The 57,671-nt window shown below is 71.5% G+C and carries 50 protein-coding genes and 1 riboswitch (1 of these 51 cut by a window edge); of the genes, 30 read left to right on the top strand and 20 right to left on the bottom strand.

Going from position 1 to position 57,671, the window contains the following annotated elements:
* Positions 1–136 precede the first annotated feature (136 nt).
* From ACH4MY_RS17330 to ACH4MY_RS17315, 4 genes are all read right to left on the bottom strand, one after another.
* A complete protein-coding gene (locus tag ACH4MY_RS17330; protein ID WP_398003742.1) occupies positions 137–760 on the bottom strand; it encodes a GntR family transcriptional regulator in 624 nt (207 codons plus the stop codon).
* A gap of 119 nt (positions 761–879) precedes the next feature.
* Entirely contained in the window at positions 880–2,640 is a 1,761-nt protein-coding gene (gene sucB / locus ACH4MY_RS17325) for a 2-oxoglutarate dehydrogenase, E2 component, dihydrolipoamide succinyltransferase (protein WP_398003739.1), read from the bottom strand.
* A 62-nt stretch (positions 2,641–2,702) separates the two neighbouring features.
* Positions 2,703–4,091, bottom strand: coding sequence for a dihydrolipoyl dehydrogenase (gene lpdA, locus ACH4MY_RS17320; RefSeq protein ID WP_329278001.1), 1,389 nt, complete (start codon positions 4,089–4,091; stop codon positions 2,703–2,705).
* 292 nt (positions 4,092–4,383) lie between these two features.
* Entirely contained in the window at positions 4,384–5,892 is a 1,509-nt protein-coding gene (locus ACH4MY_RS17315) for a leucyl aminopeptidase (protein WP_398003736.1), read from the bottom strand.
* A 315-nt stretch (positions 5,893–6,207) separates the two neighbouring features.
* Here ACH4MY_RS17315 and ACH4MY_RS17310 point away from each other — a divergent pair, with 315 nt between their 5' ends.
* The 5 genes from ACH4MY_RS17310 to ACH4MY_RS17290 are packed head-to-tail and all read left to right on the top strand — an operon-like array spanning position 6,208 to position 12,864.
* Positions 6,208–8,304, top strand: coding sequence for a hypothetical protein (locus ACH4MY_RS17310; RefSeq protein WP_398003733.1), 2,097 nt, complete (start codon positions 6,208–6,210; stop codon positions 8,302–8,304).
* 26 nt (positions 8,305–8,330) lie between these two features.
* The gene (gene pelF / locus ACH4MY_RS17305; protein WP_398003731.1) at positions 8,331–9,878 is read left to right on the top strand and encodes a GT4 family glycosyltransferase PelF; all 1,548 of its coding nucleotides are present in this window, start codon (positions 8,331–8,333) and stop codon (positions 9,876–9,878) included.
* Positions 9,875–11,443: a hypothetical protein gene (locus tag ACH4MY_RS17300; RefSeq protein WP_398003728.1), complete on the top strand. Its 1,569-nt coding sequence runs from the start codon at positions 9,875–9,877 to the stop codon at positions 11,441–11,443. Before pelF ends, ACH4MY_RS17300 begins: the two co-directional genes overlap by 4 nt.
* A 12-nt stretch (positions 11,444–11,455) precedes the next feature.
* Positions 11,456–12,073, top strand: a complete 618-nt coding sequence (locus tag ACH4MY_RS17295) for a spherulation-specific family 4 protein (protein WP_398003725.1) — start codon at positions 11,456–11,458, stop codon at positions 12,071–12,073.
* The gene (locus ACH4MY_RS17290; RefSeq protein ID WP_398003723.1) at positions 12,070–12,864 is read left to right on the top strand and encodes an endo alpha-1,4 polygalactosaminidase; all 795 of its coding nucleotides are present in this window, start codon (positions 12,070–12,072) and stop codon (positions 12,862–12,864) included. The genes ACH4MY_RS17295 and ACH4MY_RS17290 overlap by 4 nt, the downstream gene beginning before the upstream one ends.
* Positions 12,865–12,940: 76 nt before the next feature.
* On the opposite strand, the gene cobS is transcribed toward ACH4MY_RS17290, so the two are convergent.
* Complete coding sequence (gene cobS / locus ACH4MY_RS17285) at positions 12,941–13,705, bottom strand: adenosylcobinamide-GDP ribazoletransferase (RefSeq protein WP_398003720.1); 765 nt, start codon at positions 13,703–13,705, stop codon at positions 12,941–12,943.
* Between the two features lie 67 nt (positions 13,706–13,772).
* Between cobS and ACH4MY_RS17280 the strand changes: the two genes are divergently transcribed.
* Positions 13,773–14,537 carry a hypothetical protein gene (locus tag ACH4MY_RS17280; RefSeq protein ID WP_398003718.1) on the top strand — a complete coding sequence of 255 codons (765 nt, stop codon included), beginning with the start codon at positions 13,773–13,775 and terminating at the stop codon, positions 14,535–14,537.
* Here ACH4MY_RS17280 and ACH4MY_RS17275 read toward each other — a convergent pair.
* The 4 genes from ACH4MY_RS17275 to ACH4MY_RS17260 form a co-directional block, all read right to left on the bottom strand.
* The gene (locus tag ACH4MY_RS17275) at positions 14,477–15,202 is read right to left on the bottom strand and encodes a hypothetical protein (RefSeq protein ID WP_398003715.1); all 726 of its coding nucleotides are present in this window, start codon (positions 15,200–15,202) and stop codon (positions 14,477–14,479) included. The genes ACH4MY_RS17280 and ACH4MY_RS17275 overlap by 61 nt on opposite strands.
* Positions 15,199–16,962 carry a phosphatidylglycerol lysyltransferase domain-containing protein gene (locus ACH4MY_RS17270; protein WP_398003712.1) on the bottom strand — a complete coding sequence of 588 codons (1,764 nt, stop codon included), beginning with the start codon at positions 16,960–16,962 and terminating at the stop codon, positions 15,199–15,201. Before ACH4MY_RS17270 ends, ACH4MY_RS17275 begins: the two co-directional genes overlap by 4 nt.
* Positions 16,963–17,101: 139 nt before the next feature.
* Positions 17,102–18,181 (bottom strand): nicotinate-nucleotide--dimethylbenzimidazole phosphoribosyltransferase, encoded by a 1,080-nt coding sequence (cobT, locus tag ACH4MY_RS17265; RefSeq protein WP_398003709.1) that lies wholly within the window; start codon positions 18,179–18,181, stop codon positions 17,102–17,104.
* 46 nt (positions 18,182–18,227) lie between these two features.
* On the bottom strand, positions 18,228–19,430 hold the full coding sequence (locus ACH4MY_RS17260; protein WP_398003706.1) for a bifunctional adenosylcobinamide kinase/adenosylcobinamide-phosphate guanylyltransferase: 1,203 nt from the start codon (positions 19,428–19,430) through the stop codon (positions 18,228–18,230).
* A 91-nt stretch (positions 19,431–19,521) separates the two neighbouring features.
* Here ACH4MY_RS17260 and ACH4MY_RS17255 point away from each other — a divergent pair, with 91 nt between their 5' ends.
* Positions 19,522–19,728 (top strand): hypothetical protein, encoded by a 207-nt coding sequence (locus ACH4MY_RS17255; RefSeq protein ID WP_056560402.1) that lies wholly within the window; start codon positions 19,522–19,524, stop codon positions 19,726–19,728.
* A gap of 231 nt (positions 19,729–19,959) precedes the next feature.
* On the opposite strand, the gene ACH4MY_RS17250 is transcribed toward ACH4MY_RS17255, so the two are convergent.
* The 3 genes from ACH4MY_RS17250 to ACH4MY_RS17240 all read right to left on the bottom strand — a co-directional run bounded on the left by ACH4MY_RS17250 (position 19,960) and on the right by ACH4MY_RS17240 (position 22,585).
* Entirely contained in the window at positions 19,960–21,054 is a 1,095-nt protein-coding gene (locus ACH4MY_RS17250; RefSeq protein WP_398003703.1) for a S1C family serine protease, read from the bottom strand.
* An 83-nt stretch (positions 21,055–21,137) separates the two neighbouring features.
* Complete coding sequence (locus ACH4MY_RS17245; protein WP_398003700.1) at positions 21,138–21,914, bottom strand: class I SAM-dependent methyltransferase; 777 nt, start codon at positions 21,912–21,914, stop codon at positions 21,138–21,140.
* A gap of 65 nt (positions 21,915–21,979) precedes the next feature.
* On the bottom strand, positions 21,980–22,585 hold the full coding sequence (locus ACH4MY_RS17240; protein WP_398003698.1) for a DUF3043 domain-containing protein: 606 nt from the start codon (positions 22,583–22,585) through the stop codon (positions 21,980–21,982).
* Positions 22,586–22,857: 272 nt separating this feature from the next.
* On the opposite strand from ACH4MY_RS17240, the gene ACH4MY_RS17235 reads away from it, so the two are divergent.
* From ACH4MY_RS17235 to ACH4MY_RS17215, 5 genes are all read left to right on the top strand, one after another.
* On the top strand, positions 22,858–23,655 hold the full coding sequence (locus ACH4MY_RS17235) for a PspA/IM30 family protein (protein ID WP_398003695.1): 798 nt from the start codon (positions 22,858–22,860) through the stop codon (positions 23,653–23,655).
* Between the two features lie 39 nt (positions 23,656–23,694).
* Positions 23,695–23,973: a hypothetical protein gene (locus ACH4MY_RS17230; RefSeq protein ID WP_398003692.1), complete on the top strand. Its 279-nt coding sequence runs from the start codon at positions 23,695–23,697 to the stop codon at positions 23,971–23,973.
* A 151-nt stretch (positions 23,974–24,124) separates the two neighbouring features.
* Complete coding sequence (locus tag ACH4MY_RS17225) at positions 24,125–25,366, top strand: sensor histidine kinase (protein WP_398003689.1); 1,242 nt, start codon at positions 24,125–24,127, stop codon at positions 25,364–25,366.
* Positions 25,363–26,052, top strand: coding sequence for a response regulator (locus ACH4MY_RS17220; protein WP_398003686.1), 690 nt, complete (start codon positions 25,363–25,365; stop codon positions 26,050–26,052). The genes ACH4MY_RS17225 and ACH4MY_RS17220 overlap by 4 nt, the downstream gene beginning before the upstream one ends.
* A 189-nt stretch (positions 26,053–26,241) precedes the next feature.
* Positions 26,242–29,370 carry an efflux RND transporter permease subunit gene (locus tag ACH4MY_RS17215; protein ID WP_398003684.1) on the top strand — a complete coding sequence of 1,043 codons (3,129 nt, stop codon included), beginning with the start codon at positions 26,242–26,244 and terminating at the stop codon, positions 29,368–29,370.
* A 75-nt stretch (positions 29,371–29,445) separates the two neighbouring features.
* Here ACH4MY_RS17215 and nadA read toward each other — a convergent pair whose 3' ends face one another.
* Entirely contained in the window at positions 29,446–30,633 is a 1,188-nt protein-coding gene (gene nadA / locus ACH4MY_RS17210) for a quinolinate synthase NadA (protein WP_398003681.1), read from the bottom strand.
* A 256-nt stretch (positions 30,634–30,889) separates the two neighbouring features.
* On the opposite strand from nadA, the gene ACH4MY_RS17205 reads away from it, so the two are divergent.
* A complete protein-coding gene (locus ACH4MY_RS17205; RefSeq protein ID WP_365777088.1) occupies positions 30,890–31,246 on the top strand; it encodes an iron-sulfur cluster assembly accessory protein in 357 nt (118 codons plus the stop codon).
* 130 nt (positions 31,247–31,376) lie between these two features.
* Here ACH4MY_RS17205 and ACH4MY_RS17200 read toward each other — a convergent pair whose 3' ends face one another.
* Together ACH4MY_RS17200 and ACH4MY_RS17195 are read right to left on the bottom strand one after the other, a co-directional pair.
* Positions 31,377–32,888, bottom strand: a complete 1,512-nt coding sequence (locus ACH4MY_RS17200) for a hypothetical protein (protein WP_398003678.1) — start codon at positions 32,886–32,888, stop codon at positions 31,377–31,379.
* Between the two features lie 66 nt (positions 32,889–32,954).
* Complete coding sequence (locus ACH4MY_RS17195; protein ID WP_398003676.1) at positions 32,955–33,161, bottom strand: hypothetical protein; 207 nt, start codon at positions 33,159–33,161, stop codon at positions 32,955–32,957.
* Positions 33,162–33,290: 129 nt separating this feature from the next.
* On the opposite strand from ACH4MY_RS17195, the gene ACH4MY_RS17190 reads away from it, so the two are divergent.
* Entirely contained in the window at positions 33,291–34,265 is a 975-nt protein-coding gene (locus tag ACH4MY_RS17190; protein ID WP_398003674.1) for a carbohydrate kinase family protein, read from the top strand.
* A gap of 801 nt (positions 34,266–35,066) precedes the next feature.
* On the opposite strand, the gene ACH4MY_RS17185 is transcribed toward ACH4MY_RS17190, so the two are convergent.
* Positions 35,067–36,455: a cysteine desulfurase/sulfurtransferase TusA family protein gene (locus ACH4MY_RS17185; RefSeq protein ID WP_398003672.1), complete on the bottom strand. Its 1,389-nt coding sequence runs from the start codon at positions 36,453–36,455 to the stop codon at positions 35,067–35,069.
* Positions 36,456–36,855: 400 nt separating this feature from the next.
* Between ACH4MY_RS17185 and coxB the strand changes: the two genes are divergently transcribed.
* The 4 genes from coxB to ACH4MY_RS17165 all read left to right on the top strand — a co-directional run bounded on the left by coxB (position 36,856) and on the right by ACH4MY_RS17165 (position 41,329).
* Positions 36,856–37,821 carry a cytochrome c oxidase subunit II gene (gene coxB, locus ACH4MY_RS17180; protein WP_398003669.1) on the top strand — a complete coding sequence of 322 codons (966 nt, stop codon included), beginning with the start codon at positions 36,856–36,858 and terminating at the stop codon, positions 37,819–37,821.
* Positions 37,818–39,554: a cytochrome c oxidase subunit I gene (ctaD, locus tag ACH4MY_RS17175; protein WP_351898566.1), complete on the top strand. Its 1,737-nt coding sequence runs from the start codon at positions 37,818–37,820 to the stop codon at positions 39,552–39,554. The genes coxB and ctaD overlap by 4 nt, the downstream gene beginning before the upstream one ends.
* Positions 39,551–39,949, top strand: a complete 399-nt coding sequence (locus ACH4MY_RS17170; protein ID WP_398003666.1) for a cytochrome c oxidase subunit 4 — start codon at positions 39,551–39,553, stop codon at positions 39,947–39,949. The genes ctaD and ACH4MY_RS17170 overlap by 4 nt, the downstream gene beginning before the upstream one ends.
* Before the next feature lie 123 nt (positions 39,950–40,072).
* A complete protein-coding gene (locus ACH4MY_RS17165; RefSeq protein WP_398003663.1) occupies positions 40,073–41,329 on the top strand; it encodes an Ig-like domain-containing protein in 1,257 nt (418 codons plus the stop codon).
* Positions 41,330–41,383: 54 nt separating this feature from the next.
* Here ACH4MY_RS17165 and ACH4MY_RS17160 read toward each other — a convergent pair whose 3' ends face one another.
* A complete protein-coding gene (locus ACH4MY_RS17160; protein WP_030314377.1) occupies positions 41,384–41,785 on the bottom strand; it encodes a hypothetical protein in 402 nt (133 codons plus the stop codon).
* Positions 41,786–41,987: 202 nt separating this feature from the next.
* On the opposite strand from ACH4MY_RS17160, the gene ACH4MY_RS17155 reads away from it, so the two are divergent.
* The 6 genes from ACH4MY_RS17155 to ACH4MY_RS17130 all read left to right on the top strand — a co-directional run bounded on the left by ACH4MY_RS17155 (position 41,988) and on the right by ACH4MY_RS17130 (position 49,209).
* Entirely contained in the window at positions 41,988–42,608 is a 621-nt protein-coding gene (locus ACH4MY_RS17155) for a heme-copper oxidase subunit III (protein ID WP_398003660.1), read from the top strand.
* Between the two features lie 74 nt (positions 42,609–42,682).
* On the top strand, positions 42,683–43,492 hold the full coding sequence (locus ACH4MY_RS17150; protein ID WP_398003658.1) for a c-type cytochrome: 810 nt from the start codon (positions 42,683–42,685) through the stop codon (positions 43,490–43,492).
* Positions 43,489–44,541 (top strand): Rieske 2Fe-2S domain-containing protein, encoded by a 1,053-nt coding sequence (locus ACH4MY_RS17145; RefSeq protein WP_398003656.1) that lies wholly within the window; start codon positions 43,489–43,491, stop codon positions 44,539–44,541. Before ACH4MY_RS17150 ends, ACH4MY_RS17145 begins: the two co-directional genes overlap by 4 nt.
* Positions 44,538–46,160 (top strand): cytochrome bc complex cytochrome b subunit, encoded by a 1,623-nt coding sequence (locus ACH4MY_RS17140; RefSeq protein ID WP_398003654.1) that lies wholly within the window; start codon positions 44,538–44,540, stop codon positions 46,158–46,160. The genes ACH4MY_RS17145 and ACH4MY_RS17140 overlap by 4 nt, the downstream gene beginning before the upstream one ends.
* 134 nt (positions 46,161–46,294) lie before the next feature.
* Entirely contained in the window at positions 46,295–47,359 is a 1,065-nt protein-coding gene (gene trpD / locus ACH4MY_RS17135) for an anthranilate phosphoribosyltransferase (protein ID WP_398003651.1), read from the top strand.
* Between the two features lie 88 nt (positions 47,360–47,447).
* A riboswitch (SAM riboswitch) is annotated at positions 47,448–47,564 on the top strand.
* A 208-nt stretch (positions 47,565–47,772) separates the two neighbouring features.
* Positions 47,773–49,209, top strand: coding sequence for an aminotransferase class V-fold PLP-dependent enzyme (locus tag ACH4MY_RS17130; RefSeq protein ID WP_398003648.1), 1,437 nt, complete (start codon positions 47,773–47,775; stop codon positions 49,207–49,209).
* A 70-nt stretch (positions 49,210–49,279) separates the two neighbouring features.
* On the opposite strand, the gene ACH4MY_RS17125 is transcribed toward ACH4MY_RS17130, so the two are convergent.
* Positions 49,280–49,561: an Lrp/AsnC family transcriptional regulator gene (locus tag ACH4MY_RS17125; protein WP_189830680.1), complete on the bottom strand. Its 282-nt coding sequence runs from the start codon at positions 49,559–49,561 to the stop codon at positions 49,280–49,282.
* A complete protein-coding gene (locus ACH4MY_RS17120; RefSeq protein WP_398003644.1) occupies positions 49,558–50,292 on the bottom strand; it encodes a rhomboid family intramembrane serine protease in 735 nt (244 codons plus the stop codon). Before ACH4MY_RS17120 ends, ACH4MY_RS17125 begins: the two co-directional genes overlap by 4 nt.
* A 158-nt stretch (positions 50,293–50,450) precedes the next feature.
* On the opposite strand from ACH4MY_RS17120, the gene ACH4MY_RS17115 reads away from it, so the two are divergent.
* From ACH4MY_RS17115 to ACH4MY_RS17095, 5 genes are all read left to right on the top strand, one after another.
* Positions 50,451–50,693, top strand: a complete 243-nt coding sequence (locus ACH4MY_RS17115) for a hypothetical protein (protein ID WP_017238847.1) — start codon at positions 50,451–50,453, stop codon at positions 50,691–50,693.
* 33 nt (positions 50,694–50,726) lie between these two features.
* Positions 50,727–52,091: an NYN domain-containing protein gene (locus ACH4MY_RS17110; RefSeq protein ID WP_398003641.1), complete on the top strand. Its 1,365-nt coding sequence runs from the start codon at positions 50,727–50,729 to the stop codon at positions 52,089–52,091.
* A 257-nt stretch (positions 52,092–52,348) separates the two neighbouring features.
* A complete protein-coding gene (locus ACH4MY_RS17105) occupies positions 52,349–53,398 on the top strand; it encodes an NlpC/P60 family protein (protein ID WP_398003638.1) in 1,050 nt (349 codons plus the stop codon).
* A 200-nt stretch (positions 53,399–53,598) separates the two neighbouring features.
* The gene (locus tag ACH4MY_RS17100) at positions 53,599–54,612 is read left to right on the top strand and encodes an NlpC/P60 family protein (RefSeq protein WP_398003635.1); all 1,014 of its coding nucleotides are present in this window, start codon (positions 53,599–53,601) and stop codon (positions 54,610–54,612) included.
* 48 nt (positions 54,613–54,660) lie between these two features.
* The gene (locus ACH4MY_RS17095) at positions 54,661–55,887 is read left to right on the top strand and encodes a hypothetical protein (protein WP_398003633.1); all 1,227 of its coding nucleotides are present in this window, start codon (positions 54,661–54,663) and stop codon (positions 55,885–55,887) included.
* A 52-nt stretch (positions 55,888–55,939) separates the two neighbouring features.
* On the opposite strand, the gene ACH4MY_RS17090 is transcribed toward ACH4MY_RS17095, so the two are convergent.
* On the bottom strand, positions 55,940–56,464 hold the full coding sequence (locus tag ACH4MY_RS17090) for a PadR family transcriptional regulator (protein ID WP_398003630.1): 525 nt from the start codon (positions 56,462–56,464) through the stop codon (positions 55,940–55,942).
* Between the two features lie 100 nt (positions 56,465–56,564).
* On the opposite strand from ACH4MY_RS17090, the gene ACH4MY_RS17085 reads away from it, so the two are divergent.
* A protein-coding gene (locus ACH4MY_RS17085; RefSeq protein WP_398003627.1) for an MATE family efflux transporter crosses the window boundary here: on the top strand, positions 56,565–57,671 show its 5' portion. Its footprint extends 222 nt past the window's final position; only the first 1,107 of its 1,329 coding nucleotides appear in the window; its start codon is at positions 56,565–56,567; its stop codon lies off the right edge, out of view.

Genomic DNA, 57,671 nt, shown 5'->3' with positions numbered 1-57,671 from the left:
TTTCTGAGGGAGTGCGCGCACGAATGAGCGGGCCCACCCAGAGGGGTGGACCCGCTACGTTCCGCGACCGTCGAGTGAGGCGCGGGTGAGGGCCGGGGAAGGAGGAGTGAGGCCGGGGAGCGCGGAGCGAGGCCACTCAGGCGCGCGGCGCGCAGCCCAGCACGTGCGCCTTCACCAGCGCGCCGATGTTCGGGTCGCCCCGGCGGAAGGCCTCCACCAGCTCCTGGTGCTCCTCCGCGTACGACTTCTGGACCGTGCCGAGCCAGCGGATCGACAGGGCCGTGAAGACCTCGATGCCGAGCGTCTCCCAGGTGTGCAGCAGCACGGCGTTCCCCGCGGCCTTCACCAGCTCCCGGTGGAAGGCCACCGTGTGCCGCACCTGCGCCGTCCCGTCGGCGGCCGCGTCCGCCTCGTACAGCGCCGCCACGTGCGGCTCCAGGGCCGAGCAGTCCGTCGCCAGCCGCCCGGCCGCCAGCTCGGCCGCGATCTGCTCCAGACCGGCGCGTACGGGGTAGCTCTCCTCCAGGTCGGCGGCGGTCAGATTGCGGACCCGGACGCCCTTGTTCGGCGCCGACTCGATCAGCCGCAGCGACTCCAGCTCGCGCAGCGCCTCGCGCACGGGCGTCTGGCTGACCTCCAGCTCGGTCGCGATCCGGCGCTCCACGATCCGCTCGCCCGGCTTCCAGCGGCCGCTGACGATCCCCTCCACGATGTGCTCGCGGATCTGCTCGCGCAGCGAGTGGACGACGGGGACGGTCATGAAGCGGCTCCTCGGGGAGTGTTGACTCTGAAGACAATACGGCGGCGCCCCCGTCCGGAAACACTTCCGGACGGGGGCGCCGCAGGTGAGGCTCGTTACGTTGCCTTTCGGCGTGAGCCCTACAGACCGAGGTCGTTCTCGAACTCGCCGGCCTCGAGGATCGCCTTGACCGAGGTCAGGTAGCGGGCGGCGTCGGCGCCGTCCACCAGACGGTGGTCGTAGGACAGCGCGACGTACGTCATGTCGCGGATCGCGATCGTCTCACCCAGGTCCGGGTGGTTGATGACGACCGGACGGCGCACGGTGGCGCCGATGCCCAGGATGGCGACCTGGTTCGGGGGCACGATGATCGTGTCGAAGAGCGCGCCGCGCGAACCGGTGTTGGAGATGGTGAAGGTCGCACCGGCCAGGTCGTCCGGGGTGATCTTGCTGGCGCGCACGGCGCCGGCCAGCTCCGCGGTCTTCTTCGAGATGCCGGCGATGTTGAGGTCGCCCGCACCCTTGATGACCGGGGTCATCAGACCCTTCTCGGAGTCCACCGCGATACCGATGTTCTCGGTGTCGAAGTAGGTGATCGTGCCCTCGTCCTCGTTGATCCGGGCGTTGATGACCGGGTGGGCCTTCAGCGCCTGGGCCGCCGCCTTCACGAAGAACGGCATCGGGGAGAGCTTGACGCCCTCACGGGCGGCGAAGGCGTCCTTCGCGCGGCCGCGCAGCTTCATCAGCTTGGTGATGTCGACCTCGACGACCGAGGTCAGCTGGGCCTGGCCGTGCAGCGCCTTCATCATGTTGTCGCCGATGACCTTGCGCATGCGGGTCATCTTGACGGTCTGACCGCGCAGCGGGGAGACCTCGAGGGCCGGGGCCTTCGCGGCGGCCGCGGGAGCGGCGGCGACGGGAGCCTGGGCGGCCTTCTTGGCCTCGGCGGCCGCGAGGACGTCCTGCTTGCGGATACGGCCGCCGACGCCCGAACCCTTGACGGCCGCCAGGTCGACACCGTTCTCGGTGGCGAGCTTGCGGACGAGCGGGGTCACGTACGCGCCGTCCTCGGCCGCGGGGGTCGCCGGAACCGGGGTGACGACGGCCGGAGCGATCGACGGGGCCGGGGCGGCCGGGGCCGGAGCGGCCGGGGCCACCGGCGCGGGGGCCGGAGCCGGAGCGGCCGGAGCGGGGGCGGCCGGAGCCGGAGCGGCGACCGGGGCCGGAGCCGCGGCGGGGGCGGCCGGAGCCGGAGCCGGAGCGGCGGCCGGAGCGGCACCCGCGGCACCGATGACGGCGAGCTTGGCGCCGACCTCGGCGGTCTCGTCCTCGGCGACGACGATCTCCAGGAGGACACCCGAGGCCGGGGCCGGGATCTCGGTGTCGACCTTGTCCGTGGACACCTCGAGCAGCGGCTCGTCGGCCTCGACGGTCTCGCCGACCGACTTCAGCCAGCGGGTGACGGTGCCCTCGGTGACGGACTCGCCCAGCGCGGGCAGCACGACGTCGGTGCCGGTGGCACCGCCCGCCGGAGCGGCGGCGGGAGCCTCGGCCGCGGGGGCCGGAGCGGCCGGGGCCTCGGCGGCCGGGGCCTCGTCGGCGGGGGCCTCGGCGGCCGGGGCCGCGGCGGGCTCGGCGGCCGGAGCGGCGGCCGGGGCGCCGGTGCCGTCGTCGATGATGGCCAGCTCGGCGCCGACCTCGACCGTCTCGTCCTCGGCGACCTTGATGGAGGCCAGGATGCCCGAGGCGGGGGCGGGGATCTCGGTGTCGACCTTGTCGGTCGAGACCTCGAGCAGCGGCTCGTCGGCCTCGACACGCTCACCCTCGGCCTTGAGCCAGCGGGTGACGGTGCCCTCGGTGACGCTCTCGCCGAGCGCCGGCAGGGTTACGGAAACCGACATGGTTTCAGTTGCTCCTAACGAATTGCGGGAAGTGGTCGTCGCGCCCTGTGATGACGTGAGCGTCAGTCGTGGGAGTGCAGAGGCTTGCCGGCCAGGGCCAGGTGGGCCTCGCCGAGCGCCTCGTTCTGCGTCGGGTGGGCGTGGATGAGCTGCGCGACCTCGGCCGGCAGCGCCTCCCAGTTGTAGATCAGCTGTGCTTCGCCGACCTGCTCGCCCATGCGGTCACCGACCATGTGGACGCCGACCACGGCACCGTCCTTGACCTGGACGAGCTTGATCTCGCCCGCGGTCTTGAGGATCTTGCTCTTGCCGTTGCCCGCGAGGTTGTACTTCAGGGCGACGACCTTGTCCGCGCCGTAGATCTCCTTGGCCTTGGCCTCGGTGATGCCGACGGAGGCGACCTCGGGGTGGCAGTACGTCACCCGGGGCACGCCGTCGTAGTCGATCGGGACGGCCTTCAGGCCGGCCAGGCGCTCCGCGACGAGGATGCCCTCGGCGAAGCCGACGTGCGCGAGCTGGAGCGTCGGGACGAGGTCGCCCACTGCCGAGATCGTCGGCACGTTGGTGCGCATGTACTCGTCGGCCAGGACGTAGCCGCGGTCCATCGCGACGCCCTGCTCCTCGTAACCGAGACCCGCGGAGACCGGGCCGCGGCCGATCGCGACGAGCAGCACCTCGGCCTCGAAGGTCTTGCCGTCGGCCAGGGTGACCTTGACGCCGTTGTCGGTGTACTCGGCGGACTGGAAGAAGGTGCCGAGGTTGAACTTGATGCCGCGCTTGCGGAACGCGCGCTCAAGAAGCTTCGAGCTGTTCTCGTCCTCGACGGGGACGAGGTGCTTCATGCCCTCGATCACCGTGACGTCGGTGCCGAAGGACTTCCACGCGGAGGCGAACTCGACGCCGATGACACCGCCGCCGAGGATGATCGCGGACTCCGGGACCCGGTCGAGGGTCAGCGCGTGGTCCGAGGTGATGATCCGGTTGCCGTCGATCTCCAGACCGGGCAGGGACTTCGGCACGGAACCGGTCGCCAGGAGGATGTGGCGGCCCTCGACACGACGACCGTCGACGTCGACGGAGGTCGGGGAGGACAGGTGGCCGGTGCCCTCGATGTAGGTCACCTTGCGGGAGGCGACGAGACCCTGCAGACCCTTGTACAGGCCCGAGATCACGTCGTCCTTGTACTTGTGCACGGCCTTGATGTCGATGCCCTCGAAAGAGGCCTTGACACCGAACTGCTCCGCCTCGCGGGTCTGGTCGGCGACCTCGCCGGCGTGGAGCAGGGCCTTCGTCGGGATGCAGCCGTTGTGCAGGCAGGTGCCGCCGAGCTTGTTCTTCTCGATCAGTGCGACGTCCAGGCCCAGCTGCGCTCCGCGCAGCGCCGCGGCGTAACCGCCGCTACCGCCGCCGAGGATCACTAGGTCGAAAACGGTGCTGGCGTCGTTCGCCACGTCACGTCCTCCATGCATGTGCGCTCGTCGCCGGTCCTCGATGACCGGGCGGCGGCTGGTGTTCGGCCGCTTATTTTCGGCCCTGTGGTGGGGGCCCTGTCCTGCCGAGAACCCATCTTCGCACTTGTTGACGGATGGCGGGACGCGGGGCCGGTGTGTGAGATCGGCGGATCGTCCGTACGTGGGGGTAACCGGAGGGTGCGAACGTACGGATTTCGTCGCGGGCGAACGACGGGCGAACGGTACGGCCCCGGGGACCGGAGTCCTCGGGGCCGTACCGTCACACCACGGTTCAGAGCTCGCCGGCCGCCGTGCGCTCCGCCAGCTTCACCAGGGTGCGGACCGAGGAACCGGTGCCGCCCTTGGGGGTGTAGCCGTACGGGGCGCCCTCGTGGAAGGCCGGGCCCGCGATGTCCAGGTGGGCCCAGGTGATGCCCTCGCCCACGAACTCCTGGAGGAAGAGACCGGCGACCAGGCCGCCGCCCATCCGCTCGCCCATGTTGGCGATGTCGGCGGTGGGGGAGTCCATGCCCTTGCGCAGGTCCGCGGGGAGCGGCATCGGCCAGGACTGCTCGCCGACCTCGTCCGCGATCTCGTGGATCGCGGAGCGGTAGTCGTCGTCGTTGGCCATGATGCCGAAGGTGCGGTTGCCGAGCGCCAGGACCATGGCGCCGGTCAGGGTCGCCACGTCGATGATCGCGTCCGGGTGTTCCTCGGAGGCCTTGGTCAGCGCGTCGGCGAGGACGAGACGGCCCTCGGCGTCGGTGTTCAGGACCTCGACGGTCTTGCCGCTGTACATGCGCAGGACGTCACCCGGGCGGGTGGCGGAGCCGGACGGCATGTTCTCGGCGAGGGCGAGCCAGCCCGTGACGTTGACCTCGAGGCCCAGGCGGGCCGCGGCGACGACGGAGGAGAACACGGCGGCGGCGCCGCTCATGTCGCACTTCATCGTCTCGTTGTGGCCGGCCGGCTTCAGGGAGATGCCGCCCGAGTCGTAGGTGATGCCCTTGCCGACCAGGGCGAGGGTCTTCTCCGCCTTCGGGTGGGTGTAGGCGATCCGGACCAGGCGCGGCGGGTTGTCCGAGCCGACGCCGACGCCGAGGATGCCGCCGTAGCCGCCCTTGGCGAGCGCCTTCTCGTCGAGGACCTGGACCTTGAGGCCGTGCTCCTTGCCGGCGGCCTGGGCCGCGGCGGCGAAGGCGGCCGGGGTCAGGTCGTTCGGCGGCATGTTGATCAGGTCGCGGGCGCGGTTGATCTCCTCCGCGACGGCCTGGGCGCGCTCGGCCGCGGCCTTGAAGGCCTTGTCGCGCGGCTTGGCGCCGAGCAGGGCGACCTCGCCCAGCGGCTTCTTGGCGTCCTTGCCGGCCTCCTGGTACACGGTGTACGCGTACGCGCCGAGCAGGGCGCCCTCCGCGATCGCGGAGGCGTCCTCGGGGTCGGCGATCGGCAGCGCGAACGCGGCCTTCTTCGCACCCGTCAGGACGCGGGCGGCGGTACCGGCGGCGCGGCGCAGGGTCTCCGCGGCGTAGGAGTCGCCGTCCTCGGGCGCGGAGCCCAGGCCGACGGCGAGGACGACGGGGGCCTTGAGACCGGCGGGGGCGGGCAGCTTGGTCGCCTCACCCTCGGCGCCCGTAGCGCCCAGCGTCTCCAGGACGGTGGCGAGCCGGCCGTCGAAGGCCTTGTCGACGGCCTCGGCGCCCGGGGCGACGACGAGCGTCTTCCCGGACTTCGCGATGCCGACGACGAGGGCGTCGGCGCGCAGCGTCGCCGCACCGGCAGTGCTGAGAGTGAGAGCAGTCACGGTGGTGAAATCTCGCTTCCATTGAGTTCTGTGGCGGTCGAGGGATGGGCCGACCGTGCCCGCCGCATCGTATTTCGGCCCGGAGAGCGCCGAGAACGAGCCTACGCTCGCTCACCCGGTTCGCTCACGGCGGCGGTGATTCACTCATCCGTGGTGTCTCTTTCATGTTTACCGTTCAGGCTCGGAACGCTCCTTCACACTCGCCTCAGCCACGCAAGGACGACTCTCCCGTCTTCGCATCATCTGCAACATCTCCACAGGTCCCCCGCTCCGGCACCCGGTGCGCGGCGACCTGCCGAGGGGGGACACCACCTGATGGAATCCGGCCGAATCCGTACGCCCAGAACCGCTCCCCGCGGTGCCCGCACGGCATCCCGCACCGCCCGTGTCGCGGCTCTCGCCGCCGCCGCGCTGCTCGCCACCGTCGTCCCGTCCGCGCAGGCCCTCGCGGCCCCCGTGCCCCGGATCGACCTCACCGTCCTCGTCGTCGACGACGGCGGCAGCGCGGTCGGGGCGATCACCGCCGAGCTCAAGGGCTCCGGCGTGCCGTACCGCCGGATCGACCTCAACGATCCGAACCGCCCGGTCCTCGACACGGCCTTCCTCAGCGACACCCTCGACGGACGCCCCCGCGCCAAGTACCAGGGCGTCGTCCTGCCCCACGAGAGCGCCTTCGGCCCCGACTCGGCCGAACACACCGCCCTCCAGGCGTACGAACGGACCTTCGGGATCCCGCAGGTGGACGCCTACACCTGGTCGCACCCCGGCGTCGGCCTCGACTACACCAACGAGGGCGGCTGGTCCGGAGTCCTCGACGGGGTCACCGCCGGCGTCACCGCCGCCGGGAAGGCGGGCCCCTTCCAGTACCTGTCCGGGGCGCTCACCTTCGAGGACAACGACCCCGCGATCGCCGAGAGCTACGGCTACGCGGGCCGCCCCCGCGCCGGCTACACCAGCTACGTCGACGTGCCCGTCGACGGAGCGGCCGGCGGCGCCCGGGCCAGCCTCGTCGGCGAGTACACCGCCGACGGGCGCCGCGAACTGGTCGTCACCTTCGCCTACAACCAGTACCAGCGGCAGTTCCGGGCGCTCGCCCGCGGCATCGTCGACTGGCTCACCCAGGGCGTCCACCTCGGCCAGAGCCGCAACTACCTCTCCGTCCACGTCGACGACGTCTTCGCCCCCGACGCCCGCTGGGACGCCGCGCTCAACTGCACCCCCGGCGACTTCGACTGCGTCGGCGACGACGGCGAGGGCGCCAACCCGATCCGGATGACGGTCGCCGACGCCCAGTACGCCGCCACCTGGCAGAAGTCCTCCGGCCTCACCCTCGACATGGTCTACAACGGCGGCCAGGGCGAGCAGTGGAAGACCGAGCACGCCGGCTCCGACCCGCTCACCGACCGGCTCGTCGCGGACCGCGCCCAGTACCGGTGGATCAACCACACCTACACCCACCCCTTCCTCGGCTGCGTCCAGGACAACACCGTCGTCCCCTGGCAGTGCGCCAAGAACGCCCAGGGCGCCACCCTGTGGGTCAGCCGCGCCGAACTCTCCGCCCAGATCCGCGACAACCAGAACTGGGCCGTCCGCAAGGGCATCGCCGTCGACCGCTCCGAACTCGTCACCGGCGAGCACTCCGGCCTCAGGACGCTGCCCCAGCAGCCCGTCGACAACCCCAACCTCGCCGGGGCCCTCGCCGACAACGGCGTCAAGTGGGCCGGCAGCGACAACTCCCGCGAGCCGCAGCAGCGTTCGATCGGCACCGCCTCCGGCGCCGCGAAGACCGTGCCCCGCCACCCGATGAACGTGTACTACAACGTGGGCACCGCCGCCGAGATGGCCGACGAGTACAACTGGCTCTACACCGCCGCCGCCGACGGCGGCAGCGGCATCTGCGAGTCCAACCCGCTCTCCACCTGCCTCACCGAGCCGCTCCCCACCACCACCGGGTACGCCGACCACATCGTCCCGCAGGAAGCCCGCACCGCCCTCTCCCACGTGCTGGGCAACGACCCGCGCCCGCACTACGTGCACCAGTCCAACCTCGCCGAGGAGCGCCTCCTCTACCCCGTCCTCGACCGGATCCTCACCGACTACCGGGGCCTGTTCGCGCCGAGCGCCCCTCTGGTGAACCCGGCCCAGCGGGACGTCGGCACCGAACTGACCCGCCGCGCCGCCTGGGACCAGGCCCTCGCCGCCGGAAAGGTCACCGCCTACCGCATCGGCACCGCGGTCACCGTCAAGGCGCCCTCCGGCGTCGTCGCACCCCTCACCGCCCCCGAGGGCACCCGCAAGCGCCTCCTCCTCGGCACCACCGTCTTCGGCACGGCCTACGCCGGGACCCGGTCCGCCTGGACCGCGCCCGAAGTGCTCCAGACCAGCGTCACACTCACGCTCCCGACCGCCTGACCAGCACGTTCTGGGGGGAAACGCACATGCCGAGCAGTGGCCGTCATGTCACCATGCTCACCGAAGGCACCTACCCGCATGTCCACGGCGGCGTCAGCACCTGGTGCGACCAGCTCGTCCGCGGCATGCCCGAGGTCGACTTCGAGATCCTCGCCCTCACGGGCAGCGGCCGCGAACCCGTCACCTGGGAGCTGCCGTCCAACGTCACCCGGCACACCGCGTACCCCCTCTGGGGACTCCCGCAGGGACCGGCCGCGCCCGTGCGCGCGCGCCGGCCCCTGCGGGGGCGTACGCGCCGTCGCTTCCTCGACACCTACGAGCGTCTGCTGCTCGCCCTCCTCGACCCCGAGGCGGACTGCGACTTCGGCACCGGCCTGTACGAGCTGGCCGAACTCGCCCGGCAGGGAAGGCTGACCGCCGCCCTGCGCTCCGAGGCCGCCCTGCGCTCCCTGATGTGGATCTGGACCATGCCGCATCTGCCGACGCTCGCGGCCCGGCCCACCGTCCACGACGCCCTCACCGCCACCGACCTGCTGGAACACGCCCTGCGACCGCTCGCCGCCCGGATAGCCGGCGGCGGCGTCGCCCACGCCGTCTCCAGCGGCCTCGCCACTCTTCCGGCGCTCGCCGCACAGCACTTCGAAGGGGTGCCCTTCCTGCTCACCGAACACGGCATCTACCTCCGCGAGCGCTACCTCGGCTACCGCACCGAGGCGCAACGCTGGCCCGTCAAGGCCCTCATGCTCGGCTTCTACCGTGAGCTCAACACCCTGGGCTACCGCAAGGCCGACCTCATCACCCCCTGCAACCAGTACAACCGGCGCTGGGAGGAGCGCGGCGGCGCCCCCGCCGACCGCATCCGCACCGTCTACAACGGCGTCGACCCGGCCCTCTTCCCCGAGGCCGGCCCCGAACCCGAGACGCCCACCCTCAGCTGGTGCGGCCGCGTCGACCCCATCAAGGACCTCGAAACCCTGATCCGGGCGTACGCGATCTGCCGTGCCGAACTCCCCGCGCTGCGGCTCCGGTTGTTCGGCCCGGTCCCCGCCGGGAACGAGGACTACGCCACCCGTCTGGAGAAGCTCGCCGCCGAACTCGGCGTCGCCGACGGGATCACCTTCGAGGGCCGGGTCTCCGACGTGCCGCGCGCCTACGGAGCGGGCAGTGTGGTGATGCTCTCCTCCATCAGCGAGGGCTTCCCCTTCTCCCTCATCGAGGCCATGTCCTGTGGCCGCGCCACCGTCTCCACGGACGTCGGCGGGGTGCGGGAGGCCGTCGGCGACACCGGGATCGTCGTCCCGCCCCGCGAACCGGCCGTCATGGCCGCCGCCGTCACCGAGCTCCTCCGCGACGGGGTCCGGCGTGCCGAACTCGGCCGTCTGGCGCGGCAGCGGGTCATCGACCGGTTCACCCTGCACCGCTCGGTGGACGGATTCCGGCAGATCTACCGCGAGCTGGCGGGCGACCGCGTCAAGCCCGTGCGGCCCGCGGCGCATCCGAAGCCCTGGCCGGTCCGCCTTCCGGCCCCGCGCCGCATCACCCCGACCCTGGTGGCGGGAGGAACCCCGGTATGAGCGGTTCCCTCTGGCTGAGACGGCCGACCACGGACACCCAGCTGCCGGCGATCCCGAGGCCGCGGCGGGAGACGACCCCGGGCGCGACGGGGCCCGAGGCTTCCGCCCCGGCCACCCCGGCCGCCCGGGCCACCCCGACCACCCCGACCGATCCGGCCGCCCCGACTGCCACAGGCCCCGAGACCCACGCCCCGGACGGCCCGGCGCCCGGGGCGCCGGGTGCACCCGCCCCGGACGGTCTCGCCGACGATCCCCTCGACGAACTCGCCGAGCGGCTGAGGGCGTTCGCCGCCGTCGCCGTGCACCCCGACGAGATCGCCGCCATCCTCGAGTCCGACGGCATGACCGACGACCACATCCGGCTCACCTACGGCCGCGCCGACTCCTTCGAACTCGCCGAGGACCTCTACGCGCGCGTGGAACGGCGTCACCCCGCACCCGAGGCACCGTCCGGCGACGCCTGGCACACCGGGCTCGCGGCCTGTCTCCTGCGCGGGCTCGTCTTCGCGCTGCCCGGCCTCGCGTACGTCCTCGCCGCGCCCCTGCTCGCGGGGGAGCAGAGCCGGTTCGGGCTCCCCGGCGGAACGGTTCCACTGCTCGCGGGCGCCGTCACCGGCTGGGTGTGGAACCAGGCCCTGTCCCACCGCGCCTACACCTGGCTCGGTCTCGGCGACCGGTCTGCCGCCGCCCGGACCCTCCTCGTCGGCGCCCCGGTGGGCGCCCTCGCCGGCACGGCCGTCGCCCTCGCGGCGGCCGCACCCGGCGAGATCCCGGCCGCCCTGTTCGCCGCAGGGCAGTCGGTCTATCTCGCCGCCGCGACCGTGCTCCTGGTCCTCGGCCGGGAACGGGCCCTGCTCTGCGCCCTGGTGCCGCTCGCCGGAGCCGTCCCCGCCTTCCGCTGGGACCTGCCCGACCCCCTGCGCGTCGGGCTCCTCCTCGCCGCGCTCACCGCCGGCGTCGTCTTCGCCGGGCTCGTCCTCCGGCCGGGCGCACGGCGCGGCACGGCCGGACGCGGCGGGCCCCCGCGCGCCGCCTCCCTCCCGTACGGACTGTTCGGCCTCGGCAGCGGGCTGCTCGTGCTCCACGCGGGTGTCGGCGACACCCTGGTGAGCGGAGCGGGGGCCGTCATAGCGCTCACCCTCTCCATGGGGCCCGCCGAGTGGCTGCTGCACCGCTTCCGGGGCGAGAGCCTGACCCGGCTGCGGACCCTCACCACCGCCCGTGAGTTCCGCCGCGCGGTCACCGGCACCCTGGTGCTCTGTCTCGGCGGCTACCTCACGGTCCTCGTCGCCCTCACCCTCGCCGTGACCCTGGCCTGGCCGGGCGCACCCTGGCCGACGCCGCCACGGCTGGTCACCCTGCTCCTGATCGGCACCGTGCTCTGGCTGGGGCTGCTGCTCCAGGCCTTCGGCGCGGTGCTCAGCGCGGCCGCCGTCTGTCTCCTCGCGGCGGCGGCGGAGGCCGTGGCGCCCACGGCCGGGCCGGTGGCGGCCGGGGGAGCGGCCGCCGTGCTCGCCGTCCTCGCCTGTGTTCTGCTGGTACGACCGACCGCTCACCGTGTCTAGGGGATCCGGCCCGTGAATCGCTTCCTCCTGGTGCCGTTCTACGAGCACCCGGCCGACCGCCCCGAGGCCTGGTCGGCCCTCGTCGGCGCGGCGCCGTCCCTGTACGGCGTCGTCGTCAACCCGGCGAGCGGCGCGGGCGAATCCCCCGACCCGGCGTTCGCCGAGGCGGCCGGACGGCTGCGGGCGGAAGGCGTACGCCTCCTCGGCTACGTGGACACCGCCTACGGGCGCCGCCCGCAGGCCGAGGTCGTCACCGAACTGCTCCGGCACCGCGACTGGTACGGCACCGACGGCGCCTTCCTCGACCAGGTCTCGACGGCCCCGGCGGCCCTCGCCCACTACCGCCGGATCGCGGTCGCGGCCCGGTCCGCCGGCGCCGCGACCCTCGTGCTCAACCACGGCGCCCACCCGGACCCGGGCTACGAGGAGTTCGCCGACCTCCTCGTCACCTTCGAGGGGCCCTGGGACACGTACCGGACACTCGACCTGCCGGTCGCCGACCACTACTGCCACCTCGTCTACGCGGCCCCGCCCGGTGTCCGCCCCGTCACCCCGGTGCACTGCGCGGTCCCCGGTACGGGCGCGCACCCCTGGGGCACCCTTCCGCACCTCCTGGAGCCCGCCCGATGAGACGACTGCTGCCCCTGCTCGCGGGCCTGCTCCTCCTCGCCACCGCCTGTACGACGGTTCCCGACCCCGACCCGGACCCGAAGCGGGCGGAGAAGCGGTGGCAGCCGAAGCCGGGCCTCGCCTGGCAGTGGCAGCTCAGCGGCCGGCTCGACCCGACGGTCGACGTCCCCGTGTACGACATCGACGGCTTCGACCACCCGGCGTCGGCGGTCCAGGACCTCCACCGCCGGGGCCGCAAGGTCATCTGCTACCTCTCGACCGGTGCCTGGGAGGACTTCCGGCCGGACGCGGCGGCGTTCCCGAAGTCCGTACTCGGCAAGGGCAACGGCTGGAAGGGCGAACGCTGGCTCGACATCCGCCGGACCGACGTCCTCACCCCGCTCATGACCGAGCGTCTCGACATGTGCCGCGCCAAGGGCTTCGACGCGGTCGAGCCCGACAACATGGACGGCTACCGCAACACCACCGGTTTCCCCCTGACCGCCGCCGACCAGCTCCGCTACAACCGTCTGATCGCCCGCCTCGCCCGTGAACGGGGTCTCGCGGTGGGCCTCAAGAACGACCTGGACCAGATCCCGCAGCTGCTCCCGGACTTCGACTTCGCGGTCAACGAACAGTGCGCGGAGTTCGACGAGTGCGGCCGGCTCGTTCCGTTCGTGAAGGCGGGCAAGGCGGTCTTCCACGTCGAGTACGAGCTGGAGGCCCGGGAGTTCTGCCCGCAGGTCCGGGCCCTGGGTCTCAGCTCGATGCAGAAGCGGTACGAGCTGGGGGTGTGGCGCCGGGCCTGCTAAAGGGTGTGGCGCCGGGCTCGTGAGAGGTGTCCGGCCCGGTCGGAGGACACCTCTCGAAGCCGCGGGCGGGTACGGGTCAGCCCAGTGCAAGCGCCACGAGGGCCGTCGTCGCCGCCGTCTCCTCCACCGCCCCGAACACGTCCCCCGTCACCCCGCCGAACCGCCGGACGCACCGGCGGAGCAGCGCCGCCGCCGCGCCGAGGGCCGCGCCCGCCGCCAGGACGTTGTGGACGGCGTCGTACGGGGAGAAGAGCAGGCCCGTCCCGGCGAGGAGGACCAGGACCACCGCCGTCGTCAGGGTCGCCGAGCGGACCGGGACCGTCGCGGCGACGATCGCTCCGAGGCCCTCGGGGCGGGCCGGGGGGACGCCGTGGCGGGAGGCGTGGGTGAGGGCGAGGCGGGCGACGGCCGCGGCGAGGACGGCGCCGACGGCGCCGTGCGCCCAGCTCTCCTCGTACAGCTCGAACAGCGCGGCGACCTGGGCGAGCAGGACGAGGAGCAGCACGATGACGCCGAACGGGCCGACGTCCGACTGCTTCATGATGCGCAGCGCGTCCTCGGCGGGCTTGGCGCTGCCGAGGCCGTCGGCGGTGTCCGCGAGTCCGTCGAGGTGGAGGCCCCGGGTGAGGACGGCGGGGACGGCCGTGGTGACGACGGCGGCGAGCAGCGGGCCCGAGCCGAGCGCGAGGAACGTGGCGCCGAGCCCGGCGGCGAAGACACCGACGACCAGCCCGGCCAGCGGGGCGCAGAGCATGCCGGCGCGTGCCGCGTCCCGGTCCCATCGGGTGATGCGGGCGGGGAACACCGTGAGGGTGCCGAAGGCGAAACGCAGGCCGTCCATCCGGGCAGGGTAATCGGCGCTTCCGGACGGTAGATTGCGCATATCGCGCAAATCGGAACGGGGTGGCATGGGTCACTGGTTCTCCCGCAACATCGTCGAGCCGGGCAAGCTCCCGATGCTCCTCGCGCTGACCTCGTTCATCGTGACATTCCTGGTCACCCGGACCGTCGTCCGCCTCATCCGGGCGGGGAAGGGACCCTTCCGGAACGTCTCCTCCGGAGGGCTCCACATCCATCACGTCGTACCGGGCGTGATCCTGACCGTGGTCGGCGGTTTCGGCGCGGTCGGCAGCGACCGGCACGGTTTCGGCGCGGCCCTCTTCGCCGTGGTCTTCGGGATCGGCGCGGGGCTCGTCCTGGACGAGTTCGCGCTGATCCTCCATCTCGACGACGTCTACTGGACCGACGAGGGCCGCAAGAGCGTCGAGGTGGTCGTCCTCACCGCCGCCCTGGTCGGGCTCACCCTGAGCGGCTTCTCGCCGCTCGGTGTCGACGACATGACCGCCGACGAACGCCAGGACCGGGCCACCTTCATCCTGACCCTGATCGTCAACTTCCTCTTCATCCTGATCACCCTGGTGAAGGGGAAGTTCCGGATGGCCGTCATCGGGACCCTGGTGCCGTTCGTGGCGATCGTCGGCGCCGTCCGGCTCGCCCGCCCCGGCTCCTGGTGGTCCCGGCGGTTCTATCCGCGCCGCCACCGGGCGCGGGCCCGGTCCCGTATCCGCACCTACCGCCACGACAGGCGCTGGACCAAGATCAGGCGCCGGGCTCAGGACTTGATCGGCGGCTTCCAGGAGCGGGTCCCCGGGCGGGGCTCCACGCCCTCCTGACCGCGCTCGCGCCAGGACTGAACCCCGATCAGGACGAGAACGCCGGCGATGGCCGCCAGATGCTCCTTGCCCGCCAGGTTCGGCTTGACGATCACTTCCACGACCATCGCCACGACCACGAGCGTGCCCGTCCACCGGGCCCCGTAGCGCCAGCAGACGTAGACGGCGAGACCGACCACGGCCGCCGAGGGGCCCGTGTCGACGACCCGCGCGTCGGTGGCCGGCAGCCCGAAGGGGCTGTCCGGCCCGAGCGCGATGCCCACGCGCGCGTAGAGCGTCCCGCAGAGCGTGGCCAGATAGGCGACGCCGAGGGTGCACCACCGGCCGAGGCAGATCTCGGCGATCCCGAACACCAGCAGGACCTGTGCCAGGGCGCCCCACACCGGCAGGTCGAGCGCCGGGACGAAGAGCGAGAGCGGGGTCCTGAGCAGCGCGATCCACAGCGGGTCCTCGGCCCGTACGAAGCCGATGTCCAGGACCGGCCGATAGCCCCAGTCCTGGTTCTGCACGACCTGGAAGAGGGCGGTGAGACAGACGGCGGCGAGCGTCATGGGGACCGCTCTCCACCGCCGGGTCACCAGCGCCGCCCGTACGGTGCCGAACAGCGGGCCCCACTCGCGGCGGGCGAAGCCGCGCGGCGCGGCCCCCTCGCGGGACCGGCTCAACGGCCGCTCTCCAGATGTCTGCGGTGCATCCACTTGGGCAGCCCGGGGGCTTCCAGGAACCCTTCGGCGCGACCGGCGGCGAGGCCGATGCGCAACAGGTCCGCACTCTTCTCGAAGAGCATGAATCGGGGCTCCCAGATCGGTCGGTACTTGGCGTTGGCGCGGTACAACGACTCGATCTGCCACCAGCGGGAGAAGAAACTGAGCAGTGAACGCCACATGCGCAGCACGGGTCCCGCCCCGAGCTTCGAGCCACGTTCGAAGACGGAGCGGAACATCGCGAAGTTGAGTGAGACCTGAGTGATCCCGATCTCCTTGGCGCGCTGGAGGAGTTCGATGACCATGAACTCCATCAGGCCGTTCTCGGACTCGCGGTCACGGCGCATGAGGTCCAGCGAGAGCCCCTTCGGGCCCCAGGGCACGAAGGAGAGCACGGCCCGCAGGTCGCCCTCGCCGTCCGTGCACTCCAGCATCACGCAGCGGCCGTCCCGCGGGTCGCCCAGCCGGCCCAGCGCCATCGAGAAGCCGCGCTCGGTGGCCCCGTCCCGCCAGTCGTCGGCCTTGCGCAGCAGCTCGGCCATCTCCTCGGCCGGGATCTCCTCGTGGCGCCGGATGCGGACCTCGTACCCGGCCCGCTTGACCCGGTTGAAGGCCTGCCGGACCGTCCGCATGGCCCGGCCGTCCAGGGTGAACTCGTCGGTCTCCACGATCGCCTCGTCACCGAGTTCGAGGGCGTCCAGACCGTGCCGGGCGTAGATGACACCGGCCTCCTCGCTCGCGCCCATCACCGCCGGGATCCACCCGTGTTCGCGCGCCTCGGCCAGCCAGGGTTCGATGGCACCGGGCCAGGCCTCGGGATCGCCGATCGGATCGCCGGAGGCGAGCGAGACCCCGCCGACGACCCGGTAGGTGACGGCGGCCTTCTCGCTCGGCGACCACACGACGCTCTTCTCGCGGCGCAGCGAGAAGTAGCCCAGCGAGTCGCGGTCCCCGTGCTTGTCGAGCAGCGTCCGCAGCCGCTCCTCGTCCTCCTCGGTCAGCGGGTCGACGGCCCGGCGGGAGCGGAAGGCGGCGAAGAGCACCGCGAAGAGCAGCAGTGTGGACAGGACGTTGATGGTGACGTCGACCCAGCCGGGGGTGGTGATCCCGGCGAACCGCGAGTCGTCGGAGGCCAGGGTGATGAGCCGCATCACGCCGTACCGCCAGCGCTCCAGGAAGGTGGAGTGGGCGGTGGAGGTGTTGGTGACGGTGACGAGGACGGCCGCGAGCAGCGAGGTGACGAGCAGTCCGCCGACCGCCACGATCGCGGCGAGCCACGGGTTGGAGCGGTCGCCCTTCGCGTAGAACTCCTTGCGGCTGAGCAGCAGTGCCAGGACGAAGGCGGCCGTCAGGGTCAGCGAGATCCAGTTCTGGGCGTGCTGCCGGATCTCGGGGAAGAACATCACCAGGACGAAGAGCAGGAGGAACAGGCCGCCGAGCACCATGTTGAGGATCCACGCGGCCCGTTTGCGGCGCCGCATGGTGATCGCCAGGAACAGGGTGAAGACCCCCGAGGCGAAACCCGCCGTGAGCATGTACGGGGTGAAGTAGTTGTCCTCGTTGTGGCGGCGCAGGTCCTGCCCGAAGGAGACCCAGACGGCACTCAGGAAATTGATGAACGTGACGACGCGCAAGTACCAGACGGCGAACGCGGCGCTGCGCCGCGATCGCGTGGCGGTGCCCCGGGGCGCTCCTTCGGCGGACAAACGGACCTCTCCCATGAAAAGCGATCATATGGGGCGTCGCTTGCCGCGCGGCAGCGCCGGAGGCGGCCGCGCGCGCGTCGTGCGCACATGCCGTGCGCCGCGCCTGCGGCCGCCTCCGAAGCCGACGAGTCCCTCTCGCCCCCCCCCGTCGGCCTCAGGCCTCGGGGACCTCGCCCTCGCTGTCCGGAGTGGTCGGATCCGGACGCTCGGGAAGCTCGGCGGCGAACGCCGCCGCGGCCCTGACGAGGGGAAGTGCGAGCAATGCCCCGGTTCCCTCACCCACATGGACGCCGTGGTCGAGCAGCGGGTTGAGCGCCATCCGGTCCAATGCCTTCGCCTGCGCCGGCTCCCCGCTCACCTGACCCGCGAGCCACCAGTCCGGCGCCCGGAACGCCGCCCGCTGCGCCACCAGCGCACAGGCCGCGCCCACCACGCCGTCCAGGATCACCGGCATCCGCCGGACCGAGGCCTGCAGCAGGAAACCGGTCATCGCCGCCAGATCCGCCCCGCCGACCGCCGCGAGCAGCTCCAGCTGATCGCCCAGGACCGGACGGGCCCGCCGCAGCGAATCCCGGATCGCCGCGCACTTGCGCATCCACGCCAGGTCGTCGATCCCGGCGCCGCCCCGGCCCGTCACCACCGACGCGTCCGTCCCGCAGAGCGCCGCGATCAGCGTGGCGGCCGGCGTCGTCCCGCCGACGCTCAGATCCCCGAGCACCACCAGATCGGTGCCCGAATCCGCCTCCTCGTCGGCGATCGCGATCCCCAGCCGGACCGCCGCCTCGGTCTCCTCGACCGTCAGCGCGTTCTCCACGTCGATCCGGCCGCTGCCGCGCCGCACCCGGTGGCGCACCACCTCGGCGGGCAGCAGCTCCGGGTCGCAGTCCAGACCGGCGTCCACGACCCGAACCGGGACCTCCGTCGACCGGGCGAGCACGGCGACCGGGCTCGCCCCGTCCAGCACCGCCCGCACCAACTCGTGGGCGGTGCCCGCCGGGCGGCCCGACACATCGAGCGAGGCCACCCCGTGGTCGCCCGCGAAGAGCACCACCTTCGGCTGCTCGATCGCGCGCACCTTGACCGAGGCCTGCGCGGCCGACAGCCATTCGCCGAGCTCGTCGAGCCGACCGAGCGCCCCCGGCGGCACGGTCAGCCGCTCACGGCGCTCCTCGGCGTCACGCCGGATCCCCCCGTCGGGGCGCTCGATCAGATCGGAGAATTCGTCCAGGTTCACGGTTCCGCCTTGTGACACATCAGCGAGGGCCATCGGTGCTCGCACCCTACCCGCGCAGCACCAGGGGCTGTCCGGCGACCACGAGGAGGACCTGCTCGCACTCGTCGGCGAAGGCGGCGTTCAACCGGCCCAGCTCGTCACGGAACCGTCGCCCCGCCGCCGTCGCCGGCACCACCCCCGAGCCGACCTCGTTCGTCACCGCCACGACCGTACGGCGGGTGGCCCGCACCGCCGCCACCAGTTCCTCGGTCCGCTTCCGCAGCGCCGTCCGCCCACCGGCCGCCCACCGCTCGTCGTCCCAGGCCTCCACCCGGTCCATGGCGTCCGTCAGCCACAGCGCCAGACAGTCGACGAGCAGCGCGGGCCCGTCCTCCTCGAGCAGGGGTACGAGCTCACAGGTCTCGGCGGTACGCCAGGACCCCGGCCGCCGCTCCCGGTGCAGGCCCACCCGCTCCGCCCACTCCCGGTCGCCCTCCCGGGTCCCGCCCGTCGCCACGTACAGCACCTCGGGGAAGGTCTCCAGACGCCGCTCGGCCTCCACCGACTTCCCCGACCGGGCCCCGCCGGTCACCAGGGTCCGTCGCGGCACGTCCGGAACCTCGTGGTACTCGCCCACGTACAGCGTCGTCCCGTCCGGCACCGTCCGCGCGCCCGCCGCCGCCAGCCGCCGGTCCAGCTCGGCCCCGGTCGGCATGTCGTGGTCCAGGTGTACGGCGACGACGTCGGTCGCGGGCCCGACGGCCCCGGTCGCGCGCAGCCGGGCCAGCCCGTCCGGCCGGCCCGTCACATCGGCGACCACCATGTCGTACGGCACCCGGTGGTCCTCCGGAAGCCCGGCCGCCGCCCCGCCCGGAGGCAGGTAGAGCAGCGTCTCGCCGTCCGCCGATGTCACCTCGTACCCGGTGCCGGGGGAGTCCATCGGCACCGCCCGCACCCGGTGCCCGGAGATCAGCGTCAACTCCCGTCCGTCCGGCACCCTCCCGGCGGTGGGCAGTCCCGCGGGCACTTCGACGGCGGGCCCGTCGTGGGGATGGGTCAGCAGCACCTGTCGCACACCGACCAGCGAATGCCCCGACCGGGCGGCGGCGAGCGCGGCCCCCGGGGTCAGATCGAGCAGCAGGGCCCCGTCCACGAGCAGCGCCGTGGCGGCGCGGGCCCGTGGTCCGCGGGAGAGCGCGCACACCGCGCAGGGGCAGTCGGGGCGGGGGAGTCCGAGCGGGGCGCCGGTGCCGAGCAGAGTCAGTTCCACCCTCAGATCCTCCCGCGCCACCGCGAGCCGTGCGCGCCCGGCTACTCTGCGGGCAGGAAACCGATCATCCGGTGAGCGCCAGGAGGCGGACATGGCATGGACGTGGCGGTTCGAGAAGTCCGACGGCACGGAGGTCGAGCCGGTGGTGACTCCGGAGGAGTTCACCACCCAGGGCGACGCGGAGAGCTGGATCGGGGAGCACTGGCGTGACCTCCTGGGCGGCGGCGCGGACCAGGTGACCCTCTCGGAGGACGACACCAAGATCTACGGCCCGATGCCCCTGAACGCGGAGGGCTAGAGCGCCCGGCGGCCGGGGAGGGGCGCGGGAGCCGGGCCCCCGCACCCCTCCTCCGGCCTCGCACCCGGCCTTGCGGCCCACGGCCCACGGACGGCGCCCGACTTCCAGGCCCACGGGCCCGGACGACGCCAGGGCTTGGCCCCCCAGGCGGCGGACGGCACCCGGCTTTTCGGCCCGCAGGCCGGCGACGGCGCCCGCACCCCGGGCGGCGCGGTCCCGTCGGCGTGTCCGCTACCTCTCGCCCAGGGTGACCTCGGTCTTCTCCGTGGCCGTCCCCCGGACGTACGTCACCGTCACCTTGTCGCCCGGCCGGTGCGAGGCCAGCGCCTCCGACAGTGACGTGATCGTCGTGATGTCCGTGTCGTCGAGCCGCGTGATCACATCGCCCGGCTTCAGTCCCGCCTCGGCCGCCGCGCCGTTCGCGGGTGCCTCGACGACCGCCACGCCCGCCGGCTCGGAGTCGTCGTTCAGCAGCGTGCGGCCGGTGATGTCGAGGGCGGCCCGGCCCGAGTCCGTCACCTTGCCGTCCTTGACGATCTGGTCGGCGATCGTCCGCACCGTCGACGCGGGGATCGCGAACCCGATGCCGGGCGCAGCGCTGCCGCTCATACCGGGATCGGTGGCGGCGAGCGTCGGGATGCCGATGACCTCGCTGTCGAGGTTCACCAGCGCGCCCCCGCTGTTGCCGGGGTTGATCGCGGCCGATGTCTGGACCATGTCCGCGATGGTCGCACCCGTGCCGCCGCCGGTCCGTCCTTCGCTGACCATACGACCGGTCGCGGAGACGATCCCCTGGGTCACACTGCCGGACAGACCGAGCGGGGAGCCCATCGCGAGCACGATCTGTCCCATCTCGACACCCCCCGAATCGCCGAACTTCGCGGGCTTGAGACCCTTCGGCGGCGATTCCAGCCTGATCACCGCGAGGTCCTGCTCGGGGTACGAGGAGACGAGCCGGGCGGTCAGCGGCTTCCCGCCCGTGGCGGCGGTGACCTTGAAGGACTTCTCCTGGCCGACCACGTGCGCGTTGGTGACGATGTGGCCCTTGCCGTCGTAGACGACGCCGGAGCCGAGGCTCTCGGTCGCCTCGATCTGCACGACCGACGGCAGGACGTTCTTGATGACGGCCTGGTAGTCGTCCTGGAGGTCGTTGGCGGAGAGGGGCGCCGCCGCCTGCGTGGAGCGGGGGTGCTCCGGAGCGGATCCGTTCCCGCCCGAGGACGAGCAGCCGGCGAGTGCGACGGCGCAGGCCGTGGCGGTCAGGGGGAGCAGGAGACGCGGGACGGGAGGGCGGGGAGGCCGGGCGCGGGTACGGGATACGTCCATGTCCGGAGTATCCGTTTCCTCCTCGGCCGTGGGCCCGGCGAGCGCACCCGATCAGGGGTGCGCGGACGCCGGCCGGCGTCCCGTCAGCCCCGTACTCCGCAGAGGTGCAGCAGCGCCGCGACCCGCCGGTACGGTTCCGTGCGGCCCGCCCGGTCCTCGGCGGCGAGCAGCCGGTCCAGCTCCTCGGCGGCCGGCAGGCCCGCCTCGGCGGGGACGCCGTCGGTGAAGACGCGGACCCCGTACCAGGCGTGCAGCGGTGCCGCGATGCCCGCGAGCGTCGCGGTGAGCGCGTCGAGGCGGTCGGCCCGCACCTTCACGCCGTTGTCGTCGGTGTAGACGTCCGAGTCGAAGCCGGTGAGCGCACCGGTCCAGTCCCCGGCGAGTCCCGGCCGCATGGAGAGGGCCTCCCCGTTCCGCACGACGAGGGAGAGGAGGCCGCCGGGGGCGAGCATCCGGGCGAGGCCGGCGAGCAGTGCGTCGGGCTCGTCGGCGTACATCAGCACGCCGTGGCAGAGGACCACGTCGAAGCTGCCGGGGAGGAAGTGCACCCCGGTCTCGCGTCCGTCGCCCTCGATGAGCCGGACCCGCTCACGGATTCCGGCGGGTTCGGTCGCCAGCGACTCGCGGGCCGCCTTGAGGAGGTCGGGATCGGCTTCGAGGCCGGTCACCGTGTGCCCCGCGCGGGCGAGGCGCAGCGCCTGCGTGCCCTGGCCCATGCCGGCGTCGAGGATCCGGAGCCGCTGCCCCACGGGGTAGCGGCCGGATATCTGCTCGTCGAGCTGGCGGGCGACGATCTCCTGCCGGATGGTGTCGCGCAGCCCGCCGGAACCGGCGGGCCAGTGCGCGACGGCGGGCAGCACGGGGCCGCCCGACTCCGACGTCGCCGCGCCGAAAGCGCGCTCGACAGGCTCCGAGCTGTCGGCGCTCAGGGCCGCTCTCCGCGCTTGACCTGCGGCTTCGGCAGTCGCAGTCGGCGCATCTGGAGTGTGCGCATCAGGCCGTAGGCGACCGCTCCGCGCTTCGGCTCGTTGGGGAAGCGCTTTGCCAGCTGCTTCCGCAGCCGGATCCAGATGCCGATCGAGTCGATGACGATCAGGATGATCACACCGAGCCAGAGCAGCAGGGAGATGTTCTGCAGCGACCGGTTGGCGTTGCCGAACAGCGACAGCACCAGGATCACCACGGCCATCGGCAGGAAGAACTCGGCGATCGCGAAGCGCGAGTCGACGAAGTCGCGCACGAAGCGCCGGACCGGACCCTTGTCTCGGGCGGGCAGATAACGCTCGTCACCGCTGGCCAGCGCTTCGCGCTGACGGGCCAGGTCCGAGCGGCGTGCCTCGCGCTGGCGCTTGGAGGCCTCCTTGCGGTCGGTCGGCACCGTCGCGGCGCGACGGCGCTGGGTCTGCGCCTCACTCCGCTTCGGGGTCGGGCGGCCCTTGGGGGCCTCGGGGTCGCGGGGCTGCTTGGTGGAGAGGTCCGCCGTCACCTTGTCGGTGGGGGCCTTCTCGTCCTTCGAACGGCTACGGAACACAAAACCCAAGGGTACGGGGTGGTGGGCATGAACCCCATGCCGGGCGGGAACGATCCGCTAACGGAGTGCGTCTACGGCGGTACGTACGCAGGACAGCCGCGGTTTCCCCTAGATCCATCTACTCCCTGCGCGGGAGGGAAGTGGGGGCGCAGTCGTCCTTGGGGAGGAGCGCATCCCGCTCCGAACAGTGCGGTAATGGAGACAGGGCCCGTACTGTGGATCCTGTCGAAGAGCTGGAGCCGAAGTCCGTCAGAAGGGGGCGCGCGAAGCCCATGAGCGGTGTCATGAAGCGTATGGGGATGATCTTCCGCGCGAAGGCGAACAAGGCCCTTGACCGGGCCGAGGATCCGCGCGAGACGCTCGACTACTCGTACCAGAAGCAACTGGAGCTGCTGCAGAAGGTGCGGCGCGGCGTCGCCGACGTCGCCACCTCCCGCAAGCGGCTCGAACTGCAGCTGAACCAGCTGCAGGGCCAGTCCGCCAAGCTGGAGGACCAGGGCCGCAAGGCGCTGGCACTGGGCCGCGAGGACCTGGCGCGCGAGGCGCTGTCCCGCCGTGCCGCGCTCCAGCAGCAGGTCAGCGACCTGGAGGTGCAGCACCAGACGCTGCAGGGCGAGGAGGAGAAGCTCACCCTCGCCGCCCAGCGCCTCCAGGCCAAGGTGGACGCCTTCCGCACCAAGAAGGAGACCATCAAGGCGACCTACACGGCGGCCCAGGCCCAGACCCGGATCGCCGAGTCCTTCTCCGGCATCTCGGAGGAGATGAGCGACGTCGGCCTCGCCATCCAGCGGGCCGAGGACAAGACCGCCCAGCTCCAGGCGCGCGCCGGCGCGATCGACGAGCTGCTCGCCTCGGGCGCCCTGGACGACCAGTCCGGGCTCGCGAAGGACGACATCCAGGCCGAGCTGGACCGCCTCTCCGGCGGTACGGACGTCGAGCTGGAGCTCCAGCGGATGAAGGCCGAGCTGGCCGGCGGCCCGTCGGCGCAGCAGCAGGCGCTCGAAGGCGGTGGCGCGGCCGCACCGCAGGACACCCCGCAGCAGCAGTCCCACCCGCGCTTCGAGAAGTAGCGCGCACCGAACAGCGCTCGCGAACAGACAGGACGCGTCATGATCGTACGGATCATGGGGGAGGGCCAGTGGAAGCTGGCCGACAGCCACCTCGTGGAGCTGAACAGGCTCGACGACGAGCTGCTCGAAGAGATGGAATCGGGGGACGAGGACGGCTTCCGGCGCACGCTGAACGCCCTCCTCGACGAGGTCCGGCGGACCGGCGCACCGCTGCCGGACGAGGCGCTCGAACCCTCGGAGCTGATTCTTCCGGCTCCCGACGCGGGCCTGGACGAGGTCAGGGAGATGCTCTCCGACGACGGCCTCATCCCCGGCTGAGCACGCCGTACGACAGGTCCCGCCGCCCCCTCGGGGGCGGCGGGACCTCGTGCTTTCCGCGTACGGCCCAGGGGCGGCCACGGGCCTGCTCGGCCCCGGCGGAACGGCGGGACGACGTACGAGCCGGTCCGGCCCCGTACCGTTGTCCCCCGTGACTCCCACCGGCCCCGCCACCGGCACCCTCTTCGCCCGTCTCCGTGACCGGTTCCGCGCGCATCCCCTCGCCTTCGACGCGACCCTCGCGTTCGGCGCGCTCGTCTGCATGATCGCCGGATCCTTCACCGACCCGCACGGCAGCGGGACCGGGCCGTCCTTCGGCGACCAGGTACCCGACGTGCCCAGCGTGCTGATCATGGTGGCCGGGGCCACCGCCCTGGTCCTCCGCCGGAGCCATCCCTTCCGCGTGCTCTGCTTCACGGGCGCGATGAGCATCTTCGAGCTGGCCGGCGACACCCGGCCCGCCACCATCGCCATGAGCGCCGTCGTCGCGCTCTACACGGTCGCCTCGCGCACCGACCGGCCCACCACCTGGCGGGTCGGCCTCGTCACCATGGCGGTGCTGACCGCCGCTGCCATGGCCTTCGGCCCGACGCCCTGGTACGCGCAGGAGAACCTCGGCATCATCGCCTGGACCGGCATGGCGGCCGCCGCGGGCGACGCCGTCCGCAGCCGCCGGGCCTTCGTCGACGCCATCAGGGAGCGCGCCGAACGGGCCGAACGCACCCGCGAGGAGGAGGCGGGACGCCGGGTCGCGGAGGAGCGGCTGCGGATCGCCCGCGACCTCCACGACGTCGTCGCCCACCACATCGCCCTGGTGAACGTGCAGGCCGGAGTCGCGGCGCACGTCATGGACAAGCGCCCCGACCAGGCCAAGGAGGCCCTCGCGCACGTGCGGGAGGCCAGCCGGTCCGCACTCGACGAGCTGCGCGCCACCGTCGGGCTGCTGCGCCAGTCCGGCGACCCGGAGGCCCCCACCGAACCGGCCCCCGGGCTCGCCGTCCTCGACGGGCTGCTGGACACCTTCCGCAAGGCCGGACTCCCCGTCGCCCTCGCCCGCACCGACGGGGACAGGCCGCTGCCCTCGACGGTCGACCTGGCCGCGTACCGGATCGTGCAGGAGGCCCTGACCAATGTGCGCAAGCACGCGGGACCGGACGCCGCGGCCGAGGTGAGCGTCGTCCGGGTGGGCCGTACGGTCGAGATCACCGTCCTCGACAACGGCACGCCCCGCACCGCTGCGGACCCCGCGCCCACCGGCGGCCACGGACTGCTCGGCATGCGCGAACGGGTCGGCGCGCTCGGCGGCACCCTGACCGCCGCCCCCCGGTACGGCGGCGGCTTCCGGGTTCAGGCGATACTGCCCGTGACGTCCCGTACGGGGGAGGACACATGACGATCCGGGTACTGCTCGCCGACGACCAGGCCCTGCTGCGCAGCGCCTTCAAGGTCCTGGTGAACTCCGAACCGGACATGGAGGTCGTCGGCGAGGCCGCCGACGGCGCCCAGGCCGTGACCCTCGCCCGCTCGGAGCGGCCCGACGTCGTCCTGATGGACATCCGGATGCCGGGCACCGACGGCCTCGCCGCCACCCGCATGATCACCGCCGACCCGGAGCTCTCCGACGTGCGCATCGTCATGCTGACCACCTTCGAGGTCGACGAGTACGTCGTGCAGTCGCTGCGCGCCGGCGCCTCCGGCTTCCTCGGCAAGGGCGCCGAGCCCGAGGAACTCCTCGGCGCGATCCGGATCGCCCACGCGGGAGAGGCCCTGCTCTCCCCGGCCGCCACCAAGGGGCTGATCGCCACCTTCCTCGCGCAGGGCCCCGGAGCGGAGGCCGTCGGCGAGGGCGGCCGGGGCCGCACCGAACGGCTCGCCGCGCTCACCGCCCGGGAACGCGAGGTCCTCGTCCTGGTCGGCGGCGGTCTCTCCAACGACGAGATCGCCGAGCGGCTCGACGTCAGCCCGCTCACCGTGAAGACCCATGTCAACCGGGCCATGGCCAAACTCGGCGCCCGCGACCGGGCCCAGCTGGTGGTCACGGCGTACGAATCGGGACTGGTACGTCCACGGGTGGAGTGACCCGGGGCCCCGGCGTACTCCAGACGCGGTATGCGCGGGATAAGGATGTGGACCCGGGGGGCGAGGACTTCCGGCCCGCGATGGCAGATCGTAGAGAACGGTGGGGCACCCCCGGCGGATCCAGCGGATCCGGTCCGGGGTCTTGGCTGCTCCCGCCTGTCGACGAGTACGCCACAGAAGAGAGACCCCATGTCCTGGCTGTCCAGGTTCAGCCTCGCGCAACGGGCCCTGATCGGGCTGATCTCCATCGTCGCCCTGCTGTTCGGGGCGATCGCGATACCGCAGCTGAAGCAGCAACTGTTCCCCTCGATCGAGCTGCCCATGGTCTCGGTCCTCGCCCCCTACCAGGGTGCCTCTCCCGATGTGGTCGAGAAGCAGGTCGTCGAGCCCCTGGAGAACAACCTCAAGGCCGTCGACGGCCTGAAGTCGGTCACCTCCACGGCCTCCGAGGGCATGGCGCTCATCATGGCCTCCTTCGACTACGGCGACGAGTCGACGAAGCAGCTGGTCGCCGACGTCCAGCAGGCCGTCAACCGGGCCCGCGCCGAACTGCCCGACACGGTCGACCCGCAGGTCGTGGCCGGCTCCACGGACGACATCCCGACCGTCGTCCTCGCCGCCGCCTCCGACCAGGACCCGCAGGCGCTCGCCGACCTGCTGGACCGCACCGTCGTGCCCGCCCTCGAAGGCATCGAGGGCGTCGGCCAGGTCTCCGTCACCGGCGTCCAGGACCTCCAGGTCTCCGTCACCCCGGACGAGAGGAAGCTCGCCGCGGCCGGCCTCACGACCATGAAACTCGGTGAGGCCCTCCGCTCCGGCGGCGGCACCCTCCCGGCCGGCTCCTTCTCCGAGACGGGCAAGAGCCGCACCATCCAGGTCGGCGGCGGCTTCACCTCGCTGAAGCAGATCGAGGACCTCCGCATCCCGGCGGCCACTCCCGGCAAGGGCAAGGCGGTCCGCCTCGGTGACGTCGCCACCGTCCGCCAGGAGGAGTCGCCGCGCGTCTCCCTCACCCGGACCAACGGCAAGGCCAGCCTCGCCGTCATGGCCACCATGGACAAGGACGGCAGCGCCGTCGCGATCTCCGACGCCGTCAAGGAGAAGCTGCCCGAGCTCCGCGGCGACCTCGGCGCGGGCGCCGAGCTGACCGTGGTCTCCGACCAGGGCCCGGCCGTCGCCAAGGCCGTCTCAGGGCTGACCACCGAGGGCGCGCTCGGCCTCGTCATGGCCGTCCTGGTGATCCTCGTCTTCCTCGCGTCGATCCGCTCCACCCTGGTCACCGCGGTCTCCATCCCGCTCTCGGTCGTCCTCGCGCTCATCGTGCTGTGGACCCGCGACCTCTCGCTCAACATGCTGACCCTCGGCGCGCTCACCATCGCCATCGGCCGGGTCGTCGACGACTCGATCGTGGTCCTGGAGAACATCAAGCGTCACCTCGGCTACGGCGAGGAGCGCGAGTCCGCCATCCTCACCGCGGTCCGCGAGGTGGCGGGCGCCGTGACGTCCTCCACCCTCACCACCGTCGCCGTCTTCCTGCCGATCGGTCTGACCGGCGGCATGATCGGCGAGCTGTTCGGCTCGTTCTCGCTGACGGTCACGGCGGCCCTGCTGGCCTCGCTGCTCGTCTCCCTGACGGTCGTCCCGGTCCTGTCGTTCTGGTTCCTGCGCGCCCCCAAGGGCACCCCGGAGGACCTGGCGGAGGCCCGCAGGCTGGCCGAGGAGAAGGAGGAGAAGAGCCGTCTCCAGCGTCTGTACGTGCCGGTCCTGAAGTTCGCGACCCGGCGCCGGCTCACCAGCCTCGCCATCGCGTTCGCCGTCCTGATCGTCACCTTCGGCATGGCCCCGCTCCTGAAGACGAACTTCTTCGACCAGGGCGAGCAGGAGGTGCTCAGCATCCAGCAGGAGCTGGCGCCCGGCACCGCTCTCGACGCCTCCGACGCGGCCGCGAAGAAGATCGAGAAGCTCCTCGCGGACACCGACGGCGTCAAGGACTACCAGGTCAACGTCGGCTCGTCCGGCTTCATGGCGGCCTTCGGCGGCGGCACCGGCACCAACCAGGCCACCTACCAGGTCAGCCTGGAGGAGTCCGCCTCCTTCGAGAAGACCCGTGACGCCATCGAGAAGGGCCTCGCCGCCCTCGACGGCATCGGCGACACCAAGCTCACCGCCGGTGACGGCTTCGGCAGCCAGGACCTGAGCGTGGTCGTCAAGGCCGCCGACGCCGAGGTCCTCCAGAAGGCCTCCGAGCAGGTCCGGGCCGCGATCGCGGGCATCAAGGACGTCACCGACGTCCAGAGCGACCTCTCGCAGTCCGTGCCGCGCATCTCGGTCAAGGCGAAGCCCGAGGCGGCCGACGCCGGCTTCGACTCCGCCTCGCTCGGCATGATCGTCGGCCAGGCCGTCCGGGGCACCCCGACCGCCAAGGCGATCCTCGACGACAGCGAGCGGGACGTCCTCATCACCTCGGCGAAGCCGGTCACCACCCTGGCCGGGCTCAAGGCGCTGCCCCTCGGCCCGGTGAAGCTGGGCGACATCGCCACCGTCGAGCTCGTCCCCGGCCCGGTGTCCATGACCCGGATCGACGGCGCCCGCGCCGCGACGATCACGGCCAAGCCGGTCGGCGACAACACCGGCGCGGTGAGCGCCACCCTGCAGCAGAAGATCGACGCGCTCGACCTGCCCGAGGGCGCCACCGCCAGCATCGGCGGTGTCTCCGAGGACCAGTCCGAGGCCTTCCTCAACCTGTTCCTGGCGATGCTCGCGGCCGTCGCGATCGTCTTCATGCTGCTGGTGGCGACCTTCCGTTCGCTGATCCAGCCGCTGATCCTGCTGGTCTCGATCCCGTTCGCGGCGACCGGCGCGATCGGTCTGCTGGTGATCACCGACACCGCGATGGGCGTCCCGGCGATGATCGGCATGCTGATGCTCATCGGCATCGTCGTCACCAACGCGATCGTCCTGATCGACCTGATCAACCAGTACCGGGCCCAGGGCATGGGTGTCGTCGAAGCGGTGATCGAGGGCGGCCGGCACCGGCTCCGCCCGATCCTCATGACCGCCCTGGCGACGATCTTCGCCCTGCTGCCGATGGCCCTCGGCATCACCGGTGAGGGCGGCTTCATCGCCCAGCCGCTGGCCGTGGTGGTGATCGGCGGTCTGATCACCTCGACGCTGCTGACGCTGCTCCTCGTCCCGACGCTCTACGCGATGGTGGAGCTCCGCAAGGACCGCCGCGCGGCGAAGAAGGCGGCGAAGAAGGCGGCGAAGGCGGACGCTTCGGCGGTCCCGCCGCAGGCCAAGGAGCCGGCCGCGGTCTGATCCGGACGGAACGAGGAAGGGGCGCCCCGCGATCACGCGGGGTGCCCCTTCCCGTATCAGCCGTCCGGAGAACCGTTACGGCAGAGCGAGCATCCGCTCCAGGGCGAGCTTCGCGAAGCTCTCCGTCTCCTTGTCGACCTGGATCTGGTTGACGAGGTTGCCCTCGGCCAGGGACTCCAGGGTCCACACCAGGTGCGGCAGGTCGATGCGGTTCATGGTCGAGCAGAAGCAGACCGTCTTGTCGAGGAAGACGATCTCCTTGTCCTGGTCGGCGAAGCGGTTCGCCAGCCGGCGGACCAGGTTCAGCTCCGTGCCGATCGCCCACTTGGAACCGGCCGGGGCCGCCTCCAGGGTGTTGATGATGTACTCGGTCGAGCCCACGTAGTCCGCGGCGGCGACGACCTCGTGCCGGCACTCGGGGTGGACCAGCACGTTCACCCCGGGGATGCGCGCGCGGACGTCCTCGACCGACTCCAGCGAGAAGCGGCCGTGCACCGAGCAGTGACCCCGCCACAGGATCATCTTGGCGGCGCGCAGCTGCTCGACGGTCAGGCCGCCGTTCGGCTTGTGCGGGTTGTACAGGACGCAGTCGTCGAGGGACATGCCCATGTCGCGGACGGCGGTGTTGCGGCCCAGGTGCTGGTCCGGGAGGAAGAGCACCTTCTCGCCCTGCTCGAAGGCCCAGTTCAGGGCCCGCTCGGCGTTGGACGAGGTGCAGATCGTGCCCCCGTGCTTGCCGGTGAAGGCCTTGATGTCGGCCGAGGAGTTCATGTACGAGACGGGCACGACCTGCTCGGCGACGCCGGCCTCGGTCAGCACGTCCCAGCACTCGGCGACCTGCTCGGCGGTGGCCATGTCGGCCATCGAGCAGCCGGCCGCGAGGTCGGGCAGGACGACCTTCTGCTCGTCACCGGTCAGGATGTCCGCCGACTCCGCCATGAAGTGCACACCGCAGAAGACGATGTACTCGGCCGAGGGCTTGGCCGCGGCGTCGCGCGCGAGCTTGAAGGAGTCGCCGGTGACGTCGGCGAACTGGATGACCTCGTCGCGCTGGTAGTGGTGGCCGAGCACGAAGACCTTGTCCCCGAGCTTCTCCTTGGCCGCGCGAGCGCGTTCCACGAGGTCGGGGTCGGAGGGCGACGGCAGGTCGCCGGGGCACTCCACGCCGCGCTCGCTCTTCGGGTCGGCCTCGCGACCGAGCAGGAGCAGGGCGAGCGGCGACGGCTGGACGTCGAGTTCATGACGGGCTTGGGCCGTGGTCACGTCACGCACCCTTTCTTCGGGGAACCTTTTCGTCGAAATGACGCTATCTATCATAACCGCTTCACGTCACGTTGACGATGTCCATAGTGTCGATGTGACGAATTCGCTGTCGCCGCAGCTGGACTTCACCGTCCCCGCTCCGGGACAGGGTGTGCGAGCATGAAGGAGTAGAACCCACTCGGCCCGGAATGAATCCGGGGCACCGACGGTTGCAACCGTCGGCAAGCAGTCTCCGTACACACCGGGAGAGAAGCAGATGTCCGTATCGGACGAGAAGACCACTGTCAGCGACGGCATCCTCCTGTCCGACGCCGCCGCGGCCAAGGTCAAGGGCCTCCTCGACCAGGAAGGCCGCGAGGACCTGGCCCTGCGCGTCGCCGTTCAGCCCGGCGGCTGCTCCGGCCTGCGTTACCAGCTGTTCTTCGACGAGCGTTCGCTCGACGGCGATGTCGTGAAGGACTTCGACGGCGTCAAGGTCGTCACCGACCGCATGAGCGCCCCGTACCTGGGCGGCGCCTCGATCGACTTCGTCGACACCATCGAGAAGCAGGGCTTCACCATCGACAACCCGAACGCCACGGGTTCCTGCGCCTGCGGTGACTCGTTCAGCTAAGTCGCACCTGTCGAACGTGTGAGGGGGGGGGGGGGGGGGGGGGGGGGCGGCGGCCCCCCCCCCCCCCCCCCCCCCCCCCCGCCCCTCACACGTATGTCCGCGCGAAGCCCTCGCGCACACCCCGCCCGGTTCAGCGGCGCGGCACCGACTCCCCGCTCGCCGCGTCGACCACCGGCCGGTCGCCCAGCGGGCTCGCGAGCGTCACGGTCTTCGTGAAGTCCTTGGCGATCATGACGCACACCCGCTCGGGGTCGGACTTCTCGATGATCCGCACCGTCACCCGGTCCGGCCGCTCCTCGGCCTTCACGGTGTACGTGCTGCACACCCCGCCCCAGAAGGTGACGGCCAGCTGCCGGCCGTCCTCCCCGACCCGGACGGACTCGACCACCCGCGCCGCCGTACCGTCCGGCTGCGAGGGCGTCGGCGAGGGCTTCGACGGCGGCGCCAGATACTCCGGGGCCACCGCGGGCTGCGCCACCGTGTACGGCGCGCCGTCCTTCGGGTCCGCCGTGAACAGCCACGACGGTACGAGCAGCCGCTCGCCGTCCACGTCACGCGCGGCCAGACCGAACACCGCGGCCGTCACCGGCACCTGGTCCGGCGCGGCCGTGTCCGCGACCGTCCGGCACGGCGCGCCCGGCGACACGGGCTTCCCGGCAGCGGGCTCCCGCCCGGACCCCGTGTCCGGCCGGCCCGAGTCGTCCACCCCGCCGGCCGGCGGGTCGGTGGCGCAGCCCCCGATGCCGATCGGACCGGTGCCCTTCGAGTCCTCGTTCAGCCGGGAGAGCGCCTTCGCCGCCGGGATCACCGGGTACGCGGCCCCCTCTGCCGGCTCCTTGAGCATCCCGCTGCCGGCGACCGGCCGGCCGTCCCGCGCGATGTGCAGCCCCGTCGACCAGCCGTAGGTCGGCAGCCCGCCCACCACCGGATCGGCGTTCACGACGCGCACCGAACCGTTCATCACCTGCGTCGCGGTGACCTTCGCGTCGTCCTGGCCGAGCGCCTTCAGCACCGGCGCGGCGGCCGCCTTCGCCGCCGCCTCGCTCAGCGGCGTACCGCCCGGCGCGGGCTTCGACTCTCCCGGCGGCGGACACGCCTTGCCCTTGAGGCAGCTGTCACCCGCCGGGCCGCCGTCGTACCAGGAGTACGTCCAGTTCCCCGGTGCCTTCCGCGACACGTCGAGGCGGGGCCCCGAACCGTCCTTCTCGGGCCGGATCGTCCAGACCTCACCCACCTGGGAAGGGGTCCCGGAGATGCCCAGCGCTTCGGCCAGCCTGGTCACCTCCGCCGAGGTGACCAGGCCCTCGGGCCGGTGGACCGCGGCCGAGGAGGGCCCGTGGGGGAGTGGGCCCTTGGCTGTGTAGACGGTCCCGTTCGGGCCGCCTCCGGGGTCCGGCTCGCCGGGCGCGATCCCGGGGCCGCCCCCTGTGCCGCCGCCCGGGTCCGCACCGCCGCTGCCGCCCTCCAGTCGCAACGGCGGGGGCGGCCCCGCCGCGTCGGCGGCCCGGGCGGCGGCGGCGCCGCCGTCACCGGACGCCGAGGTGGCCAGATAGACGCCACCGCCTCCGGCGAGCAGCACACCCGCCGCCACCGAGGCGGCCAGGACGTTCCGTCGCCTCCGTACGTTCTCCGTACCACTCACCGCAACGCTCCCTCGTCTCGACCGGACGCCGATGGGACGGAGCGGGCGGGCGGACGGTTCCGTCCGTCAGCCCCCGTATTCCGCGGTGGCGTCGATCAGCCGCGCCGAAGCGGCCGGTACGACGACTCCGTGGATCAGTGCGGGGGAGACCCGAGCGGGCGCGGGGGAGACCGGGGTCACCCAGTGCGGAGCCATCCGTGCGCCGTCGCCCCGCAGGTCGGCGAGGCTCAACTCGGACTCGTGTCGCTCACGTGAAGCGGGGTAGATGGTCATGGGCGCACCGTATGCACCTCACACCCTCGGGGAAAAGGCCTACTCTGGGGTAGTTTCCACTGGTCGGCAGGGAGCCCCCCACCCGGTAGCGTGAACTGTCATTACCGCCTTCCCGCAGGAGCACCCGCCGTGCGTATCGCAGTCACCGGCTCCATCGCCACCGACCACCTCATGACCTTCCCCGGCCGGTTCGCCGACCAGCTCGTGGCCGACCAGCTCCACACGGTGTCCCTCTCCTTCCTCGTCGACAACCTCGACGTCCGCCGTGGCGGCGTCGGCCCCAACATCTGTTTCGGCATGGGACAGCTCGGCGGCAGCCCGATCCTCGTGGGCGCGGCCGGCTACGACTTCGACGAATACCGCGGCTGGCTCGACCGCCACGGCGTCGACACCGGCTCGGTGCGCATCTCCGAGGTGCTGCACACCGCCCGCTTCGTCTGCACCACGGACAAGGACCACAACCAGATCGGCTCCTTCTACACGGGCGCGATGAGCGAGGCCCGGCTGATCGAGCTCAAGGCCGTCGCCGACCGGGTCGGCGGGCTCGACCTCGTCCTGATCGGCGCCGACGACCCCGAGGCGATGCTCCGCCACACGGAGGAGTGCAAGACGCGGGAGATCCCCTTCGCCGCCGACTTCTCGCAGCAGATCGCGCGCATGGAGGGCAACGAGATCCGCACCCTCCTGGAGGGCGCCACCTACCTCTTCTCCAACGAGTACGAGAAGGGCCTCATCGAGTCCAAGACGGGCTGGACCGACGCCGAGATCCTCTCCCGCGTCGGCCACCGGGTCACCACGCTCGGCTCGCGCGGTGTCCGCATCGAGCGCGTCGGCGAGACCCCGATCGAGGTCGGCTGCCCCGAGGAGACCGCGAAGGTCGACCCCACCGGCGTCGGTGACGCCTTCCGCGCCGGCTTCCTCAGCGGCCTCTCCTGGGGCGTCGGCCTCGAGCGCGCGGCGCAGGTCGGCTGCATGCTGGCCACGCTGGTCATCGAGACGCTGGGCACGCAGGAGTACACGCTGCGTCGCGCCAACTTCATGGAGCGCTTCACCAAGGCGTACGGCGAGGACGCGGCCGCGGAGGTCCAGTCCCACCTGTCCTGACCCCTCCGGAACGCCGGCGCCCGCGCCTTCGGGCGCCGGCGCCCCGCCGCTGAGCCCGGCGTCCTGCCCCCTCGGGCGCCGAGCTTCACCCCCACGACCCGAAACGGCTGGTCACGCCGAGCGTCGCTCCGCCCACCTCGTTGTCGGCAACGGTTCCGCCGGGCCGGGCCGGGCCGGGACGGCTGGTCGGGTCGGGCGTCGCTCCGCCGCACCTCGTTGTGGGCAGCTGTTCCTCCCCCAGACTCCGTCCGGGGGGACCCCCAGGGCGGAACGGGTGGGCACAACGGAACGTCGCCCCTTGCCGGGCCCAGGCTTCCTTGCCGTAACCCGCACCGGATGTGCGTCGCGCTGTTTGTGCGGGTTCGGGCGCAGGGGGCGGACGCGCCGCCAAGGGCGCCGTCCCGTGTGCCCACCCGTCCCGCCCCAGCGGGACGATTGCCCACACGGGGGTGGGCGAGGGCGGGCGGCGTAGGCGCAGCCACGCGGCGGTGGTCCGGGCGCGGCGCGGACCCCACGCGGAGGAGGCGAGGGCGCCGAGTGGCCCGCGGCCCACAACCGACCGCGTGTCCGCAAAGGGGCCCCGCGGCCCGCAGCGGACCGTGCCCCAGGTACGGCGGAGGCTCACCCGCTAAGGCGCGGCGGCAGCCCACCCGCTCAGGCGCGGACACGGCCCGCAGCCGGACCCGGGCCTCAAGCACGGCGGCGGGCCCACCCGCTCAGACATGGCGGCAGGCCACCCGCTCAGGCGCGACCGCGGCCCGCAGCGGGCCGGCCTCAGACACAGCGGCCGCAGGCCACCGCTCAGGTGCGCCGTCGGATCACGTACGCCACACCGCCCCGTTCCGACGGCGACTCGCCCACGTACTCCTGGCCCCGCATCTCGCACCACGCCGGAATGTCCAGCCGCGCCGCCGCGTCGTCCGAGAGGACCGTCACCGTGCCGCCGACCGGGACGTCTCCGATCACCTTGGCCAGTTCGATCACCGGGATCGGGCAGCGCCGGCCGAGCGCGTCCACGACGAGTGAGCCGGAGTCCGCCGGACCGGCGGTGGGCGTCGCGGCCGGGGCGCCGAGTCGTTCGCGTACTCCCGCGACGACGCCCGGCAGTACGTCGAGGAAGCGGTCCACGTCTTCCGGGGTGGTGCCGGTGGGCAGGGACACCCGGACGTTCCCCTCGCTCAGCACGCCCATCGCGCGCAGCACATGGCTGGGCGTCAGTGTCGAACTCGTGCACGACGAACCGGACGAAACGGAGAAACCCTCCCGGTCCAGCTCGTGCAGCAGGGTCTCTCCGTCGACATAGAGACAGGAGAAGGTGACGAGATGGGGGAGCCGGCGCACCGGGTCGCCCACCACCTCCACGTCCGGCACGAGCTCCGGCACCCGCGTCCGGATCCGGTCGACCAGGGCCCGCAGTCGGGCCCCCTCGGCGGCGGCCTCGGCCCGTACCGCGCGCAGCGAGGCCGCCGCCGCCACGATCGCGGGCAGGTTCTCGAAGCCGGGCGCCCGGCCCGACTCCCTTTCGTCCGTGGGGCCTTGGGGTGCGAACCTGACTCCCTTGCGGACGGCGAGCAGTCCCACGCCCGCCGGGCCGCCCCACTTGTGCGCGCTCGCCGCGAGCAGTGACCAGCCGCCCTCCACGGGCCCCCAGCCGAGCGACTGGGCCGCGTCCACGAGCAGCGGGACGCCCGCCGCCCGGCAGGCCTCGGCGGCCTCCGCCACGGGCTGCTCGGTCCCCACCTCGTGGTTGGCCGACTGAAGGCAGGCGAGGGCCGTCCCGGAGTCCAGTGCCGCCGCGAAGGCGTCCGCGTCCACCGCCCCGGACCGGCCCACCGGCACCTCGGTGACGGCGCCGCCGCCCGCCGCGTGCGTCTCGGCCGCGTGCAGGACGGAGGAGTGTTCGACCGCGGACACCACGATGCGGTTTCCGACACGCCGACGTGCCGCGAGAGATCCCGAGATTCCCGCGTGAACCGCGCGTGTCCCCGAAGGAGTGAACACGAGCTCGTCGGGGCGGCAGCCCACGGCCTCGGCCGCGGCCTCCCGCGCCGCGTCGAGCAGCAGCCGGGCCCGCCGTCCCTCCCGGTACAGCCGGGCCGGATCGGCCCAGCCCTCGTCCAGGGAGGCGAGCAGTGCCTGGCGGGCGACGGGGTGGAGCGGGGCGGCGGACGCGGCGTCGAAATACGGCATCCGCCCACCGTAGAGCCTGGGTGCGGGCGATCGGCGCCCGCCCGGGGCGCGTCCGAGGGGAGTCCGCGGCGGGTCCGCGGCATGTCCTCGGCGAGCCCTCCGTGAGCCCTCCGCGGGTCTGCGGCGAGCCCCTCGTGAGCCCTCGTCAGAAGCGCGGCGAGGCCGACCGGCAGACCGCCGAACGGACGCGTCCGACCCCCCTCCGGAACCCCGGAGTCCACCCCTTCGGGGACTCGGACGGCGCGTTGGGCACCCTCCCCGCGCGACCCCAAATAGCGTCCAGTAGGGTTTGGTCCGCATAAACATCCAAACCCCTGCCCGCGGCCGGGGCGGCGACCGACCAGCGAGACGGACGGCCGTGGCCGACCAACGCGGGCCGAGACTCTCGGGAAGGCGCTACGTGAGTCCCAACGGCTCCGACCGCTCGTCGCGGCGCCCGATGCGGCGGAAGCTGCCGCAGGTGCTGACTGCGGGCCTGATCCTGGCGACAGCCACGGGCTGCTCGTACAACTGGGAAGACTTCCCCCGCCTTGGTATGCCCACCCCCGTCACGGAAGAGGCTCCCCGGATCCTCTCCCTGTGGCAGGGCTCGTGGGCGGCTGCGCTCATCACCGGCATCCTGGTGTGGGGCCTGATCATCTGGTCCGTCATCTTCCACCGGCGGAGCAGGACCAAGATCGAGGTCCCCCCGCAGACCCGGTACAACATGCCCATCGAGGCGCTGTACACGGTCACTCCGCTCATCATCGTCTCGGTGCTCTTCTACTTCACCGCGCGCGACGAGTCGAAGCTCCTCGAGCTCACCCCGAAGCCGGCTCACACGGTCAACGTGGTCGGCTACCAGTGGAGCTGGGGCTTCAACTACGTCGAGAACGTGCCCGGTGTGTCGGGTGACGCCAAGACGGACAAGAACCTCGCCTCGCTTCCGGACAAGTTCCTCGCGGACTTCCCGGAGAACGCCGGCGGTGTCTACGACGCCGGTATCCCCGGCGACCGCAACCCGCAGACGGGCAACCCGGGTCCCACCCTGTGGCTGCCGAAGGGCGAGAAGGTCCGGTTCGTCCTGACCTCGCGTGACGTGATCCACTCCTTCTGGGTGGTCCCCTTCCTCATGAAGCAGGACGTCATCCCGGGTCACACGAACTCCTTCGAGGTCACCCCGACGCAGGAAGGCACCTTCCTCGGCAAGTGCGCCGAGCTGTGCGGTGTCGACCACTCCCGGATGCTCTTCAACGTCAAGGTGGTCTCTCCGGAGCGCTACCAGCAGCACCTGAAGGAGCTGGCCGAGAAGGGGCAGACCGGCTACATCCCGTCTGGCATCGAGCAGACGGACCCGGCCAGGAATGCGGAGAAGAACCAACTGTGAGCATCCACAACGAAACCCAGGGTGCCGCCGCAGCTGAGGACTCGTACGAGAACGAGCTGCCCGTACGGCGCAAGCAGCCCGGCAACGTCGTGATCAAGTGGCTGACCACCACCGACCACAAGACGATCGGGACGATGTACCTGGTCACGTCGTTCGTCTTCTTCTGCATCGGCGGACTCATGGCGCTCTTCATGCGCGCCGAGCTGGCCCGTCCGGGTACGCAGATCATGTCGAACGAGCAGTTCAACCAGGCGTTCACGATGCACGGCACGATCATGCTGCTGATGTTCGCGACGCCGCTGTTCGCCGGATTCGCGAACTGGATCATGCCGCTGCAGATCGGCGCGCCCGACGTGGCGTTCCCGCGGCTGAACATGTTCGCGTACTGGCTGTACCTCTTCGGCTCGATCATCGCGGTGGCCGGCTTCCTCACCCCGCAGGGTGCGGCCGACTTCGGCTGGTTCGCCTACTCCCCGCTGTCGGACGCCGTCCGCTCGCCGGGTGTCGGCGCCGACATGTGGATCATGGGTCTGGCCTTCTCCGGCTTCGGCACGATCCTCGGTTCGGTCAACTTCATCACCACGATCATCTGCATGCGCGCTCCGGGCATGACGATGTTCCGTATGCCGATCTTCACCTGGAACGTGCTGCTGACCGGTGTTCTGGTCCTGCTCGCCTTCCCGGTGCTGGCGGCCGCGCTGTTCGCCCTGGAGGCGGACCGCAAGTTCGGTGCCCATGTCTTCGACGCTGCCAACGGCGGCGCCTTGCTGTGGCAACACCTCTTCTGGTTCTTCGGACACCCAGAGGTGTACATCATCGCCTTGCCCTTCTTCGGCATCGTCTCCGAGGTCATCCCGGTCTTCAGCCGTAAGCCGATGTTCGGCTACATCGGTCTGGTGGCCGCGACCATCGCGATCGCCGGCCTGTCCGTGACCGTGTGGGCGCACCACATGTACGTCACCGGTGGCGTGCTTCTACCGTTCTTCTCCTTCATGACGTTCCTCATCGCCGTACCGACGGGCGTGAAGTTCTTCAACTGGATCGGAACGATGTGGAAGGGCTCGCTGTCCTTCGAGACACCGATGCTCTGGACGATCGGCTTCCTGATCACCTTCACCTTCGGTGGTCTGACGGGCGTCATCCTGGCCTCGCCGCCGATGGACTTCCACGTCTCCGACTCGTACTTCGTCGTCGCGCACTTCCACTACGTCGTCTTCGGCACCGTGGTCTTCGCGATGTTCGCCGGGTTCCACTTCTGGTGGCCGAAGTTCACGGGCAAGATGCTGGACGAGCGGCTCGGCAAGATGACGTTCTGGACGCTGTTCATCGGCTTCCACGGCACCTTCCTGGTGCAGCACTGGCTCGGTGCCGAGGGCATGCCGCGTCGTTACGCGGACTACCTCGACGCCGACGGCTTCACCGCGCTGAACACGATCTCGACGATCTCCTCCTTCCTGCTCGGTCTGTCGATCCTGCCGTTCCTCTACAACGTCTGGAAGACCGCCAAGTACGGCAAGAAGATCGAGGTCGACGACCCGTGGGGCTACGGCCGTTCGCTCGAATGGGCGACGTCCTGCCCGCCGCCGCGGCACAACTTCCTCACCCTGCCGCGGATCCGTTCGGAATCGCCGGCGTTCGACCTGCACCACCCTGAGATCGCCGCTCTCGACCAGCTCGAGAACAAGCCGCACGAGGCCGAGGCCCTCACGGGCAGCAAGGAGGCCGGCAAGTGAAGATCCAAGGCAAGATGTTCATCTGGCTGAGCGTCTTCATCCTTGCCATGGCGATCCTGTACGGCGTCTGGTCGAAGGAGCCGGTCGGTACGACGGCGCTGTTCCTGGCGTTCGGCCTCTCCATCATGATCGGCTACTACCTGGCCTTCACGGCCAAGCGTGTCGACGCGATGGCGCAGGACGACAAGGAGGCCGACGTCGCGGACGAGGCCGGTGAGCTGGGCTTCTTCGCCCCGCACAGCTGGCAGCCGCTGTCGCTGGCCGTCGGTGGCGCGCTCGCCTTCCTGGCCATCGCCATGGGCTGGTGGATCCTGTACTTCTCCGCCCCGCTGATCCTGGTCGGTCTCTTCGGCTGGGTCTTCGAGTTCTACCGAGGCGAGAACCAGAACCAGTAGCGGTACCCCGCTCCGCACCGGAGCACCCCGGAGGGGCCCGGACACTTCGTCATCGAAGTGTCCGGGCCCCTCTTTTGGCGCACTCGACGCGCTGGTGGCGAGGACAGTCCTTAGCGTGAAGTCATGAACGACACGCCGCGCATTCGGACTGTTCTGAGCTGCACTCTTCTGGCCGTCACCGTCACCGCCGGCGCCACCTCGTGTGCGGGCTCCGACGGCCATCCGCTGTCGGCGAGGGCGTACGACGCGGCGGATCAGCTCGCGGTCAGCGCTCCCTCGGACGGTGCCAAGGCGGACCCCGAGAAGCCTCTGGAGATCACCGCCAAGGGCGATGACGGGCGCATCACCGACGTCACCGCCACCGACGCCTCCGGCCGCCATCTGGCGGGCGAACTCACCGCGGACGGACAGCGCTGGCGCTCCACGGCCGCCCTGGCCGCCGGTGCGCGCTACACCGTCCGGGTCTCCACCGAGGACGAGGACGGCGCCCCAGGTGCCCGTACGTTCACGTTCGAGACGGCCCCGGCCAAACAGGCCCTCACCGCGGCCTTCGGCCCGGAGGCGGGCACCTACGGCGTCGGGCAGCCCATCACGGCCGAGCTCAGTCTCGCCGTCAAGGACCGGGACTCCCGCGCCATAGTCGAGCGGGCCCTCAAGGTCCGTTCCACACCCTCCGTCGAGGGCGCCTGGTACTGGGTGGACGACAAGAAGCTGCACTTCCGCCCGAAGGAGTACTGGCCGGCCGGCGCGCGCGTCACGGTCACCGGCAACCTCGACGGCCTCAAGGTCGGCGACAAGCTCTACGGCGGCGCGTCCAAGCCGCTGAAGCTCACCATCGGCGACCGGATCGAGGCCGTCGCGGACGCCGGGTCGCACTACATGACCGTGCGGCGCAACGGAGAAGTGATCAATACCATTCCGGTGACCACCGGCAAACCGGGATTCTCCACCCGAAACGGCATCAAGGTGGTGCTCGGCAAGGAGTACTACGTCCGGATGCGGGGCACCAGCATCGGCATCGCCGAGGGCAGCTCCGAGTCGTACGACCTGCCCGTCTACTACGCGACCCGGGTCACCTGGAGCGGCGAGTACGTCCACGCCGCGCCCTGGTCCGTCGGCTCGCAGGGCGTGGCGAACGTCAGCCACGGCTGTGTCGGCATGTCGACCGGCAACGCGGCCTGGTTCTACGAGACCGTCCGCGCCGGAGACATCGTCCGCGTCGTCAACAGCTACGGCGACACGATGGACACCTTCGGCAACGGCTTCGGCGACTGGAACCTGCCGTGGGCCAAGTGGCGCGAGGGCAGCGCCCTGGTGGAGGCCACCGGGAGCCCGGTCGCCACCACCGAGAAGGCCCGCCTCAGGCCCCTCCCTCTGTGAGGGGCCCGGTTCGCCTCCCGAGCGCCGGAGCCGGGCTCACAGGGCCCGCGGCCCCTACGCGTCGATCGACAGGCGCGAGCGGATGAGGGACGCCAAGGACGCCGCGAACTCGACCGGTTCGACCGGAAGGGTGACCGCGGCGTCCGCGCGGCTCCAGGTGGCCAGCCAGGCGTCCTGGGGGCGGCCGATGAGCAGCAGCACGGGCGGGCAGTGGAAGACCTCGTCCTTGATCTGCCGGCAGACGCCCATGCCGCCCGCGGGCACCGCCTCGCCGTCCAGGACGCACACGTCGATGCCGCCCTCGTCCAGGCGCTTCAGGACCGCGGGAAGCGTCGCGCACTCCACGAACTCCACCGGGGGGACGTCGGACGCGGGCCTGCGCCCGGCCGCCAGCCGTACCTGCTCGCGGGTGTTCGCGTCGTCGCTGTAGACCAGGACCGTGGCACTCGACTGCATCGTTCCTCCGGCTGGGAAGGCGGGTGGGTCGTCGTCGACCGATGCGCGGATGCTACTCCGGTCCACACCCCGTCAACACCCGTTCAACACCTGTTCGAAGGGTGCCGGGAGGCCCTCGCACTGGGCCGTTCGGGCCTGACACACCCCTCTGACACTCCGAACGGCACCCCCCGGAGTGAGGGCGGGATAAGCGACCGACATAATGTCGGTCGTGGCGACAGTAACGACAGTAGAAACAGGGCACGCGCACCCGTCGGTCAATCGACCGAACCTCACCAGCGTCGGAACCATCATCTGGTTGAGCTCCGAGCTGATGTTCTTCGCGGCCCTCTTCGCGATGTACTTCACCCTGCGATCGGTGACGGGTGCCGAGTTCTGGGCGGAAAAGGCTTCGGCCTTGAACTTCCCGTTCTCGGCGACCAACACCACGATCCTGGTGCTCTCCTCCCTCACCTGTCAGCTCGGCGTCTTCGCCGCCGAGCGGGGCGACGTGAAGAAGCTCCGGTCGTGGTTCATCATCACGTTCGTGATGGGTTCGATCTTCATCGGCGGCCAGGTCTTCGAGTACACCGAGCTGGTGAAGCACGAGGGCCTCTCGCTCTCGTCGGACCCGTACGGCTCCGTGTTCTACCTGACCACCGGCTTCCACGGACTGCATGTGACGGGCGGACTCATCGCCTTCCTGCTGGTCCTGGGCCGGACATACGCCGCCAAGAGGTTCACTCACGAGCAGGCAACCGCCGCCATCGTCGTGTCCTACTACTGGCACTTCGTCGATGTCGTCTGGATCGGCCTCTTCGCCACGATCTACATGATCAAGTAATCGGCGCCGCCGTCACGGCGGACCGAGACATCCAGCAAGCATCGACGCAGAAGATCCTGACACCGGGGTAATCCGTGAAAAAGCTCTCCGCACGACGACGCCATCCGCTGGCGGCGGTCGTCGTCCTACTTCTCGCGCTGGCGGCCACTGGGGGGCTGTACGCCGCGTTCGCGCCCGCGGGCACGGCGAAGGCCGATGAAACCGCCCAGTCCCTCGCCATCGAGGAGGGCAAGAAGCTCTACTCCGTCGGCTGCGCCAGCTGCCACGGAACCGGGGGTCAGGGCACCACTGACGGCCCGTCCCTCGTAGGCGTCGGTTCGGCCGCCGTCGACTTCCAGGTCGGCACGGGTCGCATGCCGGCCCAGCAGCCGGGCGCCCAGGTCCCGAAGAAGAAGGTCATCTACTCGCAGGCTGAGATCGATCAGCTCGCGGCGTACGTCGCCTCTCTCGGTGCCGGCCCGATCACGCCGACCGAGGGCCAGTACAGCCCTGACGGCGCGGACATCGCCAAGGGTGGCGAACTGTTCCGCACCAACTGTGCCCAGTGCCACAACTTCACCGGAGAGGGTGGCGCGCTGACCTACGGCAAGTACGCCCCCAACCTGGAAGGCGTGAGCCCGAAGCACCTGTTCGAGGCCATGCAGACCGGCCCGCAGAACATGCCCTCCTTCCCGGACACGACCATGCCGGAGAAGGAGAAGAAGGACATCATCGCGTACGTCCAGGCCGTCAACGGCGAGAAGGCCGACAGCCCGGGCGGTCTCTCGCTCGGTGGCCTCGGCCCCGTCAGTGAGGGCCTGTTCGCCTGGGTCTTCGGTCTGGGCGCGCTGATCGCAGTTGCCATCTGGGTCGCGGCCCACACCGCTAAGGCCAAGAAGTCATGAGTAGCCAAGAGATTCCAGAAGAGAACCTGCCGGCAGGGCAGGACACCGCGCACGGCGCGGTGATGGTCGCCGACGAGCCGTTCGCCGACCCGGGCCTTCCGCCCCACAAGCCCCGCATCCAGGACATCGACGAGCGGGCCGCCCGTCGGTCCGAGCGCGCGGTCGCCTTCATGTTCACGCTCTCGATGCTGGCCACGGTCGGCTTCATCGCGTCGTACGTGATCTTCCCGGTCGACAAGATCGTGTACATCTGGCCCTTCGGCCGGGTGTCCGCGCTCAACTTCGCGCTCGGCTGGACCCTCGGTCTCGCCCTCTTCTTCATCGGCGCGGGCGCGGTCCACTGGGCCCGCACCCTGATGTCCGACGTCGAGATCGCGGACGAGCGTCACCCGATCCAGGCCGACGCCGAGACCAAGGCGAAGGTCATGGCGGACTTCGCGGCCGGTGCCGCGGAGTCGGGCATGGGCCGCCGCAAGCTCATCCGCAACACGATGTTCGGCGCGCTGTCGCTCGTACCGCTCTCCGGCATCGTCCTGCTGCGTGACATGGGCCCGCTGCCCGAGAAGAAGCTCCGGACCACCATGTGGACCAAGGGCCTTCAGCTCATCAACATGAACACGCACGAGCCGCTGCGTCCCGAGGACGTCGCGGTCGGTTCGCTGACCTTCGCGATGCCCGAGGGCCTCTCGGAGCACGACCACCACTTCCAGACCGAGATCGCCAAGGCCGCCCTGATGATCATCCGGATCCAGCCGGAGGACATCAAGGACAAGCGCGAGCTCGAGTGGTCGCACGAGGGCATCGTCGCGTTCTCGAAGATCTGCACCCACGTGGGCTGCCCGATCTCCCTGTACGAGCAGCAGACGCACCACGTCCTCTGCCCGTGCCACCAGTCCACCTTCGACCTCTCCGACGGCGCCCGCGTCATCTTCGGCCCGGCCGGTCACGCCCTCCCGCAGCTGCGGATCGGCGTGAACGACAAGGGCTTCCTGGAGGCGCTCGGCGACTTCGACGAGCCCGTCGGTCCGTCCTTCTGGGAGCGCGGATGAGCACCGTGACCGATACGAAGAAGGCACCCGCAGGTGAGCGGGTCGCCGACTGGGCCGATGGACGCCTGGGGATCTACACGCTGGCCAAGGCCAACATGCGGAAGATCTTCCCGGACCACTGGTCCTTCATGCTGGGCGAGATCTGCCTCTACAGCTTCCTCATCATCATCCTGACGGGCGTCTATCTGACGTTGTTCTTCCACCCGTCGATGAACGAGGTGGAGTACGTCGGACCGTACGTCCCGCTCCAGGGACAGCTGATGTCCGAGGCGTTCAACTCGACCATGCACATCTCGTTCGAGGTGCGCGGTGGTCTGCTGATCCGGCAGATCCACCACTGGGCGGCGCTGATCTTCCTCGCCGGCATGTTCGTGCACATGATGCGCGTGTTCTTCACGGGTGCGTTCCGCAAGCCGCGTGAGATCAACTGGCTGTTCGGCTTCCTGCTGTTCTTCCTGGGCATGTTCACCGGTTTCACCGGTTACTCGCTCCCGGACGACCTGCTCTCCGGCACCGGTGTCCGCTTCATGCAGGGCGCGATCCTGTCCGTGCCGGTCATCGGCACGTACCTGTCGATGTTCCTGTTCGGCGGGGAGTTCCCCGGCGGCGACTTCGTGGCCCGGTTCTACTCGGCCCACGTCCTGCTGCTGCCCGGCATCATGCTCGGCCTCGTGGTGGCCCACCTCATCCTGGTGTTCTTCCACAAGCACACGCAGTTCGAGGGCCCCGGCCGCACGAACAAGAACGTCGTGGGCATGCCGCTGCTGCCGGTCTACATGGCCAAGGCCGGAGGCTTCTTCTTCCTGGTCTTCGGTGTCATCGCCATCGTCGCGGCGATCGCCTCGATCAACCCGATCTGGGCCATCGGCCCGTACCGCCCGGACCAGGTGTCCACCGGCGCCCAGCCCGACTGGTACATGGGCTTCGCCGAGGGTCTGATCCGTGTCATGCCGGGCTGGGAGATCAACCTCTGGGGCCACACGCTGGTCCTCGGCGTGATGATCCCGCTGGCGATCTTCCCGGCGGTCCTCGCGGCGATCGCGGTCTACCCGTTCATCGAGTCGTGGATCACCGGCGACAAGCGCGAGCACCACATCGCGCAGCGCCCGCGCAACGCTCCGACGCGCACCGGTTTCGGTGTCGCCTGGATCACCGCGTACATGATCATGCTCGTGGGTGGTGGAAACGACCTCTGGGCGACCCACTTCCACCTGTCGCTCAACTCGATCACCTGGTTCGTCCGGATCTTCTTCTTCGTCGGCCCGGTCATCGCGTTCGTCGTCACCAAGCGGATCTGCCTCGGCCTCCAGCGCCGCGACAAGGACAAGGTGCTGCACGGCCGCGAGTCCGGCATCATCAAGCGCCTGCCGCACGGTGAGTTCGTCGAGATCCACGAGCCGCTCAGCCAGGGCGAGCTGCACCGCCTCACGGCGCACGAGCAGTACGACGCCGCGGAGCTTCCGCCGGCCGTCGACGAGAACGGTGTGGAGCGCAAGATCGGGCGCGTGGAGAAGCTCCGGGTCAAGCTCAACAAGGGCTACTACGGCGACGACAACCAGGTCGCCAAGCCCACGGTCGAGGAGTACAAGGAGATCCAGAGCGGCCACGGCCACCACTGATCGCCCGAACCCCCCGGCTTCCTGAAGAAGTCGCCACGGCAAGAGCCCCGTCCATTCGATGGACGGGGCTCTTCGCCGTCCCCCGGGGTCGATAGGGTGGAGCCGTATTCCCTACGGACTGACCAGGAGCTGCCATGAGCGCTGCGACCCCCGCTGGAGGACCTACGTCGGCGGGCCGCTCCTGGCCCGTCGTCCTGGAAGGTCTGCTGACCGGCCGCGACCAGAGCGCGGAGGACACCGCCTGGGCGATGGACCGGATCCTCCGCGGCGAGGCCACCGACGCCCAGATCGCCGGCTTCGCGGTCGCCCTGCGCGCCAAGGGCGAGACCGTCGACGAGATCACCGGCCTCGTCCGCACCATGTACGAGCACGCCAACACGATCGAGGTGCCCGGCCCCTCCGTCGACATCGTCGGAACCGGCGGCGACGGCGCCAAGACCGTCAACATCTCCACGATGTCCGCGATCGTCGTCGCCGGCACCGGCGCCAAGGTCGTGAAGCACGGCAACCGGGCCGCGTCCTCCGCCTCCGGCGCGTCCGACGTCCTGGAGAAGCTCGGCGTCAACCTGGAGCTGACCCCGCGACGGGTCGCCGAGGTCGCCGAGGAGGCCGGGATCACCTTCTGCTTCGCGGTGAAGTTCCACCCGGCGCTGCGGCACGTCGCCGCCGCCCGCAAGGAGCTCGGCATCCGGACCACCTTCAACTTCCTCGGTCCGCTCACCAACCCCGCCCGGGTCAGGGCCCAGGCCACCGGCGTCGCCGACGCCCGGATGGCTCCCATCATGGCCGGGGTGCTCGCCGAGCGCGGCTCCTCCGCGCTGGTCTTCCGCGGCGACGACGGCCTGGACGAGCTGACCACCACGGCCACGTCACGGGTCTGGGTGGTCCGCGACGGCTCGGTGCGGGAGGAGGCCTTCGATCCCCGGGACGTCGGCATCGAGCTCGTACCGGTGGAGGCACTGCGCGGCGCGGACGCCTCGTTCAACGCCGATGTCGCCCGCCGGCTGCTCGCCGGGGAGACCGGTCCGGTACGGGACGCGGTGCTGCTCAACTCGGCCGCGGCGCTGACCGCGCTCGCGCCGGGGGAGGGCACCCTGGTGGAGCAGATCCGCGCCGGTATCGCACAGGCGGCGGAGGCGGTCGACTCCGGTGAGGCCCGGCGGGCCCTGGAACGCTGGATCGCCGTCAGCAACGCCTAGCCTCCCGCGCGGGATTCACCTCCGGCCCCGGTCCAGCATGCGGACCGGGGTCTTGCGCTTCGTCGATCATGTGGCAGGATGCTCTACAGGTCACGAGTGACAGCGTTTTGGCCCCGGCTTGCTGTCCGGCAACCCTCCGTCCGTGGCGGGGTGCCCCGGGTGATGACCAGGCCGTAGGCAGCGAGGTCTACGGCAAGCGCGGACCCCTCGAACACCAGGGGTCCTGGTCTCTCGAGGAGCTTTTTCCGTGAGCAAGCGAATGCGATAGGGCGAATACGCCCCCACTTCACCCTCGGATCAGGGTCACTTCCGTGTACCTCCATGTCTTCCGAGGCATCACCCGTACCCCGCCGTGTCCGGCCGCGTACGGGCTCACCGAAGCCATTCCGCACCGCCCGCCGGGAGATATCGCCATGTCCGCACGCCCTGACGTCGCCACCGCCACCGTTACCGCCGTCGCCGTCGAGACCGTCGCCACCGCCGTCGAGACCGTGACCGCCGAGGCCGCCGACCCCTGCTGCGCCGCCCCGCTGCCCGTCCTCGGCCGGGACGTCACCGTCCCGCTCGTCACCGGCGGCGAGGTGACCTACGCGGCGCTCGACTACGCGGCCAGCGCGCCGGCCCTCCAGCGGGTCTGGGACGACGTCGCCGCGTACGCCCCCTACTACGGCAGCGTCCACCGCGGCGCCGGCTACCTCTCCCAGCTCTCCACCGACCTCTTCGAGAACAGCCGCGTCACCGTGGCCGAGTTCCTCGACTGCCGCCCCGGCGACCAGGTCGTCTTCACCCGCTCCACCACCGACTCCCTCAACCTGCTCGCCGCCACGATCCCGGCCGGCTGCGAGGTCTTCGTCTTCGAGACCGAGCACCACGCCTCGCTGCTGCCCTGGCGGGACGCCCGTGTCACCTACCTCAACGCGCCGCGCACCCCGGAGCAGGCCGTCGCGACCCTGGAACGCGCCCTCGCCGACCGCGACCCCCACGGTCCCGCCCTCGTCTGCGTCACCGGCGCCTCCAACGTCACCGGGGAACTGTGGCCGGTGAAGGAGCTCGCCGCCGCCGCGCACGCCCACGGCGCCCGGATCGTGCTCGACGCCGCCCAGCTGGCGCCCCACCACCCGGTCTCCGTCCAGGAGCTCGACGTGGACTGGATCGCCTTCTCCGGGCACAAGCTGTACGCGCCCTTCGGCTCCGGTGTCCTCGCGGGCCGCGCCGACTGGCTGCAGGACTCCGAGCCCTACCTCGCGGGCGGCGGCGCCTCCCGCAAGGTGGCGCGCCGGGCGGACGGCGGGGTGGACGTGGAGTGGCACACCACCGCGGCCCGGCACGAGGCCGGCTCCCCGAACGTCATCGGCGTGTACGCGATCGCCTCCGCCTGCAAGGCGCTCACCGAGGCGGGCTTCGACGCGCTCGTCGAGCGCGAGCGACACCTGATCGCCACGGTCCGGGAAGGACTCGCCGAGGTTCCCGAGGTCAGGGTGCTCTCGCTGTTCGGCGACGACGCCCCGCGGGTCGGTGTCATCTCCTTCGTCGTGGAGGGCTGGAACAGCTCCCACTTCGCCGCCGCGCTCTCCGCCGAGTACGGCATCGGCGTCCGCGACGGTCTCTTCTGCGCCCACCCGCTGGTCCGCACGCTGCTCGGCAGCGACCCGCAGGACCCGGGCGAGTGCGGCGCCCCCGAGGCGGCGCCCGGCGAGCGCTCGCTCAACGCCATCCGGGTGAGCTTCGGCGCCGGTACGCCCGACGAGCACGTCGAGCGGTTCGTCGGCGCCGTGAAGGAGCTCGTCCGGGACGGCGCGCAGTGGAAGTACCGCACCGAGGACGGCCGCTGCGTTCCGGACCGCGGCTGACCACTCACTCGTACGGGTGAAGGGGGCCTCCCGATCGGGAGGCCCCCTTCACCCGTGCCGCGGAGGAGTCTCAGGACTCCAGACCGATGGCGAAGGCCGCCTCCAGATCGTGCTGGGAGTACGTACGGAAGGCGACATGCGTGTCCGTGGCCTCGACGCCCGGGATCTTGCTGATGCTGCCGGGGATCACGTCCGCCAGGTCGTCGTGGCGGGGCACGCGGACCATGGCGATGAGGTCGTAGGTGCCGGTCACCGAGAAGACCTCGCTGACGCTGTCGAGCGAGGCGATCGACTCGGCGATCTCGGGGATGCGGTCCACGCTGGTCTTGATGAGCACGATCGCGGTGATCACGGCTGGCTTTCTCCCTCGGTCGCCGCGGCTGGGGCTTTCACTCTATCCCCACCCCGGTAGCGCCCCCAGGCGTAGAGGAAGCCGACGGAGAAGCCCACCACATGGGCCAGATAGGCGACGCCGGGACCGGCGCCCGCCGCCCGCGCGGCCAGCCACTGCAGCGCGAACCAGAAGACCAGCACGATCCAGGCGGGGAAGCGCAGCGGAAGGAAGAAGAGGAAGGGGAAGAGACTGGTGACGCGGGAGCGCGGGAAGAGGAAGAGAAAGGCCCCGAGCACCCCGGAGATCGCACCGGACGCCCCGACCAGGGTCTGCTCGCTGTTCGCGTGCGCCGCCGCGTAGCCGAGCAGCGCGAGGTAGCCGGTGCCCAGATAGAAGAGGGCGAACTGGACCGGGCCCATGCGTTCCTCGGCCATCGCCCCGAAGACGTACAGGAACAGCATGTTTCCCAGCAGGTGGAGCCAGCTCCCGTGGACGAAGAGCGCGGTGAGCGGCGTGAGCAGGGCGCGGGGATCGCCGCTCATCAGCTCGGCGGGGACGACGCCCCAGCGGCGGAAGTACATGCCCTGCGCCGCGAGGAGCTGGTCGCCCGTGCCGTACGCCGGGTTGAGTCCGGAGACCGGGCCGATCGCGAAGAGCAGGCAGCAGGCGGCGATCAGTCCGTACGTCACCGTGGGTCCGCTGCGTGTGCCCCGCCAGGCACCGAGGGCCGCACCTCGCCAGTCGATCATGGACAGATCATGGCGTACCGGGGCCGAACTGGACAGAGTGCCTCGCCGTGCCCCCGGGTACCGGTGAGGCCGTAGGGTAACGGGCAGTACGACCGCAGTTCGACGGCGCACCGCGGCTCCCGCACCTGGTACCACGCAACAGGAAGAAGGACGGCACGATGACGACGGTTCCCCTGCCGACCGCCGAGACCCGCTGGCGCTGCACGCTCTGCGGCAACCTGACCCGATTCGATGTGACGCGCTCCTCCAAGGTCGTGGAGTACGTCCATCTGGACCTCGCGGGAGACCCGACGGTCGAGGAGCGGCAGGTGGTCAGTGAGACCATCGAGTCGGTCCGCTGCCGCTGGTGCAACGCGGTGGATCAGATCGAACTGGTGGACAGGCCGGGCGCCGCCTCCTGAGGGACGGCGCGGAAGACATAGGGGTGACGGATCGTGGAGCAGCCCGCGCACGGTGGAGAGCCGACCGGCGCGGCAGGTGACGCCGCCGAGACGCTCGACCACCCACTGCCGGAGGGCGTACGGCGGCGGGTCGTCGCGCTGGTCGCTGACGCCTTCGGCGGGCTGACCGTCGCGGAGCTGCCCGCGCCCCTGCGGCAGTACGCCCGTTTCACCGCCAGCCGGCGGGCCAAGTTCGCCGGCAACGCGATGGCGGCGGCCCTGGAGAGCGACCCGCTGTTCCGGCAGCGGATCGGCGAACGGTTCAAGCAGGACCAGCCCGAACTGGCCGGAGCCGTCGAGACCGGGACCCCGCCCGCCGCCGCCGACCCCGTGGAGGTGGCGGCGGCCGCCTATGTGCTGCGCCCGTCCGGCTGGGTCAAGCTCGTGGCCGCCGCGGGCGAGGAGGCCCAGCGCGTCGACGCCGAGCGGGCCGACGAGGCGGGCCGGCGCGAACTGGAGCGGCTGCGCGAGGAACTCGCCGCGGCCCGGGACCGCTCACGGGGCGAGACCGAGCAGTTGCGGCACGACCTGGAGACGGCCAGGAAGGAAGCGGAATCGCTTCACCGCAAGCTGCGCAGCGCCCAGAGCGACGTGAAGCGCGGCGAGGCCGCGCTGCGCCGCGTCCAGGGCGAGATCGATGTAGCGAAGGCGGAGGCGGCGGCCCAGGTGTCGTCCGCCGAGAGCGAGAGCCGGCGGCTCAAGGCCCGGCTCGGCGAGGTCGAGGCGGCCCTCGAGGCGAGCCGGAGGACCGCCCGTGAGGGGCGCTCGGTGGAGGACATGCGGCTGCGGCTGCTGCTCGACACCGTGCTCGACGCCGCCCAGGGGCTGCGCCGTGAACTCGCGCTGCCGCCCGTGTCGATGCACCCGGCGGACACCGTGGACGCCGTGGAGCCGGGGCGGATGTCCCCGAAGGACATCGCGGCGCGGGCGCTCTCCGAGACCGACCCGGCGCTCCTCGACCAGCTGCTCGCGCTGCCGCAGGCCCATCTGGTCGTCGACGGCTACAACGTCACCAAGACCGGCTATCCGACGATGCCGCTGGAGAAGCAGCGGCTGCGGCTGCTCGGCAGCCTGTCGGCCCTGGCGGCCCGCTCGGGCGCCGAGGTCACCTGTGTCTTCGACGGGGCGGAGCTGGCGGCTCCGGTGCTGCTCGCGCCGCCGCGCGGGGTCCGGGTGCTGTTCTCCAAGCCCGGCGTGACGGCGGACGAGTTGATCCGTCAGCTGGTGCGGGCGGAGCCGCCCGGCCGGCCGGTGGTGGTGGTCTCCACCGACCGTGAGGTGGCCGACGGAGTGGCGAAGGCCGGTGCGCGGCCGGTCGCGTCCGCCTTGTTGCTGAAGCGGCTTTCGCGGCTCTCGTGAAGCATCGCAACTCCTGGGCGGTATGCCCGAATTCTGGACGGCAGATCGTCAAGTGCTCATCACTGCCCGTGCGATGCGTGTAAATAATGTGGTGCGTGGGAGATATTTTTGCCAGTGGGATTTGAACTGATCACAACTTGGTCACTAGGGTCAGGCTTCGAACCTTCGCGCGGTTGATCACCCATCCGGGGTGGCGGCGGAGGAACCGCCTGCCCCTTACCGGTTGGGCGGCTCTGAGGAAGAAGGAGCTCGCCTTCGTGGCGTCCCACCGTCGACCCAAGCAGCCGAGCCGCATCCGTGTGACCGTGCTCACCGCGACCGCGGCAGCCGCCGTCGCTCTCACCGCCCAGACCGGTGCCCAGGCGGCCCCCGCCAAGCCCAACATCGACGAAGTCAAGTCGAAGGTCGACAAGCTGCACCACGAGGCCGAAGAGGCCACGGAGCAGGCGAACCTCGCTGAGGAGCGCCGAGGCAAGCTCCAGAAGGAGATCGGCAACCTTCAGGACAAGGTGGCCCGCGGTCAGCAGGAGCTCAACACCCTGCGCGACCAGATCGGTTCGGTGGCCAGTGCCCAGTACCGCTCCGGCGGCATCGACCCGGCGCTCCAGCTCTTCCTCTCCGCCGACCCGGACACCTATCTCGACAAGGCGTCCGCGATCGACCAGCTGAGCGCCCAGCAGGCCGACGTGCTCACGTCGATCCAGGCCAAGCAGCGCACGCTCGCCCAGCAGCGGGCCGAGGCCACCACGAAGCTGGCCGACCTCGAGGACGTCCGCAAGACCCTCAGCGCCAAGAAGAAGATGTACCAGGGCAAGCTGGCCGACGCCCGCAAGCTCCTCAACACGCTCACGGCGGCCGAGAAGGCCAAGATCGCGGCCGAGGAGCGGGCGAAGGAGCAGCGGGCGAGCCGCGACGCCGGCGAGCGCCTGGACCTGGGCAACGAGGTCCCCGCGAACGGCTTCGGTGCCGCCGCGCTCGCGGCCGCCGACACACGGGTCGGCATGCCGTACCAGTCCGGACACGAGGGCCCCTCGTCGTTCGACTGCTCGGGTCTGACCCAGTGGGCCTACGGCAAGGCCGGCGTCAACCTCAGCCGCGTCACCTACACCCAGCAGAACGACGGCACGAAGATCGGCCGCAGCCAGCTCAAGCCGGGCGACCTGGTCTTCTTCAACAACCTGTCGCACGTGGGTCTGTACGCGGGCGGCAACACGATCCTGCACGCCCCCAAGCCGGGCGCCAACGTCCGCTACGAGTCCATGAGCTACATGGGCACGTTCCAGTTCGGCGTCCGCATCGGCGGCTGACCCGCCACGACGCGAACCGCGCCGCCATGCCGCCCAATCGGGTGGTTCGGCGCGACGCAAGCTGACCTGACGCCCCGCCGGTGACCTGTGATCTCCGGCGGGGCGTCACTTTGTGTGTCCGGCGGCTTCGTTGGACGCGGAGTGATCAGCGGCTACTGTCTGCCGCGCCAGTCTGCGTCGAGCCGAACGGAGCGCGATTCGTGGCGTCCCACCGCCGACCCGCCAGGGTCACCGTCCTCACCGCCGCCGCCGCGGCCACCGCGGCGGCGTCCCTCGGGGCCGTCCCCGCGGTCGCCGACCCCGGGGCCGGACCCGCGGCCACCCGCGCCACGGTCGACCGTCTCTTCGAGGAGGCCGAGAAGGCCACGGAGGGCTACAACCGGGCGGACGAGAAGGCGGACGCGCTGCGCCGGACGGTCTCCCAGGCCCAGGACGGCCTCGCCCGGGGCCAGGAGCGCATCAACCGCATGCGGGGCGCGCTCGGTTCGGTCGCCGGCGCCCAGTACCGCTCCGGCGGCATCGACCCCGCCCTCGCCCTGCTGCTCTCCTCCGACCCGGACAGCTACCTGGACCGGGCCTCCGCCCTCGACCGGGTCACCGCCCGGCAGGGCGCCGCGCTCGGCGAGCTCCGGCGGGAGCAGCGCCGGCTGGACCAGAAGCGGTCCGAGGCCCGTACGGCCCTGGTCGAGCTGGAGCGCAGCCGGGCCGAGGTCGCCCGCCACAAGCGCTCCGTCGAGCGCAAGCTCGCCGAGGCCCGCCGGGTGCTCGCGAGCCTGACCGTCGAGGAGCGGGCCGACTTCGACCGGGCATCCCGTTCCGGCGGGCGCGCGGAGGAGCCGCCGCCCATGGCCGAGGTCCCGGCGGGTTCCTCGCGGGCCGCCGCCGCGGTGATCGCCGCCCGCAGCGCGGTCGGCAAGCCGTACGTGTGGGGGGCGACCGGCCCCTCCGCCTTCGACTGCTCGGGCCTGATGGTCTGGTCGTACCGGCAGGCCGGGATCAGTCTGCCGCGCACCTCGTCGGCGCAGCGCTACGCGGGCCGCCAGGTGCCGCTCGCGCAGGCGCAGCCGGGGGACCTCGTCACCTACCGCGGCGACGCCAGCCACGTGGGGATCTACGCCGGCAACGGGCAGGTCATCCACGCCCCCTACCCGGGCGCGCGGGTCCGCTACGACCCGGTGAACATGATGTCGCACGTGACGGTGACCCGGGTCTGACCCCGTAGCGGAAGCAGGCCGCGCCGTTCCGACCGTACGATCGGAGGCGTGGCGGGTCAGGGGTGTGGAGCGCGGCGGTCGGCGACGGCCTGCCTGTCCGTCCTGCTGCTCGTGCTCGCGGGGCTCGTCGGCTGCGGTACGCGGACCGAGCCCGCCGACACCGCGTCCCGGGAGATACAGACGCTCCTCGACCGGCACGCCAGGGCGCTCACCGACCGCGACCGGCCCGGCTATCTGGCCGCCGTCGACCCGGCGTACGCGCCGACCGCCCTCACCGTCTTCCGGCGGCTCGCGACGGTCCCCGCCGAGGGCTGGACCTACCGGGTCACCGGCATCGACCGCACCGCGTCCGACCGGGTCACCGCCCGCGCCGAACTCGGCTACCGGCTCCGGGACCACGACGAGCGGCCCGCGACCGGCGCCCGGGTCCTCGACCTCACCCGACGGGACGGACGCTGGTACGTGACCGGTGACCGCCCCGCGGAGGGCGCGCCCCGGCATCTGTGGGAGCAGGGCGACGTCGCGACCGTCCGGGGAGTCCGCTCGCTCGTCCTCGGCGTCGGCCAGACCCCCGAGCGGCTCCGGGAGATCGCCGCGGCCGCCGACCGGGCGGTTCCGGTCGTCTCCGCCGCCTGGCCCGCCGGCCGGGCCCGTCAGGTCGTCGTCCTCGTGCCGGGGTCGCTGGCGGGGATGGGGGAGCTCCTCGGGGCGCCCGGGGCCTCGTACCGGGGCATCGCCGCCGTCACCACGGGGGAGACCGGGGGCCGGGCGGACGCCCCCGCGGACCGGGTGATCGTGAATCCCGACGCGTACGGGGTGCTCGGCGCCTTCGGCCGGCAGCTGGTCCTCACCCACGAGACCGTCCATGTCGCCACCCGCGCCGCCACCACCTCGTCGACTCCGGTGTGGCTCTCCGAGGGCTTCGCCGACTGGGTCGCCTACCGGGACGCCGGCCGCACCCCCGCCCAGGCCGCGCCCGAGCTCGCCCGCGCGGTCCGCGCGGGCGAGCTGCCCGCCCGGCTCCCCGACGACACCGACTTCGCCTTCGGGGGCGACGCGGAGGCGCTCGCGCGGGCGTACGAGGGCGGCTGGCTGGCGTGCGCGCTGATCGCGGACCGCTGGGGCGAGACGGAGCTGCGGGACTTCTACCGGGCGGTGGGCGCGCACCCGGGCCGGGACGGCGCGGTGGAGAAGGCGCTCCAGGAGGTGCTCGGCACCACTCCGGAGGAGTTCACGGCCGAGTGGCGCGCCTCTCTGAAGGAGCGGCTCGGCTAGGGCCTGTCCGGGAGGGCGGCCGGTTCCGCCCGGGTGTGCGGCCGGTTTCCGGTCAGCTCTCCAGCTGGGCGATGGCCTCCGTCAGCCAGGCCTTCTCGGCCGTGCCCGTCGCGCGGGCGATCCGCAGCATCCCCTGCCGGAACAGGTCCGGTTCCCGCTCGACGCTGACGGGGGTCCCGTCCTCGTAGAAGAAGCTGGCCGGGGTGTTCAGGAACTCCTGGCGGCGCCGGAGCACGGCCGCCTGGTCCGCCCGGTCGGGGAGCAGGCCCAGGAAGGCGAGCAGGGTGAAGAAGCGCTGGCCGTCGGTGATCTCCGCTTCCTTGGGGGCGCGCAGCCGGGCGAGCAGCTCCCGGCGGCCCTCGGGGGTGAGGGAGAGCGTCCGGCGCGGGGCCGCGCTCACGCCCGGCTCCGTGCGGCTGTCGACCAGGCCGTTCTTCACCAGGCGGGTGATCGCCGGGTAGAGGGCGCCGTCGCTGACCGGGCGCACATGGCCGCTGAGGCCGTGGATGCGCTCCTTCAGCTCGTACCCGTGCAGCGGCTTCCCGTACAGGAAGCCCAGGATCGACAGTTCCAGCACCGGGCGGTCTCCTTCGCGCTTGTCCTCGGACCGGTCGCCATGCTACCTCTTTTCGATGTGCCTCGAATCGAGGTACATCGAAAAGAGGGGGTCCTCGTCCATGTCCGCGCACCGCCGCACGCTCGTCCGGCTCGCCCGCCCGGTCTATCTCGAACTCCTCGCCGGAGTCGCCGCCGGCATCATCAACATGGTCTGGGTCGCCCGGCTCGGCGGGGACGCCGTCGCCGCCGTCGCCGTCGCCACCAACGTCGAGAACCTGCTCCTCGGCGTCGTCCTCGTGGCCGGCTCCGGCACCACCGTGCTCGTCGCCCGCGCCCGCGGCGCCGGCGACCCGGCCGCCGTCCGCACCGCCGTCCGGGGCGGCGCCGCCCTCGGCGCCCTGCTCGTGCCGCCCGTCGCCCTCGGCGGGTACCTGCTGCGCGAACCGCTCGCGGCCCTGCTGCTCGGCGGCCACGACCACCCCGCCCACGCCCTGGCCACCGCCTACTTCGCGATCTCGCTCCCCGGCACGGCCGTCCTCTTCGCCATGAACATCCTCGACGGGATCCTCAAGGGAGCGGGCGACACCCGCACCCCCATGCGGCTCGCCTTCCTCGCCAACGGGCTGATCCTCGTCCTCGACCCCCTGCTCATCCACGCCCACGGCGTGCGGGGAGCCGCCCTCGCCACCGTCACCGGCCGGGCCGTCGCCCTCGCCGCCGGGCTGCTCGTCCTCCGCCGCGAACCCCTGCTCAAGGCCGCCCGAGCCGTCCGCGCGACCGAGCGGACCGCCGCCGCCCTGGGCCGCACCGCACGCATCGGACTGCCGATGGGCGTCGACTTCACCGTCCGGATGACGGGGACCCTCGCGCTCGTCTCCGTCGTGGCCCGGCTCGGCGTCACCGAGATCGCCGCCTACGGCATCGCCACCAAGGCCATGTACGTCGCGACCATGGCCTTCTACGCCGTCCGCCAGGCCGCCGCCATCCACAGCGCCCATCTGCTGGGGGAGGGGCGCGACGAACGCCGGGCCGTCGGACGGCAGGCCCTGCTCCTCGGCGGTGTCCTCGGCGCGAGTGCGGCGGCGCTGCTGCTCCCCGGCGCGGGACCCGTCATGCGGGCCTTCGGCGCCGAACCGGGGGTCGCGGAGGCGGGTGCGCTCTTCCTGCGCTGCCTCGGCCCCTACCTGCTGCTCCTGGCCGGGTACATCGCGCTGGCCGGGGTCTTC

Origin of the sequence: Streptomyces sp. NPDC017246 (genome assembly GCF_044331325.1) — a bacterium.
GTDB lineage: Bacteria > Actinomycetota > Actinomycetes > Streptomycetales > Streptomycetaceae > Streptomyces.
The sequence above is the reverse complement of the archived record's forward strand: the minus strand, read 5'-3'. Positions and strand labels throughout refer to the sequence as shown.

Coding starts and splice junctions, on each gene's coding strand:
- ACH4MY_RS17215 (WP_398003684.1), top strand. CDS start 26,242: ATGTCCTGGCTGTCCAGGTTCAGCCTCGCGCAACGGGCCCTGATCGGG.
- ACH4MY_RS17220 (WP_398003686.1), top strand. CDS start 25,363: ATGACGATCCGGGTACTGCTCGCCGACGACCAGGCCCTGCTGCGCAGC.
- ACH4MY_RS17230 (WP_398003692.1), top strand. CDS start 23,695: ATGATCGTACGGATCATGGGGGAGGGCCAGTGGAAGCTGGCCGACAGC.
- ACH4MY_RS17300 (WP_398003728.1), top strand. CDS start 9,875: ATGAGCGGTTCCCTCTGGCTGAGACGGCCGACCACGGACACCCAGCTG.
- ACH4MY_RS17280 (WP_398003718.1), top strand. CDS start 13,773: ATGGGTCACTGGTTCTCCCGCAACATCGTCGAGCCGGGCAAGCTCCCG.
- ACH4MY_RS17290 (WP_398003723.1), top strand. CDS start 12,070: ATGAGACGACTGCTGCCCCTGCTCGCGGGCCTGCTCCTCCTCGCCACC.
- sucB (WP_398003739.1), bottom strand. CDS start 2,640: ATGTCGGTTTCCGTAACCCTGCCGGCGCTCGGCGAGAGCGTCACCGAG.
- ACH4MY_RS17140 (WP_398003654.1), top strand. CDS start 44,538: ATGAGCACCGTGACCGATACGAAGAAGGCACCCGCAGGTGAGCGGGTC.
- ACH4MY_RS17310 (WP_398003733.1), top strand. CDS start 6,208: ATGGAATCCGGCCGAATCCGTACGCCCAGAACCGCTCCCCGCGGTGCC.
- ACH4MY_RS17195 (WP_398003676.1), bottom strand. CDS start 33,161: ATGACCATCTACCCCGCTTCACGTGAGCGACACGAGTCCGAGTTGAGC.
- ACH4MY_RS17250 (WP_398003703.1), bottom strand. CDS start 21,054: ATGGACGTATCCCGTACCCGCGCCCGGCCTCCCCGCCCTCCCGTCCCG.
- ACH4MY_RS17145 (WP_398003656.1), top strand. CDS start 43,489: ATGAGTAGCCAAGAGATTCCAGAAGAGAACCTGCCGGCAGGGCAGGAC.
- ACH4MY_RS17205 (WP_365777088.1), top strand. CDS start 30,890: ATGTCCGTATCGGACGAGAAGACCACTGTCAGCGACGGCATCCTCCTG.
- ACH4MY_RS17235 (WP_398003695.1), top strand. CDS start 22,858: ATGAGCGGTGTCATGAAGCGTATGGGGATGATCTTCCGCGCGAAGGCG.
- ACH4MY_RS17155 (WP_398003660.1), top strand. CDS start 41,988: ATGTCGGTCGTGGCGACAGTAACGACAGTAGAAACAGGGCACGCGCAC.
- ACH4MY_RS17115 (WP_017238847.1), top strand. CDS start 50,451: ATGACGACGGTTCCCCTGCCGACCGCCGAGACCCGCTGGCGCTGCACG.
- ACH4MY_RS17130 (WP_398003648.1), top strand. CDS start 47,773: ATGTCCGCACGCCCTGACGTCGCCACCGCCACCGTTACCGCCGTCGCC.
- ACH4MY_RS17120 (WP_398003644.1), bottom strand. CDS start 50,292: ATGATCGACTGGCGAGGTGCGGCCCTCGGTGCCTGGCGGGGCACACGC.
- ACH4MY_RS17185 (WP_398003672.1), bottom strand. CDS start 36,455: ATGCCGTATTTCGACGCCGCGTCCGCCGCCCCGCTCCACCCCGTCGCC.
- trpD (WP_398003651.1), top strand. CDS start 46,295: ATGAGCGCTGCGACCCCCGCTGGAGGACCTACGTCGGCGGGCCGCTCC.
- ACH4MY_RS17270 (WP_398003712.1), bottom strand. CDS start 16,962: ATGGGAGAGGTCCGTTTGTCCGCCGAAGGAGCGCCCCGGGGCACCGCC.
- ACH4MY_RS17330 (WP_398003742.1), bottom strand. CDS start 760: ATGACCGTCCCCGTCGTCCACTCGCTGCGCGAGCAGATCCGCGAGCAC.
- cobS (WP_398003720.1), bottom strand. CDS start 13,705: ATGGACGGCCTGCGTTTCGCCTTCGGCACCCTCACGGTGTTCCCCGCC.
- ACH4MY_RS17160 (WP_030314377.1), bottom strand. CDS start 41,785: ATGCAGTCGAGTGCCACGGTCCTGGTCTACAGCGACGACGCGAACACC.
- pelF (WP_398003731.1), top strand. CDS start 8,331: ATGCCGAGCAGTGGCCGTCATGTCACCATGCTCACCGAAGGCACCTAC.
- ACH4MY_RS17255 (WP_056560402.1), top strand. CDS start 19,522: ATGGCATGGACGTGGCGGTTCGAGAAGTCCGACGGCACGGAGGTCGAG.
- ACH4MY_RS17165 (WP_398003663.1), top strand. CDS start 40,073: ATGAACGACACGCCGCGCATTCGGACTGTTCTGAGCTGCACTCTTCTG.